Source organism: Mycoplasma sp. 3392, assembly GCF_053851755.1.
In genome coordinates this window covers 1-57,671 of the sequence record NZ_JBSQBF010000001.1, presented here as the reverse complement: position 1 = coordinate 57,671, position 57,671 = coordinate 1, and the positions used below count along the sequence as shown (strand labels likewise).

General features: G+C 31.2%; 53 protein-coding genes and 1 pseudogene (1 of these 54 running past the window's edge). 30 read left to right on the top strand and 24 right to left on the bottom strand.

Annotation, left to right across the window (positions count from 1 at the left end):
- The 4 genes from ACWXVV_RS00270 to ACWXVV_RS00255 form a co-directional block, all read right to left on the bottom strand.
- Positions 1 to 308, bottom strand: partial view of a toprim domain-containing protein gene (locus ACWXVV_RS00270; protein WP_455984630.1) — the 5' portion only. It extends 274 nt beyond the left edge of the window; the window shows 308 of its 582 coding nt (coding positions 1-308); the start codon lies at positions 306 to 308; the stop codon falls past the left edge of the window.
- A gap of 2 nt (positions 309 to 310) precedes the next feature.
- Positions 311 to 604: a YbaB/EbfC family nucleoid-associated protein gene (locus tag ACWXVV_RS00265; RefSeq protein ID WP_455967597.1), complete on the bottom strand. Its 294-nt coding sequence runs from the start codon at positions 602 to 604 to the stop codon at positions 311 to 313.
- 9 nt (positions 605 to 613) lie between these two features.
- Positions 614 to 2,980 (bottom strand): DNA polymerase III subunit gamma/tau, encoded by a 2,367-nt coding sequence (dnaX, locus tag ACWXVV_RS00260; RefSeq protein WP_455984631.1) that lies wholly within the window; start codon positions 2,978 to 2,980, stop codon positions 614 to 616.
- Between the two features lie 124 nt (positions 2,981 to 3,104).
- A complete protein-coding gene (locus ACWXVV_RS00255; RefSeq protein WP_455984632.1) occupies positions 3,105 to 4,070 on the bottom strand; it encodes a YwaF family protein in 966 nt (321 codons plus the stop codon).
- Positions 4,071 to 4,339: 269 nt separating this feature from the next.
- On the opposite strand from ACWXVV_RS00255, the gene ACWXVV_RS00250 reads away from it, so the two are divergent.
- The gene (locus ACWXVV_RS00250; protein WP_438341597.1) at positions 4,340 to 5,560 is read left to right on the top strand and encodes an AEC family transporter; all 1,221 of its coding nucleotides are present in this window, start codon (positions 4,340 to 4,342) and stop codon (positions 5,558 to 5,560) included.
- A 96-nt stretch (positions 5,561 to 5,656) separates the two neighbouring features.
- A complete protein-coding gene (locus ACWXVV_RS00245; protein WP_438341598.1) occupies positions 5,657 to 6,625 on the top strand; it encodes a lactate/malate family dehydrogenase in 969 nt (322 codons plus the stop codon).
- A gap of 107 nt (positions 6,626 to 6,732) precedes the next feature.
- Here ACWXVV_RS00245 and ACWXVV_RS00240 read toward each other — a convergent pair whose 3' ends face one another.
- Together ACWXVV_RS00240 and ACWXVV_RS00235 are read right to left on the bottom strand one after the other, a co-directional pair.
- Entirely contained in the window at positions 6,733 to 7,131 is a 399-nt protein-coding gene (locus tag ACWXVV_RS00240; protein WP_438341599.1) for an MscL family protein, read from the bottom strand.
- A gap of 81 nt (positions 7,132 to 7,212) precedes the next feature.
- Positions 7,213 to 8,019 carry a hypothetical protein gene (locus ACWXVV_RS00235; RefSeq protein WP_455984633.1) on the bottom strand — a complete coding sequence of 269 codons (807 nt, stop codon included), beginning with the start codon at positions 8,017 to 8,019 and terminating at the stop codon, positions 7,213 to 7,215.
- A 154-nt stretch (positions 8,020 to 8,173) separates the two neighbouring features.
- Here ACWXVV_RS00235 and ACWXVV_RS00230 point away from each other — a divergent pair, with 154 nt between their 5' ends.
- The 3 genes from ACWXVV_RS00230 to recO all read left to right on the top strand — a co-directional run bounded on the left by ACWXVV_RS00230 (position 8,174) and on the right by recO (position 12,729).
- Entirely contained in the window at positions 8,174 to 10,342 is a 2,169-nt protein-coding gene (locus tag ACWXVV_RS00230; RefSeq protein WP_455984634.1) for a HinT-interacting membrane complex protein P80, read from the top strand.
- 2 nt (positions 10,343 to 10,344) lie between these two features.
- The gene (locus ACWXVV_RS00225) at positions 10,345 to 11,952 is read left to right on the top strand and encodes a HinT-interacting membrane complex lipoprotein P60 (protein ID WP_455984635.1); all 1,608 of its coding nucleotides are present in this window, start codon (positions 10,345 to 10,347) and stop codon (positions 11,950 to 11,952) included.
- Positions 11,953 to 12,069: 117 nt separating this feature from the next.
- A complete protein-coding gene (gene recO, locus ACWXVV_RS00220) occupies positions 12,070 to 12,729 on the top strand; it encodes a DNA repair protein RecO (RefSeq protein ID WP_455984636.1) in 660 nt (219 codons plus the stop codon).
- Positions 12,730 to 12,789: 60 nt separating this feature from the next.
- On the opposite strand, the gene metK is transcribed toward recO, so the two are convergent.
- Complete coding sequence (gene metK, locus ACWXVV_RS00215; RefSeq protein WP_455978795.1) at positions 12,790 to 13,917, bottom strand: methionine adenosyltransferase; 1,128 nt, start codon at positions 13,915 to 13,917, stop codon at positions 12,790 to 12,792.
- 237 nt (positions 13,918 to 14,154) lie between these two features.
- On the opposite strand from metK, the gene ACWXVV_RS00210 reads away from it, so the two are divergent.
- The 8 genes and pseudogenes from ACWXVV_RS00210 to ACWXVV_RS00175 all read left to right on the top strand — a co-directional run bounded on the left by ACWXVV_RS00210 (position 14,155) and on the right by ACWXVV_RS00175 (position 23,821).
- Entirely contained in the window at positions 14,155 to 15,954 is a 1,800-nt protein-coding gene (locus tag ACWXVV_RS00210) for an MATE family efflux transporter (protein WP_455984637.1), read from the top strand.
- A gap of 191 nt (positions 15,955 to 16,145) precedes the next feature.
- On the top strand, positions 16,146 to 18,365 hold the full coding sequence (locus ACWXVV_RS00205) for a P68 family surface lipoprotein (RefSeq protein WP_456012443.1): 2,220 nt from the start codon (positions 16,146 to 16,148) through the stop codon (positions 18,363 to 18,365).
- A 4-nt stretch (positions 18,366 to 18,369) separates the two neighbouring features.
- Complete coding sequence (locus ACWXVV_RS00200) at positions 18,370 to 19,419, top strand: hypothetical protein (RefSeq protein WP_455984639.1); 1,050 nt, start codon at positions 18,370 to 18,372, stop codon at positions 19,417 to 19,419.
- Between the two features lie 17 nt (positions 19,420 to 19,436).
- Positions 19,437 to 19,835, top strand: a pseudogene (locus ACWXVV_RS00195) (ATP-binding cassette domain-containing protein); the annotation flags it as partial.
- Positions 19,836 to 19,946: 111 nt separating this feature from the next.
- Positions 19,947 to 21,707 carry an ABC transporter ATP-binding protein gene (locus ACWXVV_RS00190; protein WP_456012460.1) on the top strand — a complete coding sequence of 587 codons (1,761 nt, stop codon included), beginning with the start codon at positions 19,947 to 19,949 and terminating at the stop codon, positions 21,705 to 21,707.
- Complete coding sequence (locus ACWXVV_RS00185; RefSeq protein WP_455984640.1) at positions 21,707 to 22,735, top strand: carbohydrate ABC transporter permease; 1,029 nt, start codon at positions 21,707 to 21,709, stop codon at positions 22,733 to 22,735. The genes ACWXVV_RS00190 and ACWXVV_RS00185 overlap by 1 nt, the downstream gene beginning before the upstream one ends.
- Positions 22,677 to 23,657, top strand: coding sequence for an ABC transporter permease subunit (locus ACWXVV_RS00180; RefSeq protein WP_438341609.1), 981 nt, complete (start codon positions 22,677 to 22,679; stop codon positions 23,655 to 23,657). The genes ACWXVV_RS00185 and ACWXVV_RS00180 overlap by 59 nt, the downstream gene beginning before the upstream one ends.
- Before the next feature lie 2 nt (positions 23,658 to 23,659).
- Positions 23,660 to 23,821 (top strand): hypothetical protein, encoded by a 162-nt coding sequence (locus ACWXVV_RS00175; RefSeq protein ID WP_438341610.1) that lies wholly within the window; start codon positions 23,660 to 23,662, stop codon positions 23,819 to 23,821.
- A gap of 130 nt (positions 23,822 to 23,951) precedes the next feature.
- Here the strand turns inward: ACWXVV_RS00175 and ACWXVV_RS00170 are convergent, their stop codons facing one another.
- Both ACWXVV_RS00170 and ACWXVV_RS00165 read right to left on the bottom strand, forming a co-directional pair.
- Positions 23,952 to 24,407: an RpiB/LacA/LacB family sugar-phosphate isomerase gene (locus ACWXVV_RS00170; protein ID WP_438341611.1), complete on the bottom strand. Its 456-nt coding sequence runs from the start codon at positions 24,405 to 24,407 to the stop codon at positions 23,952 to 23,954.
- Between the two features lie 12 nt (positions 24,408 to 24,419).
- On the bottom strand, positions 24,420 to 24,887 hold the full coding sequence (locus ACWXVV_RS00165; RefSeq protein WP_438341612.1) for a Sua5/YciO/YrdC/YwlC family protein: 468 nt from the start codon (positions 24,885 to 24,887) through the stop codon (positions 24,420 to 24,422).
- A gap of 51 nt (positions 24,888 to 24,938) precedes the next feature.
- On the opposite strand from ACWXVV_RS00165, the gene mutM reads away from it, so the two are divergent.
- The 3 genes from mutM to ACWXVV_RS00150 are packed head-to-tail and all read left to right on the top strand — an operon-like array spanning position 24,939 to position 26,924.
- Entirely contained in the window at positions 24,939 to 25,775 is an 837-nt protein-coding gene (gene mutM / locus ACWXVV_RS00160) for a DNA-formamidopyrimidine glycosylase (protein ID WP_438341613.1), read from the top strand.
- Positions 25,768 to 25,995, top strand: coding sequence for a Smr/MutS family protein (locus ACWXVV_RS00155; RefSeq protein ID WP_438341614.1), 228 nt, complete (start codon positions 25,768 to 25,770; stop codon positions 25,993 to 25,995). The genes mutM and ACWXVV_RS00155 overlap by 8 nt, the downstream gene beginning before the upstream one ends.
- An 8-nt stretch (positions 25,996 to 26,003) precedes the next feature.
- Positions 26,004 to 26,924, top strand: a complete 921-nt coding sequence (locus ACWXVV_RS00150; protein WP_455984641.1) for an SPFH domain-containing protein — start codon at positions 26,004 to 26,006, stop codon at positions 26,922 to 26,924.
- A gap of 121 nt (positions 26,925 to 27,045) precedes the next feature.
- On the opposite strand, the gene mgtE is transcribed toward ACWXVV_RS00150, so the two are convergent.
- From mgtE to ACWXVV_RS00135, 3 genes are read right to left on the bottom strand one after another with little or no spacing between them, the layout of a single operon-like run.
- Positions 27,046 to 28,509 (bottom strand): magnesium transporter, encoded by a 1,464-nt coding sequence (mgtE, locus tag ACWXVV_RS00145; RefSeq protein ID WP_455968048.1) that lies wholly within the window; start codon positions 28,507 to 28,509, stop codon positions 27,046 to 27,048.
- A gap of 18 nt (positions 28,510 to 28,527) precedes the next feature.
- Positions 28,528 to 29,106: a diadenylate cyclase gene (locus ACWXVV_RS00140; RefSeq protein WP_455984642.1), complete on the bottom strand. Its 579-nt coding sequence runs from the start codon at positions 29,104 to 29,106 to the stop codon at positions 28,528 to 28,530.
- Positions 29,107 to 29,115: 9 nt separating this feature from the next.
- Positions 29,116 to 29,517: a hypothetical protein gene (locus tag ACWXVV_RS00135; RefSeq protein ID WP_438341618.1), complete on the bottom strand. Its 402-nt coding sequence runs from the start codon at positions 29,515 to 29,517 to the stop codon at positions 29,116 to 29,118.
- Between the two features lie 115 nt (positions 29,518 to 29,632).
- On the opposite strand from ACWXVV_RS00135, the gene ACWXVV_RS00130 reads away from it, so the two are divergent.
- Positions 29,633 to 30,841: a phosphoglycerate kinase gene (locus ACWXVV_RS00130; RefSeq protein ID WP_438341619.1), complete on the top strand. Its 1,209-nt coding sequence runs from the start codon at positions 29,633 to 29,635 to the stop codon at positions 30,839 to 30,841.
- A gap of 147 nt (positions 30,842 to 30,988) precedes the next feature.
- On the opposite strand, the gene gyrA is transcribed toward ACWXVV_RS00130, so the two are convergent.
- Both gyrA and trmB read right to left on the bottom strand, forming a co-directional pair.
- Positions 30,989 to 33,652 (bottom strand): DNA gyrase subunit A, encoded by a 2,664-nt coding sequence (gene gyrA / locus ACWXVV_RS00125; RefSeq protein ID WP_455984643.1) that lies wholly within the window; start codon positions 33,650 to 33,652, stop codon positions 30,989 to 30,991.
- A gap of 141 nt (positions 33,653 to 33,793) precedes the next feature.
- Positions 33,794 to 34,402, bottom strand: a complete 609-nt coding sequence (gene trmB, locus ACWXVV_RS00120) for a tRNA (guanosine(46)-N7)-methyltransferase TrmB (RefSeq protein ID WP_438341621.1) — start codon at positions 34,400 to 34,402, stop codon at positions 33,794 to 33,796.
- Between the two features lie 58 nt (positions 34,403 to 34,460).
- Between trmB and ACWXVV_RS00115 the strand changes: the two genes are divergently transcribed.
- Together ACWXVV_RS00115 and ACWXVV_RS00110 are read left to right on the top strand one after the other, a co-directional pair.
- A complete protein-coding gene (locus tag ACWXVV_RS00115; protein ID WP_455984644.1) occupies positions 34,461 to 36,452 on the top strand; it encodes an MYPU_1760 family metalloprotease in 1,992 nt (663 codons plus the stop codon).
- Positions 36,445 to 37,029 (top strand): DUF402 domain-containing protein, encoded by a 585-nt coding sequence (locus ACWXVV_RS00110; protein ID WP_455984645.1) that lies wholly within the window; start codon positions 36,445 to 36,447, stop codon positions 37,027 to 37,029. Before ACWXVV_RS00115 ends, ACWXVV_RS00110 begins: the two co-directional genes overlap by 8 nt.
- Positions 37,030 to 37,059: 30 nt before the next feature.
- On the opposite strand, the gene nusG is transcribed toward ACWXVV_RS00110, so the two are convergent.
- The 6 genes from nusG to cysS are packed head-to-tail and all read right to left on the bottom strand — an operon-like array spanning position 37,060 to position 40,567.
- Positions 37,060 to 37,647: a transcription termination/antitermination protein NusG gene (gene nusG, locus ACWXVV_RS00105; protein WP_438341624.1), complete on the bottom strand. Its 588-nt coding sequence runs from the start codon at positions 37,645 to 37,647 to the stop codon at positions 37,060 to 37,062.
- An 8-nt stretch (positions 37,648 to 37,655) separates the two neighbouring features.
- Positions 37,656 to 37,907 (bottom strand): preprotein translocase subunit SecE, encoded by a 252-nt coding sequence (gene secE / locus ACWXVV_RS00100; protein ID WP_438341625.1) that lies wholly within the window; start codon positions 37,905 to 37,907, stop codon positions 37,656 to 37,658.
- The gene (gene rpmG, locus ACWXVV_RS00095; RefSeq protein WP_438341626.1) at positions 37,907 to 38,056 is read right to left on the bottom strand and encodes a 50S ribosomal protein L33; all 150 of its coding nucleotides are present in this window, start codon (positions 38,054 to 38,056) and stop codon (positions 37,907 to 37,909) included. The genes secE and rpmG overlap by 1 nt, the downstream gene beginning before the upstream one ends.
- A gap of 40 nt (positions 38,057 to 38,096) precedes the next feature.
- Positions 38,097 to 38,603, bottom strand: a complete 507-nt coding sequence (locus ACWXVV_RS00090) for a hypothetical protein (protein WP_438341627.1) — start codon at positions 38,601 to 38,603, stop codon at positions 38,097 to 38,099.
- Between the two features lie 60 nt (positions 38,604 to 38,663).
- The gene (gene rlmB / locus ACWXVV_RS00085) at positions 38,664 to 39,353 is read right to left on the bottom strand and encodes a 23S rRNA (guanosine(2251)-2'-O)-methyltransferase RlmB (RefSeq protein WP_438341628.1); all 690 of its coding nucleotides are present in this window, start codon (positions 39,351 to 39,353) and stop codon (positions 38,664 to 38,666) included.
- The gene (gene cysS / locus ACWXVV_RS00080; protein ID WP_438341629.1) at positions 39,353 to 40,567 is read right to left on the bottom strand and encodes a cysteine--tRNA ligase; all 1,215 of its coding nucleotides are present in this window, start codon (positions 40,565 to 40,567) and stop codon (positions 39,353 to 39,355) included. The genes rlmB and cysS overlap by 1 nt, the downstream gene beginning before the upstream one ends.
- 82 nt (positions 40,568 to 40,649) lie before the next feature.
- Here cysS and ACWXVV_RS00075 point away from each other — a divergent pair, with 82 nt between their 5' ends.
- The 9 genes from ACWXVV_RS00075 (at position 40,650) to ACWXVV_RS00035 (ending at position 48,868) form a co-directional block, all read left to right on the top strand.
- Entirely contained in the window at positions 40,650 to 41,543 is an 894-nt protein-coding gene (locus ACWXVV_RS00075) for an MAGa3780 family membrane protein (RefSeq protein ID WP_455984646.1), read from the top strand.
- 64 nt (positions 41,544 to 41,607) lie between these two features.
- Positions 41,608 to 43,227 (top strand): arginine--tRNA ligase, encoded by a 1,620-nt coding sequence (gene argS, locus ACWXVV_RS00070; RefSeq protein ID WP_438341631.1) that lies wholly within the window; start codon positions 41,608 to 41,610, stop codon positions 43,225 to 43,227.
- Between the two features lie 35 nt (positions 43,228 to 43,262).
- Positions 43,263 to 43,796, top strand: coding sequence for a hypothetical protein (locus tag ACWXVV_RS00065; RefSeq protein WP_438341632.1), 534 nt, complete (start codon positions 43,263 to 43,265; stop codon positions 43,794 to 43,796).
- A 6-nt stretch (positions 43,797 to 43,802) separates the two neighbouring features.
- Positions 43,803 to 45,194 carry a glutamate--tRNA ligase gene (gene gltX / locus ACWXVV_RS00060; protein WP_455984648.1) on the top strand — a complete coding sequence of 464 codons (1,392 nt, stop codon included), beginning with the start codon at positions 43,803 to 43,805 and terminating at the stop codon, positions 45,192 to 45,194.
- Positions 45,185 to 45,565, top strand: a complete 381-nt coding sequence (locus ACWXVV_RS00055; protein ID WP_438341634.1) for a hypothetical protein — start codon at positions 45,185 to 45,187, stop codon at positions 45,563 to 45,565. Before gltX ends, ACWXVV_RS00055 begins: the two co-directional genes overlap by 10 nt.
- A complete protein-coding gene (locus ACWXVV_RS00050) occupies positions 45,552 to 46,187 on the top strand; it encodes a chromate transporter (RefSeq protein WP_455984649.1) in 636 nt (211 codons plus the stop codon). Before ACWXVV_RS00055 ends, ACWXVV_RS00050 begins: the two co-directional genes overlap by 14 nt.
- Complete coding sequence (locus ACWXVV_RS00045) at positions 46,187 to 46,879, top strand: chromate transporter (RefSeq protein ID WP_455984650.1); 693 nt, start codon at positions 46,187 to 46,189, stop codon at positions 46,877 to 46,879. The genes ACWXVV_RS00050 and ACWXVV_RS00045 overlap by 1 nt, the downstream gene beginning before the upstream one ends.
- A gap of 8 nt (positions 46,880 to 46,887) precedes the next feature.
- A complete protein-coding gene (locus tag ACWXVV_RS00040) occupies positions 46,888 to 47,727 on the top strand; it encodes an Hsp33 family molecular chaperone HslO (RefSeq protein ID WP_455984651.1) in 840 nt (279 codons plus the stop codon).
- 97 nt (positions 47,728 to 47,824) lie between these two features.
- Positions 47,825 to 48,868, top strand: coding sequence for a DNA adenine methylase (locus ACWXVV_RS00035; protein ID WP_455984652.1), 1,044 nt, complete (start codon positions 47,825 to 47,827; stop codon positions 48,866 to 48,868).
- A 47-nt stretch (positions 48,869 to 48,915) separates the two neighbouring features.
- Here the strand turns inward: ACWXVV_RS00035 and ACWXVV_RS00030 are convergent, their stop codons facing one another.
- The 4 genes from ACWXVV_RS00030 to ACWXVV_RS00015 form a co-directional block, all read right to left on the bottom strand.
- Positions 48,916 to 51,039 carry an ATP-dependent Clp protease ATP-binding subunit gene (locus ACWXVV_RS00030; protein WP_455984653.1) on the bottom strand — a complete coding sequence of 708 codons (2,124 nt, stop codon included), beginning with the start codon at positions 51,037 to 51,039 and terminating at the stop codon, positions 48,916 to 48,918.
- 103 nt (positions 51,040 to 51,142) lie between these two features.
- Positions 51,143 to 51,691, bottom strand: a complete 549-nt coding sequence (locus tag ACWXVV_RS00025) for a dCMP deaminase family protein (protein WP_455984654.1) — start codon at positions 51,689 to 51,691, stop codon at positions 51,143 to 51,145.
- Between the two features lie 779 nt (positions 51,692 to 52,470).
- Positions 52,471 to 54,603, bottom strand: coding sequence for a Tex-like N-terminal domain-containing protein (locus tag ACWXVV_RS00020; RefSeq protein ID WP_455984655.1), 2,133 nt, complete (start codon positions 54,601 to 54,603; stop codon positions 52,471 to 52,473).
- A 9-nt stretch (positions 54,604 to 54,612) separates the two neighbouring features.
- A complete protein-coding gene (locus ACWXVV_RS00015; protein ID WP_455984656.1) occupies positions 54,613 to 55,494 on the bottom strand; it encodes a DegV family protein in 882 nt (293 codons plus the stop codon).
- Between the two features lie 120 nt (positions 55,495 to 55,614).
- Between ACWXVV_RS00015 and tyrS the strand changes: the two genes are divergently transcribed.
- Positions 55,615 to 56,844 carry a tyrosine--tRNA ligase gene (gene tyrS / locus ACWXVV_RS00010; RefSeq protein WP_455984657.1) on the top strand — a complete coding sequence of 410 codons (1,230 nt, stop codon included), beginning with the start codon at positions 55,615 to 55,617 and terminating at the stop codon, positions 56,842 to 56,844.
- Positions 56,845 to 57,235: 391 nt separating this feature from the next.
- Positions 57,236 to 57,418 carry a hypothetical protein gene (locus tag ACWXVV_RS00005; RefSeq protein WP_455984658.1) on the top strand — a complete coding sequence of 61 codons (183 nt, stop codon included), beginning with the start codon at positions 57,236 to 57,238 and terminating at the stop codon, positions 57,416 to 57,418.
- Positions 57,419 to 57,671 lie beyond the last annotated feature (253 nt).

The window sequence follows — 57,671 nt, the reverse complement described above, 5'->3', positions numbered from 1 at the left end:
AAGTATTTTCCTTTGTAAGTGCCAAGTTGTTCAAAAGATTTAATGTCCTGAGCTTTTTCTACAAAAACAACTTTTTTGGAGTTTTTGCGTTCTTCACAAATTTCGCAAATCTCATTTTTGCCAAAATTGTGACACAATTTGCACTCAATGATAGTGCTTTTTGTGTTTTTTATTACTTCTAAAAGACTATCAATTTCTTTGCAGCTAGCTTTTAGAATTTTGAAAACAACTTTTTCTGCCATTCCCTGTGACAATCCAAAGGTTTTTTTAATTGCTAGTTTTAGCAATTCTAGTTGCTCATTATTCATTATTAGAATGGTAGTCCTGTTGTTGGAACTTGTTTACTTAATTCTTCATATTCATTTTCGATTTTTTCAAGTGCTTCATTAATAGTAATAATGATTAAATCTTCTAATGTTTCTGTATCTTCTGGATCAACCAGTAATTCATTTAATTTTAAAGAGGTAATGGTTCTTGAACCTTTCATTACTAGTTTGATTCCTTGTTTTTCAACAACAAAATCTTTTTTAGCGATTTCTTTTTCTTTTAATTCCATTTCAGCTTGTAATTTTTTAGCTTGTTTTAACATTTCATTAATATTCATATTTATCTCCTAACTTCAATCTGTTTTTAAGGCATCACCAAAAATGTCTTGTAGTTTTTCATAACTATCATCTTTTTTTAGTGTTGGTAACGGTGGCAAAGGACGAACTTGTCTTGATCTTATTAATTCAAAATTAGATTTGTAAAAATTCTTTGCTCTTTCCAGCAGTTGTCCTGTAGCAGCAAAAAGGTGTAAACTTTTGCCAAAGACACTTTGTACAAATCTTCAATAATCATCTTGTTTTTTTAGTTGATTAAATTTATCAACCACACTTTGATAATTACTTTGGAAAATAATGAATTGATCAGTACTAATAACAATTTTGAAATTTTCCAAAATGTTGATAAATGGAGTAAATTCATCATATTTGTTTAAGTCTTTAGCTTGTGCTATTTTTGAATCATAAATAGTTTTAGTTGCCCGCGGATTATTAGTTTTACTTTTATACATTGCTGACAACATCATTAAATTGATTAACTCATCCATTGTTAAGTCAGTGCTTTGGTTTTCAATCACATCATCTAAACCAAAAATATCTTTTGTGGCGATTGCATAATTTTCTTCAGTTTTATTATTTGTTAGAATATCTTCTTCAATCACACTGTATTCAGCAGTGACTTGATTTTGTTCAACTGCGAATTCTTGTGTTTTTTGCAAAACGTCTTCAACACTTGAGTTTGAACGAGGATAAAAACTATCGTTTGAGATATCATCATAACTTAGCATTTGGTTTAGACGGTCATAATTTTTCTCATGTTTTTTAGCATGTTGTTGACTGTACTCACCGCCATCTAAATCACTTAACTCATTTAGTGACTCTGTCAATTTTTGTACTGGATTTAGTGTTGCTTGGTTGACAATCGGTTCAGGGACGTGTGTTGTTGTGATAGCAGTTTGTTCATCAGCCTCAATTTCTTGCAACAAATCTTCATTGTCTAGTGTTTCTTCATTTTTTAAGTCGAAAAAGTCATTATTTTGTTCTTTTAACTCTTGTTCATAACTTTCTTTAATATTGAATTTGTCAATAGATGGATTAATGAAAACATTGTCAATTTGAATTGTTTGTTTTTCTTGTTTTTGACTTTCATTTTGTTCAAAATAATCTTCAACAACACTATTAGTTTGTGGTTTTATTTGAGCTTCATCAACAATTGAATCAATTGTTTTTCTTTCTAAATTACTATATTGTTCGTCGACAATATTTTTTTCTTTTTCCAAGAAGCTATTTTGTAAATTAGTGATTTTTTGTTCCATTAGTACTTCTGGACTTTCAACATTTTCACCAGAAGGGCTTGCAAAATCACTAGTACAAATTTTTAATAGTGCCAATTCGAAAGTTTGTTGTACTGTGTCGCTATATTTAATGTCTTTTAGTGCGTCCACTAGTTGGTTCAAAATCACATAAGCACTTGCAATGTTTAGTTTTAATTGCTGAATTTGTTCAACTGAAAGAGATTTTAAAAATTTAGCTTTGTTAGTTTTATTTCAAACAACAAAATCTTTAACCGCCTCCACCATTGCTAAAAGCATTCTTTCAATGTCGGCTCCATTTTCAATGTAACTGGTGACAAGTTCTAAAACTTCATTAATGTTTTTAGCAGCAATAAGATTAAGTAGGTTGATGATATTTTGTGTTGATGTCAAACCAAACATTTTTTCAACATCTTCAACTTTTACTTCATTTTCACCAGCAAATATTGACACTTGATCCGCCATACTCAAGGCATCACGCATTGCTCCATTTGCTAAGATTGCAATCAATTTCAAAGCCTTATCTTCAAAACCAATATTTTCATGTTTATAAACATTTACCAATTGTTGGAAGATAACTTCATTATCAATTCTCTTGAAATTAAATCTTTGTACCCGACTTAAAACAGTAACCGGAATTTTTTGTGGATCAGTTGTTGCCAAAATGAAGATTACATGTTTAGGTGGTTCTTCAATAGTTTTCAGCAACGCATTTCAAGCATTTTTTGAAAGCATGTGAACTTCATCGATAATGTAGATTTTGTAAGGTGATGAAGATGGAAGGTTATCAATATTTTCTTTTAACGTTCTGATGTCATCAACTCCAGTATTTGAAGCAGCATCGATTTCTAAAATATCAAGATTACGATCGATGTTTACTAAACACTCCTGGCAAGGTGAGTTTTCACTTTTTTCAGCATGTTGGCAATTTAAAATTGAAGCAAAAATTTTGGCAACTGATGTTTTACCAGTACCACGAGGTCCACAAAATAAATAAGCATGAGAAATTTTGTGTGTTTTTATCACATTTTTAAGTGTGTTAACAATATGATCTTGCCCTTTTACTTCGTCAAATGTGTGGGGACGGTATTGACGATATAAAGCAATATAACCATTATCAGCCATAAGACTCCTTTGAATGAAATTAAATAATACTAATTTAATTTATTTTATTTTATCATAGACTAAATTGCTATAAATTTAAAGTTTTAAGAGATTGATTTTTAAACAAAAAAGCGCCGCTTGCGCTTTAATGTCTAACAATTCATTTCGATTGTTTAAAATCTGCATAAACTTGTGATTTTTGCACAAAAAAACTGATTTTGTTTTCTTCGTTTCTATATAAACCGATTTTTGAACCTAGAAAACAAATACCAAGTCCAATGAAATAGAAAATAATAAAAATTCCAATGTATAAAAATAAATGGTACGGCCAGCGAGTAAGTATACCCAAACTGTCTTTTTGGCTATTAGCTTGATCAATTCCCATATAAAACCAATTAGCATGTCAACGGACATCGGCAGTTATTTTTGTAGTTAAATAATTTAAACTAAAAACTAATATGGCAATCAAAATCATGGTAATAAGTGAGTCTTTTATCACTGTCTTGGTGACTTTTTGCTTACCTAAAATTGTTATTAATGTCGACATAATTAACAAAAAAGCATGTGCAAAAAAGAAATCTCAAAAGGCAAATGAGTCTAATCCTCAATGGATTGGTATTCCGTGATTTGCTCTTTGCCAAAATTCGTTATTTGCCAAATCAGTTAGACTAAATGCTATTAAAGCTCCAATGTAAGCAAAAATGCAATAATATTTTGAATAATCAAAGCGATTGAAGATAATTGACAGAATTACTAAAAATATAAACAAACGACAATAGTGTAAAGGTATTATTTCTCAATAATTAGGAAACCCATTGGTAAATAAAATCAATAGTCTACCAAAAAAACAAATCAAAGATATAGTTCCAAACAAAGTTCAAAAGCTTGTCTTTTTTAAACCAAGAATTTGTGTTCTTTTTTCGTAACGTTGTCTAATCAGCGAACGAAACAATCACAACAAAATGCACGTTAGTGCAACTAACGCAACTAGTGAATAATAAAGTGGCTTGGATTGCTCAAAATTTCAGTGTCCGCCGGCTCAATGAAAAAATCCTTTTTCAAAGACTTTTAGAGTCGGAAGATCTAGAGGTGCAAGGCTAGTTCTGGTCATCTTGAGTAAAATTATAAAGTAAATAATTGTTTACAAAACACAATAAAAACAAGTTTTTTGTCTTATTTTTTGTATCTAAAAAAGCAAAAAAATGCTTGGTAAAAGCACTATTCATAGATTGTTAAAAAATTATTTCTTTGTTTATTTGAGTGAGTTGCTTAAAGTTTTTAAATATGTGTCTTATTGTATAATTATGAGTGAGGCATAAGCCGAATAAAAATCAAATATTTTATAAGACACATTTGAGTGTCAAAAAATCAAGGAAAAAAATGAAAGACTTTGTAAATGTTATAAGTCAACAAGGTATGTGGGGAGGAGTTCTTGCTACATGTACCTTCGTTGCTATAGGTTTTATAGTTACAAAGATGGGTTTATTTACTAAAGAAGTAAATCAAAAGATTTCTAAATTCACCCTTCAATGAGCTCTACCTTTTCTTTGCATCATAGCATTTATGCAACCAGCTTCTGCTAAGTTGGGTAAAGAAATAGGTACAATGATCGGAATAAGTGCAGCATTCTACATTCTTGCTGCAATTATTTCAAAATTAGTTGTTAAATTTGGACCAAGAATGGTTCCAGGTTTAGTAAAACGTAAAGCATTAGTTTTATATGAAAAACAAAATGGTTCACTAGAAGCTAGTGAAAACGAAAGAGAAGCAGCTATTGCTTCTATTGAAGCTAAATTGTTAACCATTATGATGATGATTTCATATGGTTCACTACAATTCTTTGCTTACCCTATGGTTATAGCAATGAAAGGATCAATCTTTGACGAAAGTGCATTAGCACTAGCTCAAGTATGATGTATTCCATACATGATTGGAGCATTCTCATACGTATTGATTCAATATTCAGGACAAAAAGTCTCAGCAAAAAACATTAAACCAATTCTAAAAGCAGTATTCAGCCCAATGATGTGCTGTCTATACTTCTCACTATTCATGTGAGCTTTACAATTTGCACTTCCACACACATACAAAATTGTTGATGGTAAACCATATACTCAAGTTTCTGAAGGTGGAATGCAATTCTGACATGGATTCAAAACTAATCTACCAGTATTTGGAAAAATTCTAGATGCAGGTACATCTATTATTTCACCATTAGCATGACTAGTTATTGGTGGAACACTTGCTACATCAAACTTGAAGGCAGCAGCTAAAAACCCATCAGTTTGAGTAGCAACAGCGCTAAAATTAGTTTTAATGCCACTAATTATGTTAGTAATCGCTCTTCCATTGGTACATGCAGGAGTGTTATCTCCAAGTACAGGAACCTTGTTAGTTCTATTTGGTGCAACTCCACCAGCTGCCGTATGTATTATCTTTGCTGTTTCTGCAAAACACCCAGAAGTAGCATTAACTGCTGAAGTTTCAGCATTATCTACATTATTATGTTTAATTGCAATGCCTGTGTGAGTAATTATTGCAAGCGTCGCAACAAAAGCAGTAGCTCCAGTTGCGAAAGTAGCAGCCACAGCAACAGCATAGAAATATATATGACAAACTAAGGGCTAAATCATTAATATTGTTAATGGTTGGCTCTTTTCTTTCAAAAACTAAACTTTAATATTTTTAAGGATAAAAATGAAAAAAATTATTGTAGTAGGAATGGGAAACGTAGGATTCACATTCGTTAACATCGCTGTAAGTCGTGGATTACAAGCAAACTATGTGTTTGCAGACTTAAATGAAGAAGTGTGTGTAGCACATGCACGTGACTTCGAAGATCAAGTGGCTTTAATGCCAAGAAATAACTCGACTTTTAGAAGAGGAACTCTTTTAGAAGACGCAAAAGATGCAGATGTTGTGGTTATTACAGCATCAATCCCAATGAAAAAATTAGCAGACCGTCTACAGCTAGCAGCAGACAATGCTAAATTAATGAAATCATTTGGAGATGATCTTAAAAAAGCAGGATTCCAAGGTACAGTTATTATTGCTGCTAACCCTTGTGATGTTATGGCAGCAGCAATTCATTATGCATCAGAACTACCATACAATAAAGTTATTTCAACAGGAACACTTCTAGACTCAGCAAGATTTAGAAAATTCATTGCTCAACGTCTATCAGTTTCAGCAGATTCAGTTCAAGCTGTTACTCTAGCAGAACACGGTGCTTCATTAATGGCTCCGTGATCAATGTTAAAAGTTGGAGAAGCAAAAATTGAAGATTTAATTAAAGCTGGAAAATTCACAGAAGCTGACAAAGAACAAATTCTAAAAGACACAGTAGCAGAAGGACTTTACATTTATGCACGTAAAGGAAACACACAATTTGGAATTGGAACATCAATTTATGAAATTACAGATGCTATTATCAACAACAAACGTCAAGTTATGACCGTAGGGGTTAAACTTCCAGAAAACTACAAAAATGCCGGAATTTATTCATCAATTCCAGTTATCGTAGGAGAAAATGGATACGAATACTTACCTACAAAACCAAACATGACAAATGATGAATGAGCAGCATTTGAAAAATCAACTTCAGCTATTGCTAAAGTACATGAAGATGTTATGAACTTAATCGGAATCAAAAAATCATTCCAATAATATTTTTCAAAGCCAACCTTCAGGTTGGTTTTTTTTTTTTTTTTTTTTGTTTTTATAACTAAAAACCCCAGCTTTCAAAAGCCAGGGTTTCTAATTTCTCCTATATTTTATTTTTTGTTTGCGTTCATTTTTTTAAGTTCAGCTAAAATTAGTTCTTCTGTTGTAGGAACAGGTGTAACTGGTGCTGGAGCAGGTTTCTTAGAGTCTCTTCAGTTTTTAATTAAAAATACTAATAGAAGAGCAAAGAATATAATGAATGTTACAACGATAAATGCAATTAAAGCACCAATGAATTTTTGGATGTTCATTCCATATAGGTTTTCTAATGACATATCTTTTGGAAGTTTAGATAGTACACTGTAGTTAATTGCTCCCATGATAATATCTGTAGCTAGAGATGTTACTACAGCACCAAATACTGTACCAAGTACCATTCCAATAGCCAACATGAACATGTTACCTTTTAGAACAACTTTTTTAGCGTCGTTATATGATTTTTTAAACATAAATACAATTGTAGCTTATTTTTCGGAAAATGCTACAACTTTTTGTTTGTTAAAAGTAACAAAAAAGCGAAAAATGCTTTATTATTCAGCACTTTCCTCGCTTTTTAGATTAGTATTCGTTTCAGTATTTTTAATCTTGTATAAGTCAAAAATGTTTTTATATCCATATGGTTGTGGTTTTCTCGGCAGTCTTTTTAGATTCTTTCCATAACGGTTTTCAAGATATTCTTTGTATTCTGAAAGAACGTTAACATCCAAACCATTTCAATGAACTGAAATTAGTTTGTTTGTAAGGTTAGTAATTCAAGTTCGTTTGTATCTCGTTTTGAAATCGTCAATAACTAAAAAACCATCATATTTACTTTCTGAAAGTTTATTTATTGCCTCACGATATGTGATTTTTTTACCAAACATTCAGTATGTTAATGGGTTTAACATTTTATCTTTGTACGCTCCAAAAAGCAGTCACTTTTTGATTCAAATGCTTGCTATGGCGACATCCTGAAAATTGGCGTGTTTTTGATAACTTTTTCTTAGCAAGTTGTAAAAAGATAGAAATTTCTTTGCCTTTTTGACTGTTGTAGGTACAATAATGTTAATTTTTATGAAGAAATTGGTTTTGTAAAGACTTTCTTTTGAAACAACAAATTTGTTTTGAAAATCATAATACTCAGAATAATTTGTATTATCCAAAACATTGTCAGGAGCAATCATTTTTAATTTGTCATATGAATCTTGTTTCATCATTACTTCAAAAAAATCTAGTGATGTAGTTAGGTCTTTATTGGTTGTTGCTGAAACCAAACTTAAACCATCCAAACTGTATCAAAGATTGTATTTTTGACACAACTCAATAAAATATTTCAATAATTCTAATTTGTTATACATATTCTCATAATTATACTATTCATTAAATTTTCAACTAGTCTTTTGCCATGGTAATTTTTGCCTTTTTGTCAAAATACCATTGCAAATTGCATTTGTTGGTATAATTCTTAATGATTTTATATTTAAAATATAAAAAAACCTAAAAGGAGTATAAATGGCAAAAAACAATAGTTGAGCTAAAAAAATCGCTCGTTTCAACACCACCAAAGCAGAACAACGCAAAAAAGAAAAACTTCAAGAAACAAACCACAATGAAGAAATGGTTGTTAAAAAGAAATGACCTAAAGTTGTATTGGGTTTAGCAATCGTTGGAGTTTTAGTAGCTGGATTTGCTATTCCATTGTCAGTGGCAGGCGCAAAATACAAAAAAGAAAAAACAAACTACAACGATGATGATGTGGTTTACACTGTTAAAGTCCCAAATAGTGATAAAACAGTTGAACTAAAATACAAAGACTTAAAAGCTATTAATGAAAGTGCTAGTGAAAATAGCACAATCTTTAATGCTACAAGCGCTCAAATTTATAAATATTTATATCAACAAGAATACGAAGCAAGTGCCAAATACAATGCAATTTATAATGCTGACAAAACTTTAAGTGAAAAGAAAAGCCTTTCATTAAAATCACTAAAAACAATTCGTGAAGCTAAGCAAAAAGAAATTGAAACATTAAAAGAACGTTTCCAAAAACAATTCGGTTATGGAAAATGAGAATCCAAATTTAAAGAAGAATTAGCAAAAGAAAATTATGGAAAAAGCGAAACAGAGCAAGAAGCTGTTGATTATTTAGTTTCAAAAGAAATAAAAACTGATGCTTTAAGAAGATTTTCAACTGAAATTAATACTGACTTTACAATTGACGAAATTAAAAATGGTGTTAAAGCTAATGCTGATGTAACTTATCATTACTGAGATGAAGCTGCAAATAAAGAGCAAACTGTTACTTTAGCCAAAAAAGGTGAAATAATCGACTTAAAAGACTACTTCGCGTTAAGTGGTGATTATGTTAATACAGTCTTACCTACAAATAATCTAAATGTTTTAGATGAAACTAAAGCAAAAGCATACATTTTTGTAACCAAATCATTTGTTGCAAGCGCTCGTAATGCAACTAAATACATTGAATATTGACTAAAAACAAAACCAGTAATTTATTCACAATTTACTTTAAACATTACCCAAAACCAAAAATCATCAGATCAATTATTCACTTTTGCAAAAAACGATTTGAAAAAACTACTTTCATTCGGCAGTTATGCAAATAGCGACAAAAATGTAATTGATTTAGCAATCAATCGTTTAGACTCTTTTGCAGGAATTACAAACATTGCTAGTGGTCAAAACTTGACTGATGAAGAAGCATTGCAAGCTAAAAATGACACTATTTTATTAGAAAATCTGGGACAAAACAATGCTTCAACATATGGTTCACAAGGATTTAGATCACTAAATGAAATTTATTCGAAAGAAAAAGCTGAATTCTATGTGCCATACACATCAATAGTTCAAAATAATGCCATTTTTACTCCCCACAAACTAGATAATTTCTTTACTAATTTCAAAAAATTAATTGTTGAAAAACTATTTGCTAACTCACAAGAATTACAAACTATTTTAAATGCAGATGCAATGGAATGAAGCAACGAAAATGCGCAAAAAGCTGCAGAATACAACAAACGCATTGGTGATTATTTAGATTCACTTTCGAATTACGAAAGTTTAATTGATGAAATTATTAAACAAGCATTGCAAGTAAATGAACTAAATCAAGTGTCATCAGTTTACCAAATTGATGAAAATAAATTCGCTTTCTTTACTTCAAACGGTTTAGTATTCATAAACACCAAAACAGTAACTGATAAAAGCAATGCTTTGGCTTTGATTCTTTCTGATTTACAAAGAAGTGCAAATAAAAACGACAACAATGCCTTAAAACCATTGTTTAACATGACTAACATTTTTAATTCATTATTTAATGAAAACTACGAAGTCTTGAATATGCTTGCAAATCCTGATTTTGTAACTTATTTAAAAACTCAACAATATGAAAAACAAACAAGTAGCGAAAAAGCAAACTTTGATGACGATACTATTGCCAAAGCAAAACAATATGTTACTTCACAACAATATGCAAGTCTAATTTCATTGTTAGTGGCCAAAAACAGTGAAATTAAAGAGTATGTAAATAATTTAATTACTAAAAACTTAAATGCTGATTATGAAAAAGTAAATAACAAGTGAGTAGTTAAAGACCACACAGACAAAGAGTATAACCAATTTATTTTCTCTGTTATTCAAAAAAATCTACAAGGAGGAAACTAGTTATGACTAAAACAAAAAAAATATTATTTAGTTCAGCGACACTTTTAGCCACAACATCGTTAGTTTCTGCTCCTTTAGTTGCATGTAAAAATACTGAAACTTCAGATCCAAGTGCTGGCACAATTCTAACATCAACAGCAACAAAGAATAAAGTTTTAACAACTTTAGCTAGTACACAATTACAAGTTTTATATGGTTCAGATGTTTCAAAAGGCTTAGAAGACACTAGCTCAAGTTTTTATAAAGACTACAAAACCCTTTTTGACATTTATGCATTCAAGCAAATTGAGTCTAACCCAATGTTTTTCGTGAATTTAGTACAAGAATTTAACAAAAAATCAGTTGACACTTCTTCTTTTAATCCACAAGGTTGACAAGTACCAACTGATGCTGAAATGAAATTTATTTATGATAATTCAGACAAATTAGATGACAACATTAAACTAAACATTTTGCAAAAAATGGTAGCCTACAACTATTTAATAAAAAATGATACTTTGTTATCACTGAGTGTTGCTAATTCTAAAGACAAAGTATTGTCATTAACTGACACAAGCAAAATGACAACTGATGAAAAAAATTCGTTTAATGGTTACGATCAAAGTGCTAAAAATTTATACTTAATGAAATATTTAGTAGAAAACAAATTAATTGAAACTTGAGAATATAGCCGTAACAGTGATTTAAGTTTATATCGTAATAATGCTTACGTAAATGATTTGGCAAGTTTTAATGCTTTAGCAAATCCAAATGATTTAACTTTAAAAACAGCCGCTAACAATCCACTTCTGGTCGGTTCAAACGATAACATCGATTTTAGTCAGTTATTAGGTTACAAAGGTGTTTCAAAATATTCTTCAACAGCTTCCGGAGACTTGAACTTCTCACTATGAGAACTAAAAAAAGATCAAGTAATCAGTGGTTTTGTTAACCCAACAAGCAATGTAGTTTATTCCCAAGATGACTTTTTATTCAGTAACATTTTATTAAAAGCAGTAAAAAACACTCCTGTTTTCAAAATTAGACCTACTGCTAACACAACAGCTAGCGTTAACCCAACCGATATTGAAGCTGAAGGTTACACAAATTCAAATTCAGTAGACTGATCTAAGACATTTAGCTATGATTCAAAAGACTACACAGTAACATTTAAGGTTGCTTCAGTTGAAAAAAGAAGCGATAATGTTTACAAACTAAACATCAGTGTGTCAATACCTGCTTTAAAAACTCGTTTAACATACGATTTTGATACTGAATTAACAAAAGATTCACAAACCCAATCAAAAGAATTTAACCAAAATGCTTTACCAACAGCAATCAATTTCTACAATCCTACTTCAAAAACGATTGAGGCTAAATATTTAATTAAATTGGTACCAATTTTAACTTCTTCAATTGTTGATAACAAGGTTGTTTATAAATGAAGTTTAGATGTTACTCCTTGAAAAGATGAAGCAAAACAAAAACAAATTGCTTACAATATTCTTTTCTTAGATAAAGACATTTATAAAACTGCAACTAAATATCTTTCAGATTTAGGAATTTCTATTGATAAAAGTAAAACTGACACAAAAATCATTGACTACCTAAAAAGCGAAAATCTTATTTAATTTTTAGCCAGAAGTACAATTTCTGGCTTTTATTTTGCTTTCTTTTACTCGAATCTTTCATTTTTGGCAGTATAACATCGACTATGTAATGTTTAGGCTAAATGTTATAATCTTGATATGGAAACAATACACCAGGGAATAGTTATCAACAAAATTGACTATGATGAATATGATGAAATTGTTACAATCTTGACAATGAATAAACCAATTACATTTTTGGCTAAAGGAACAAGAAAAATACAATCTAAAAACAGGTCAAGATTACAGCTTTTAAATGTTGTCGAATGCGAAATTTTTCAAGCCCGTCTTGAAGGTAAAATGAGTAAACTCAAACGTGCTGATTTGATTGCCCAGTTTGACATTAATACCAACATTAATGTAACCAATAAATTATTATTAATGGCACAAAACATTGACTCAAATCCTTATGAATTTGTTAGTGATTTTTTCTTTTTAGTCAATAAATTCGGTAAAGGCGATGATAATCTTTACTTACTGATTTTGATTTTCGATTTTTTAACTTGTACTGGTTTAAAAGTCAAAACTGATGGTTGTGTGATATGTAAAACGAAAAACAACATTGTTGATTTCATACCCCATGAAGGTGGTTTCTTGTGTAATCGACATGCAAAAAACTCTAAACATCCTGACTATTTACAAACCGTGTATTTAACCACTGGTAATATTGAAATCTATATTGATAATGCCAACCGTTATGCAGTTTTGAAAATAATTGAAGATTTATGAATTTATATTAAGGAAAATACTTTCCTTTAGTAACAAAACTTAAGGAAATTAAAATCACTCCCATAAAGTTGTAGGAGTGATTTTTTGTTTTTATTTTAAGTATTGTTTTAAGGTATCTACTTTATCCAATTTTTCTCAATTGAATTCAATGTCGTCACGCCCAAAATGACCAAATGTTGCAGTTGGCTGATACTTAACATTTTTTAAATCCAAGGTTTTAAAAATTCCGTTTGTTGATAAGTCAAAATTGGCATTAATTATATCTATAAACTCTCGATCGCTTAATTTTGATGTTCCAAACGAATTAACAAAAATTGACTGTGGATAGGGTAAACCGATAGCAAATGAAAGTTGTACTTCAAATTCGCTTGCTAAGCCAGCGGCAACAATGTTTTTTGCTACATAACGCGCCATGTAAGCAGCTGAACGATCGATTTTTGTGTAGTCTTTACCACTGAATGCCCCACCACCATGGTGTGCATGTCCACCATATGTATCAACAATAATTTTTCTTCCGGTTAAACCTGTGTCACCGATTGGTCCTCCAACAACAAAACGTCCTGTTGGATTGAATAGAAATTCAAAATCGGAATTTAAATTATATTTTTTTACAACAGGATCAACTACTTTTGTTTTAATAGTTTGTTTAAAACGATTTAAGTCTGTGCTTTCCAAGTGCTGAATTGACATAAGAATTTTGTCAATTTTAATTTTGTTATCTTCATAAACAACTGTAACTTGACTTTTCATATCACTTTTAGCATGTGGTAGCTGCTTTTTGAGTCTTAGTTCTTCAGCTTTTTTGACTAACTCATGTGCTAAAGTAATGCTTAATGGCATAAAGTCCTTAGTTTCATTGCAAGCATACCCAAAGATAATTCCTTGATCTCCTGCTCCAATTAATTCGCTATCTTTTCTGTCGACTCCCATTGCAATATCTGGACTTTGTGAATTGATAGCACTAATAATAGTAAAGTCATTTTCTTTGTATCCTAATTTTTTTACTACTTTTCAAGCAATAGAAACCAAGTCCACATAGGCAGTTGTAGTGATTTCTCCACCAATAACAATTAAACGATTTGTCGCAAATGTTTCACATGCAACTCTTGCGTTTTTATCTTTTGCTAAAATTGCGTCTAACACAGCATCAGAAATTTGGTCGCAAATTTTGTCTGGATGTCCTGCTCCAACACTTTCTGAAGTAAAATACTTTTTCATAAATAAAACCCCTTTCAAATGAAAGGAGTAGGAGGATTCTAATTATCTTATATGAAATAAAGCAACATGTTAGGTTATTAACCCCTCGCTTACCACCTTACTTATTAGCAGGTTGGTGACTTCATAGCAGCTACGCTCCGTACTCCTTATGTAACGCTAAACATTATAACAAAGCAACAAAAAATTCTGTAAAAATTCATGTCAACATTTGAAAAAATAGGAATACAATTTTTGATTATGAAACATTGAAACAAGCGAAAAAATAACTCGCAACAAGGTCAAGAAAGAGCTGTTGAGCTTTTTGAAAAGACTCCTATTAAAAAAGCAATATGAATGGTAGCAATACCAGGTCTTTTGACCATGTTGATGATGGGTTTATATTCATTTTTTAATCAAGTTTTTATTTTAAATTTTGTGCCAAAAACATTAGCAATGCTAGATGGCGATATTGCCAACACTTCGGGTCTAATTTACAATTATTTAGATCCTTCTTTTGCAGCCAATCATGTCACAAGAGAGCAATTTAATACCATTTTCAACACATATAAACAAATAAGTGGAGCAAATATTAGTAACTTAACTAGTGATGTTATTGCTTCTTTGAGTGTTAACGCAACTATTTTCTTCGTTGTTTTCTGTAACGCGGTTGTTATTTTAGTACCTATGGGAACAAGTGTTTATTACACAAAATGCATCTCAAAAGGTGTTAAAATGACTGCTAAAGACTTATGAGCAACTGCTTTTTGAACAACTTCAGGATTAGCTATTTTTGCAATGTTAGTTGTTTTCATTGCCATTTGAGCAGGACTTGTAGATAAAGTAGCAAGCCGCACTCACCTTGATGTAACTAAGTTTAGTGAACTAAATGAAAAATTGTCGAATCCTAATGCTGGTGCTATATTAAGTCAATATTTTGATGCCGGTCACAAAATAGCAGTTAAATGAGCACAACAATACATTTATGTTTATGCCGCTGGAACATTATTGCAAGGATTTTACTTATTACTTTCTTACTTAATTCGGGCAGAAGGTAAAAACTCTTATGTAATGATATGAGCTATCATTGCCAACATTGTAGGATTAATTTTTGATGCAATTTTTATTATTGTTCTAAAGTGAGGAATTTTGGGTGGAGCAGCAGCAACAATCGTAGGTTGAACCGTTAATGTGCTAGCCTACTTTGCTTATGTCATTGTTAGTGACAAGAAAAATGACACTTGAATTGATCTAAAACACTTATTTAAATTTAGATTTCGTTACCGTTTGATAGCACCAATATCTTTATTGGGATTAAGTGCTTTTGTACGTACTTTTGGAGTAGCAGTTACCAACTTAATGATCACTTTACTATTCAATTACTTACCATATAGTGATGGATTTGTCAACGTTTATAACTGAGCCAAGGCAGCCCCTTCAATTACACTATTTTTCCTAGCTCTATTTGGAATAGCAGATGGATCTAGTTCATTATTAAGTTACAACTACACAAAACGCAATGTGCAAAGAGTAAGACAAACGTACTGATATGCTCTAATGATTGCAGTCATTTATGCCGTTTTTGTTTATTCAATAGTGGCAATCTTAGCACCATATTTCATCAAAATTTTAAATGTACCAAATGAACGCCTGGAAGAAGTTTCAACATTCTTAAGAATAAACATGGTAAGAATGGTTTTCTACTCATTCGCGGTTGGGGGAATATTGTTATTTAGAGCAACTAATAACATTAAAATGGCGATTTTAGTTGTTGCTTTAGAATCATTTATCACTTTCTGATTTGTTATGGGTACTTTTGTTGGAATAGGTTTCGGTTTATACAATTCAGGACACAGCAAAGAAACTTGTTCATACATGGTTAGTGTTGGTTTTGTTGTTAACGCCCTGGTTGTTGGTATTATCATTACCATCTTTTCAGTGCACTGACTATATAAACGTTTACCACACATTGATAAACAAAAACAAACTTGAAGTTTGAAGATTGAAAATGCCTTTTTCAATCGTGCCATTGAATACGAAAAAACACACCAATATAAATAGTAAGAAGCATATTGTCAATTGAAGGTAAAACTTTTGACAACTATGCTTTTTTTTATATAATTAGAGTGTAAAAGATTAAGTATGAAAACACAAAATGAAGTAACAAGAAAACTGAGAAAAGTGCGGGTTTAAGTACCCGCTTGATATGTTTTCTTGTTTTTTCTTATAAAGAACAATTTAGGAGAAAGAAAATGACAAAAAAAGCTAAATTTTTAACAGCTTTAGCTGCTATTGCAGTTCCAATAGCAGGGGTAGCAGGATTAGTTTCTTGTAGTAATAATACAACAAAAGACGAAAGGGGTCCTGCTTCATTTGAACAAGATAATGATGGATTGCTAAGAATTTACTCGCCTTGATCTGCAACTAACTACCAAGGACTTGCTTTACAAGCGCTTGTAGATTTTTACAATAAATCACACTTTTCTGAATTAGAAATTGAAAACAACAGTAAGGTGAAAAAAGCAGTATTGAAAGAAGATTACAAAGGTAAAAATATTTTACCAGTTGTAATTGTTATTGCACCTTCAGGATATTCAGATAGTTCATACATTAGCAAACTAAAAGTAAAAGCTAAAAATGACTTCTACAACTTGATTATTCAATACCCTACTGTTGCTTCAGTATTGCAACAATACCAAATGGGGTTAAATTTCGATTCTCTTAAAACAGAAATCAACAATTTATACTCAAGTTCTTTCTTGGAAGTAAATAAATTAATAGCAGGAAATAAAAACAATAGTATCCTTACAATTCCTGCTTCAAAATCTGGTGAAATGCTATCAATCAACAAACCAGTAACAGGTATGCTAATTTCAGAATTAGTTGCTGCCGGAGCAAAAATCGATACTCAAAACTCAAAAGTTGTAAATGAATTGAAAACATACTGAGAAGGTCTTTCAGATGATGAAAAATCTGATAAACCAGCAGTAAAAGCAGCTTGAAATAGTGGAAAATACAATGATTCACAAAAATCTTCATTACAAGCAGCATTAGCAAATTACACAATGAATGATAATATCTTCACAGATTACGAAGACTTATTAAAATTCACTGCTTTCGCTAAAAGGGTTTTCCCAAATAATAAAAACTATGTTTTGGGAATGGACTCATACCCTAATGCTGTTTATACAATTGCAGCATCACTAGCAGGACAAAATGAAGATTCATTAATCAACAAAGATGCTTCACAAGTAAGAGATGGAGGATTCAACTATAAGAATCTTCTGGATCAAAACACTCCACAAGGTAAACGTTTAAAAGCTGCATATGATTTAATGAAAGATGCTTTCCAATATAAAGGTTTATGAATTGGTGGAGAAGGAGCATATGGTTCAAATGAACTAGTTATCCACAACCTTGCTATTTCTTTAGGTTCTACAGCAGGTTGAAGTAAAACATTCACTCAAGGATCTTCTAAACTTCTTGTATTCGGATCTCAAGCAGGTCAATCGCTACAAGGTTCTTCAGCTGAAGGACTTGCAAATACACTTTCTGCTTCAAAAGATGCATCAAAAAGTATAGTTGAATTTGGTAAATACAAAAATAAAATTTTACCTAATGTAGCAGATGATGTGTCAAAAAATGGATATGATTATTCTCCTAAGACAGCAGATGATGCAACTAAATTAAAAACTGCTGTTGCTGGCTTAACTGATGGTTACTTAATATTCAGTAGCACAGATCCTGAATTAAAAGTGCTTTCTGTTCAAAGTGGCGGAGCAATCAAATTTTCAAGAAACGGAAGAGAAGGAATATTAAATGGTGCTAAATTCTTAAATGGAACTGTTGTGGACAAAAATGGAAAAGATTTTGAAGTATACTGAGTTCCAAATAATTTATTTGAACAAAAATCAGGTTCAGCAAACTCAGCACAAAAAGAAGATATGATGTGATTAGGTGCTCCATCTAAAGCAAAAGCTTCTTCACAAAAAACCTTCACATTATTGCAAGGTCCTTCAATTATTGGAGTACATTCAAACGACACTGAAGATAAAGCAACATTAGAATTTGTTAAATGAATGTTAACAGTGAACCATGATTCAGATAAAATAACATTCACAAACAGAAATGTAACAAAAACCTCAGCTAAAGATCAAGCTCCAGTTGAATCACTAGCTGAATTGGCTGACTACTTAGCTCCAACAAAATCTAAATTAAGCATGTCAATTGACCAAGTAGATAGTTCTGATGCAAATGATGCTATTAAAATAATTTCAAAAGAATTAATCACAATTGAACATGATTCAAGAGACAATAAAATCGTAGAAGATGTTGCTGCCCCTAAATCACAACGTTTAAGAAGCGCGATAACAGGTGCAGGAAAAGGTTTAGCAAACAAAGCAGCAAACGGAAGCACAATTGATTTTAATACATACGTTAAAGCAATTAAAGAATCATTAAGTCTAGAATAATTTCATGCGAAAAAACAAAAAAATTTTGTTAAGCACATTAGCAGTTACATCGTTAACTGCTTTTGCTTGCCTTCCAGTTGTTTCTTGTGTGAATGCTAATGGTGGTAGTGATAACAGAGGCGGATCAAATCGTGGTGGCAATGACGAAGCATCTAAAGTTGATAACTGAAAAAAATCATCGCAAACAGTTTATGATGCTATTGAAAATTTAGTCAATGTTGATTTTTCAAAGCTTCTATCGATAAAGAAAGAAGAGAAAAATTTTGATTCAAGTACAGGAGAAATAACTACTTCTTACAAAACTTATTGAGATAAATTTGTTGTATATGATGCAACTGTTGTAAGAGTAAGTGATGGAGATACTTATACTGTTAAATACATAAAAGATGGCAAAGAAATGCAAGCAAGAATCCGTTCTTGAGCACTAGACACTCCTGAGGCACCAGGACCGACAACATATGTTGATGGTGATCCAAAACACGCTGAAGAGCAATTTGCTAGCGATCAAGATACAAAATTTGCTGAATCAATTTTGACTCCAGGAAGAAAAATAAAAATACTTGTAAGTAGTATGTCATACGATCGTTTAGTAGGAATATCATTATATTCAGACAAGCCAAATCCAACAGAGTTATCAGATTTCACTAAATGTTACGAATTTGAAGTTCTGAAAAATGGTTTTTCCACTCCAAGGGTGGGAGAATCTGAATTGCTACAATTCATTTCACAAGTATCTGATGATTTTCTTTCTTTCCAAACTCTATTCATGCCTTACTTCTGGGCCGCTACAAATTACGGAATAATTCACAAGCAAGGTTTTTATAAATTGTTCAGTGCTAATAAACCTTATGATTTTGTTCCAAGAGTATATGTGACACACGGAGATCCAACGACTCAATTTATGTTACTACCTGAATTTACTCAAGGTGGCTGAATAACCACTGAAAGAGATAACAATCTTTCTAGATTCTTGAGTGAAAGAGAAGGCGGATTTGAACAATTTTTAGTCAATTCCGACGGTAGTCTAAAGTCTGAAACACAAAATAATAAATAACAAAGAAAGGAGTGCAAATGAGTGAACTAAATATTGAAAAAGAACAAGAAAAAGTTTATCAATATGCTAAAGAAAGATATGAACTAAAAAAACAAATTCCAGCTATTGAAATTAAAAATTTAGTTATTGACTTCGGTGATGCAGTTGCTGTAAACAATGTTACTTTTGATATTCACGAAGGTGAACTTGTTACTCTATTAGGTCCATCAGGAAGTGGTAAATCAACAACTCTGAATGCCATTTCAGGATTACTAAAACCTACAAGCGGAAAAATTTTCTTCCGTGGTATAGATGTAACTAAATATTCACCACAACAACGTGAATTAGGGTTAGTTTTCCAAAACTACGCTCTTTATCCACACATGACTGTGTATGACAATATTGCCTTCCCATTAAGTAATGATCAACACTGAAAAGAAGAAACAATTGAAAATTCGCGTAGCGCACAACACAAAATTTACGAATTGATTCTAAAAGAAAATAATGTTTCTGAAGACGAAATTAAAGAACTAAGAAAAACTTTCTACATGACAATCGACAACCCTAAAGAAAGTAGAAAATACATTTTAGGACTAAAATCAGAAAAAAACAATATTTATGAACATTCTTCAAATGAAGTAGGGCGTTTAGAATCTAAATCAGTTGCTGAATTAAATAAATTAACAAAAGATGTTTTGAAAAAATCAAAAGATCTACACCAAAATGTACGCGAAACTAAAAACGCACTTAACTTAAAAATCGATTCGAGATATGTAGATATTCAACCTAAAATTCAAAAAGAAGCACAAAAATTAGTTGCTTCAATTGCACAATTCAAGCAAATTGAAAAAAAATTACGTTCAGAAGAAAGAAAACAATTGCACTACATTGCTCCTGAACTAATGGAAGCTAAAACAGTTAATACTAAAGCTGAAATGGATTCAGTAAAACCTGTTTTAATTCATCCAAATAACAAATTAGTAAACAAAATCTTAGAATGTAAGATTGAAAAAGCTACTTTTGATCAATTGAAATCAGTGTCAAAACTAAGAATTCTTGATGATCAAGTACGTAGAATCAATGATTACAAACGAACTGTTGAAAACTTTGAAAAATGACGTGCTGACGTTGTTAAAAACGCATTTGCTGGTGAAAATAAAATTGATCCACAAGATATCATCGAAAAATCAATTGCTAAAATCATCATTAATGCTTACTCACAAATTTATAAATTTGAGTATAAAACAACAAAAGTAAGAAATGCTATCCTATACAGACAAGCAAAAAGAATTTTCAAAAAAGATAAAGCAATTGCAAACCACCACATTATCAATGTAAAAATTAAAGAAAATGTTGCAAAAGCTAAAAAATTAAGAAACGAAATCAACAAAAAATATAAACAAGACTTGTATACAATTTTCGACCCAATTTTTGAAAAACAAGGTCAAGGTTGAAAATGTAACAGAAAACTTTACTCACTAAACGAAAAAGTTCATGCTTTAGTTGAACAATCAAGACCTGAAGTAAGAGCTCAAATTGTTGAGCTGTCAAAAGATGTTTTAACAATCAGTGAAGCAATTAACCGTGATGTTATGGAAGTTGCTAACAAAGTTGAAATTACTAAAAACTTATGAAAAAGACCTACACAATTAAGTGGAGGGCAACAACAACGGGTAGCTATTGCTCGGGCAATTGTTAAAAAACCAAAAATTCTTCTATTGGACGAACCACTATCAAACTTGGATGCTAAATTACGTATCTCAACACGTAAATGAATTAGAAAATTGCAACAAGAAAGTGGAATCACAACAGTCTTTGTTACTCATGACCAGGAAGAAGCTATGTCAATTAGTGACAGAGTTGTATGTATGTCAACTGCTTTAGTACAACAAATGGGTTCTCCAATGGAACTATATGAAAAACCAGCTAACGAATTCGTTGCTAAATTCCTTGGAATGCCTGAAATGACTATTATTAATGCCGACGTTGTTGATAATTACGTTGTTGTTAACAATCACAGACTTGTTAAAGTAGATAACTACAACAAAAACAAAATTCGTGTAGGATTCAGAGCGGAATCACTAACCGAATCAGCAAATGGATTTATTGATGCTGATATTAAAGTTGTTGAGTATCTAGGAAAAGAAATTCAATCACAAGTTTACTTACAAAACATTGACACCATTGCTAACGTTTACTTGACTGCAAAAGATCGTTATGAAGTTGGTGACACAATTAAATTAGGTGTAAAAAACATTGATAAATTACACTTATTCGACATAGAAACTGGTGAAAGAGTAAACAAATAATGTTTTCTTTTAAATCTTTCTTCTTGAAGAAATTTCGCATTAAAAAACATTTAACCAGTTTAAGCATTTTAAACAGAAAAGAGAAATTTTACAAACCTCTTATTCTGATTTTGCCTTCATTATTACTTATTACTTTATTTATTATTATTCCTTTCATAATAACAATTACTGACGCCTTCAAAGTGCAAACAGGTTTTCTAGTTTCAGACGTAAGTCCTGGTATTGATAACTTTAAAACTCTATTAAGAAGTCAACAATTCCAAATCGGACTAAGAAACTCAATTATTTATTCTTTGATGGCCTTGCCATTATCTCTAACTTGCTCTATTTTAATTTCTAGTGCAATCGCCCACGTGGTTAAAAAATGAGCAAGAGGATTTTGACAAACACTATTCTTCTTACCATATGTAACCAGCTCAATTGCTGTTGCTGTTACATTTTCATACTTATTCGCATCAGATGCCGGAATTTTAAATGCCATTATTGGTAAAAGGGTTCCTTGATTAACATCAGCGTCTACCAATTCTTGAACAGCATTCTTTGCTATTCTAATCAACGGAATTTGAGGAAGCTTAGCATTCCAAATTCTTATCTTGACAACTGCTATGTTATCAGTTAGTCCAGTATTATACAAATCAGCTTCAATCGATGGAGCCTACAAATTAAAACAATTCTTCTCAGTTACATTACCTTCTATTCGTAAAACTATTTCATTCTTAATTACAATCGGAATAATTGGGGGAATTAAAGTTTTTCCACTTGCTTTATTCAACAACAGCCCAACAGATGCTGTTAATAATGGTGGAGCAACCATTATGTTATTCGTTTATAAAGCAGTAGCAGAAGGAAACTTCTACTTAGCTGGAGCAGCATCACTTATTTTGTTTGTTCTGGGAGTATTTGTTTCATTCTCAGTACGTAAATTAGTAGCCGTATCATTTAGATTGAGTACAACATTAGGAGTAAAACGTGTATCACGTAAAATTAATAGCAAGACACCATTTACAAAAAAAGTCTTTAAATTCTAAAGTTGAGAATTTAACTAAAGGAGTTGAAAACAATAAAGTTGTTGGACAACTTCTTGCCTTCATCTTTAAATTCTTAATTCTGACATTTTTTGGTCTACTAATTTTATTCCCTTTCTACTTCATGATTTCTCAATCACTGATTTCATCAGATGCTGCTAACCGTAAAGACATAATCATTTGATATCCACGTAATGGAGAATCAGCACAATTCAAAGCTCATTGAGATAACTTCGCTAAAGCATACCAAGAAGGATACTGAAGCGCTGTTGTATTCACTGCGGCGATAACTGCCTTCAGTGTTACTTGTCGTATTTTCTTTGCTATGACATTTGGATATGCCTTTAGTTTAAGAAAATGAAGATTCAAAAATTTCTCTTGAGGATTTTTCTTAGCATTACTAGTTCTACCTGAAACAGCCTTAATGGCCGGTCAGTACAAAGTTATTGTTACGATGGGACTAAATGCTAACCAGGGAACATTTGTTGCTTTAACAATTCCTTTTGCAGCTAGTGTTTTCTCTGGATTTATGTTCAGAAATGCTTTCGAAGCAATTCCTGATTCAGTACGTGAATCATCAATGATCGATGGGGCAAACGAGCTAAAATTCTTTGTTCGTGTTGCTGTCCCAATGGTTAAATCAACTATTTGAACTGTTGTTATTCTAACTGCACTTGCTTCTTGAAACTCATTCATGTGACCACAATTAATTTTGGGAGCAAAAGGACAAGGAAGCTACACAGTTATGAACGTGTGATTATTTACTACTGGTAAAGATGACTCAAGTGAACAATCAATTATTTACAGAAATATTCGGATGGCTGCCAACGTTCTTGTTATTCTACCTATGCTTGTCGTTTACTTCTTATTTAGAGGAAGAATTATGAGAGCAATTTCAAGACAAGGAAGCGGTCAAAAAGGATAATTATGCAAAGCAAAAGTGTTTTCAAAAAAATATTTACCTCAATCAAGGAATTTGCTCGTAAATACTGAAATCTAACCTTCATAGTAATTTCAGCAATTGCGGGACTATCTCTTACTGGAGTAGCTATTTGATGTCTAATCTTCTTACCAATTAACTGACGTTAATGAATAATCAACAATATACAAACAAGAACTGTTAATACCAGCGGTTCTTGTTTTTTATTAACTATAAAAAAGCAAATAAAAAAACACAACTACTCAAAAGTTGTGTCTCTCAAAAAGTTGAACTTATTAATTAATCTTGCGAACCTTTAGTTTCTAATGTGTGTAAACGTAATTCGTGTCTACCACCTTCGAAATCTGTATTGTGTCAAATTTTAAACATTTCCAATGCTTCTTCTGGACTTGTTTGGCGTCCGCCAAAAACAATAACATTGGCATTATTGTGTAGTTTAGCAAGTTTAGCATCTTCATTGCTTGTAATTCTTGCCGCACGAATGAAGCTGAAACGATTTAGAGCGTAACTTATTCCTAGTCCTGTTCCACAAATTCCTATTCCTTCAACATCAGGATGGTCTTTCATGTACTTAGCTAGTTTGAAACCATAATCGGCATAATTAACACTTTCTGTACCGCTTTTGGTTCCTAAGTCAATAACTTTGTAACCTTGTTTACCTAATGAATTAACAAGTTCACTTTTTAACTCATAGCCAGCATGATCTGAAGCAATGGCTACTGTCTTTTTATCCATATTTTCTCCAATCTATTCCCTTATAATTTTACCATTATCCAAGTCTATTATCTTGCTTGGTTGCCCTGAAAGTTCACCAAAATCGTAAAATTTGGTTAATTGAGGAAAGATTTTTTTTGCTTCTTCTAAATTTTTGGCTACTTGTTGATTGCTGATGTTACAACTTGTAACATAACAAGGACCATTTTTGCGTAAAAATTCCAAAAGTTTTGGCTGATTCGGCATTCTAAAACCTTGCCCTTTAACAATTAAACTCACCGCACCAGGTCAATATTTTTCTGCCACTTGTTCAGCTTTTTGGTTTCATTCCACGATTTGTTTTGCTTGCTCTATATCGGCAACTAAAATTATTATTTTTTTAGTAAAATCACGTTGTTTCAATTCATAAAGCAAGTCTAAATTATTATCTTTTAATCTTACTCCTAGACCTAAAACCGTGTCAGTTGTGGTAACAAAAACATCATCATATTTATTAGTCATAATAAATATTATAAGTCTTAGGACTATACTGATTTGATAAAATTAAGTTATATGCCAGAATTACCAGAAGTTCGAGTTGTTGTAAAAAAACTCAAAGAATGTGTTTTGAATAAAACTATCGATTCAGTCATTGTTAACAAAACAAAAATGATCAAAGATGTTGATAGTGAAGCGTTTCAAAATGAACTAAAAAATCAAAAAATCATTGATATTAGCAATGTTGCAAAGCACATTGTGTTCTTTTTTACTAACAACTTAGTCATGATTTCTCATTTGCGTATGGAAGGTAAATATCGTTATTATGACCAAAAACACGAATTCGAAAAACATGCCCATGTAGTTTTTAATTTTAGCGATAATTCACAATTACAATATGTGGACTCTAGGGCGTTTGGTACTTTTCATTTACGCAATAAAAACAATTACTTGACAAGTCAACCGCTAGCTTCAGTGGCCCTGACACCTGACAAAGTGGATATTGATTCACTTTATGCTAAAACTAGCAAATCTTCAACTGCTATTAAAACAATGATTTTAAATCAAAAGCTGGTTTCAGGAATAGGTAATATTTATGCTGATGAAAGCTTATTTGCAGCCAAAATTCACCCACAAACACCTTCAAAACTCGTAAGCAAACAAGAATTGAAGCTTTTGATGCAAAAAGCTTCAGAAATTATGCACAAAAGTGAAGAACTTGGTGGCTCAACGATTGATTCTTATGAATCACTCAACAAGCAAGAAGGTCAGTATCAACATTTTCTTAAAGTTCATACTAAAGTAAATAAACCTTGTACAATTTGTCAAACTATCATTCAAAAAACGAAAACTAATGGAAGGGGGACATATTTCTGCCCAAAATGCCAGAAATTAAGAAAGCAAAATGACTAGAAAAATAGACTTACATGGTTTAGATATTAATCGTGCAGCAGCGGTAGTGATTAATAGTCTAAGAAGTTTTGACTACAATTCTTATGAAGATGAATTATTAATCGTTACTGGCAACGGAACAGGAAGTTTAAAGAATTTAGTTGAAGATATTTTAAATGAAGAGTGTTATGACTGAAGTTATGACAACAGTCAACAGTCTGCTTTTCGAGTTTATAAATAGGAGTTAATATGACAACAGCAGCAATTTTAGGAATAGTATTCGGATTTTTAGCTCTTTTAGTAATTGTTTTATTATGTCTTTCAATCAAAATAGTGCCAGAAACATATTTTTGAATTGTACAAAGATTAGGTAAGTATCACAGAACATTGGAAAAAGGAGTTAACTTCATTTTTCCAATCATTGACCGGGTAGTAGTAAAAGAAAATATTAAAGAAAAAGTGTTTGACTTCCCTGTTCAAAGTGTTATTACAAAAGATAATGCCACAATTAAAGTAGACACAGTAGTTTACTTGAAGATTTTTGATGCCAAACTATATTCATATGGGGCAGAAAATCCTTTCAAGGCAATCGAAAACTTGGTAGCAACCACCTTGAGAAATCTAATTGGAGAACTAGAATTAGACCAGTCGTTGACATCGAGAGAAATAATTAATGCGAAACTAACAAAAACATTAGACGAAGCATCAGATGCGTGGGGAATTAGAGTAAATAGAGTTGAAATTCAAAACATCATTCCGCCAAAAGAAGTAGAGCAAGCAATGATTCGCCAAATGCAAGCTGAAAGGGATAAGAGAGCAAGAATTTTAGAATCAGAAGGAATCAAACAATCACTGATTCTTAATGCTCAAGGGAATAGAGAAAGCGTAATCCTAAATGCTGAAGCTGCTAAAGAAAAAATCATTTTACAAGCTGAGGCTGAAAAACAAAGAATTTTGTTAGAAGCACAAGCTAAGAAACAATCAATAGAATTATTGAATGAAGCTAAAATCAGTAAAGAAGTTTTACAGTACAAAGCTTTAGATGAAATTAAAACATTGGCTAATGGAACAGCAACAAAAATAATCATTCCACCTAACCTTTCAGAAATAGCTAAAATCATGGCAGTTGGTAAAGAAGTCTTTCAGGATAACGAAAAAAGCAAAAAGTAATATTATATACTCAGAGTAAGATTGATTCTTGCTCTTTTTTATTATTTTAGCGTTTCGTAATTTGTATAAAAAACCTAAAAAAAGTCACATCATTTGTGACTTTAAAATAGGTTTAATTTCATTAGTGGATAACTGGACTGAACAGTGAAAACATTAGCATTGCAAAACTAAAGAATATCAATGTCGAAGTGGCATCAGTAACAGTAGCAAGAATAGGGCTTGACATAACTGCCGGATCCTTTTTTAGTTTTGTGGCCAATAAAGGAACAACTGAACCTACAAATTTAGCAAAAATAACTGCTACAAACATTGCTAAACTTGAAACTAAACACATTATCAATACTCCGGCAGTAGTAACTTCCACATGTCCATCTGCTCCAATTTTTCCCATGATATCGCGAGTAGCAGTAAAGTACAATGTTAAACGTGCAAAATTGACAATGAATAAGACAGTGGCAATCAATAGTCCCGATCGCATTTCTATTCCAACAACGCGTCAAGGTTTTTTCTTCACTTCACCAAGTGATATAGCTCGAATAACGGTTGTTGCTGATTGTGAACCTGCATTACCAGCTGTTCCAGAAATAACTGGAACCATAGAAACTATAATGGCTGAAGAAATTGCACTTTGGAACAATATACTATTGTCAACCTTATCCTGGAATACTTGAATGATTAATTGCGAAAATGTTGAACCAACCATCAAAATTATTAGTCAGAAAATCCGAGATTTAAAGATTTTGCGAACAATGTTTTTGTCGTTATATGAAATTTCGACTTCAGCATTAATCCCGGCCATTTTATAAATATCTTCGGTTGCTTCTTCTTCTAAAACGTCAATAACGTCGTCGGAAGTAATAATTCCAATAACATGATTTTTTTCGTTTACAACTGGAAGAACTGACATATCTTGCTCAGCGAAAATCCGAGCAGCTTTTTCTTTTTTGTCATTAACTGAAACGCTTGCAATTGCTTCCGTGACTTCAAATATTTTTGTATTTCTTCTTGAATCAACAAAGACAATATTTTCAAGAGTGGTTACTCCTTGAAGACGTTGTTCATGATCTAAAACAACATAGTAGTGAACCAGTTCAGAATCTTCTCTTAGTTTCCGAATTTCCTCAATTGCTTTGGAGCAACTAATATCATCCTGTAAAGCAATGAATTCCACACTCATAACTGAACCAATCGAATCATCATCATATTTTAAAAGACGATTAATTTTGTTGCGATCATCACTATTTTTAACGTGACTCAAAATCTTTTGTGCAATGTTGTCTGGCATTTCTTCAATCAAGTCAACAATGTCGTCTAAGTATAAGTCATCCAAAATAGCTTCGAGTTCTTCGTCAGTAAATGCTTTAATTATTTCTTCTTGAATATCATTTTCAAGGTATGAAAAAATTTCCCCGCTATCCTTTGGTTTGATGATACGGAAAAAGAAAATTCTTTCATAAGGTGTTAATTCTTCAATTTTGTCAGCAATTGTAGCATTAGGAGTCTCATCAACGAAAGTACGAATAAGGTGTACGTTTTTGAATTGTAAGGCGTTTTTTAGCTGCTTTAAGGTTAAAACGTCTTTCATCTTTACCTCCTTATTAAATTAGTAATCTTTGAAAATGTTTACTAAAGACTCTTGCAACTGGTCGATAGCAATTAAATTCAGCGAACCATTTCTAGCAAGAGTGATATTTCCGTTTTCTTCACTGACAACCAGTGTTACGGAATCGGAGATTTCGCTAATTCCTAAAGCAGCACGGTGTCTTGCTCCATATTTGTTGTCAATTGATTTTTTTGTAATTTTGTAGTATGTGGCAGCATAAACAATTTTATTATCACGAATAATGATTGCCCCATCGTGTAAAGGAGTGTGTTTATTGAAAATACTAATAATTAATGAAGAAGAAATATTAGCATCGATGATAACTCCATCAGTACGTAAGTTATCAAGTCTTTCTTTCATTTCAATAGTAATAATAGCTCCCGTTTTGTGTTTTGATAAAAATTCTAAACTCTCTTTTAGTTGGTGGATTAATCTAATTTTCGAACTTTTACTTACTTTCTGTTTCAAGCTTTTGAATTTTGATAAAAACTTCAAAATTTGATGAAAAGCCAAAATAACTATAATGAGAAAAATTAGGACAACAAAAATTAAAATGATGATTAAAAATGCATTTTCCATAAATAACCTCTACTTAGTTGGAGCTCACACTGTTACAGTTAAAATTAATAGAACAACAACAATTAGAGCAATTGCAAAACCTCCAATTGCAACTACTCTAGGTCATTTTGTTGATGTTTCTTCAATTTTTTGTGCCCGCGAGTCTTGGCTTCATTTTGCATATTCATATTCAACAGCATTTTTGTTATTTTTTAAAGCATGTTGTTTACGAAATTCTTGTTGTTTTTTAGCAAGTTTTCTATCAATTTGTGACATTCAGGTAATGCCTTCGAATATCTCAATTAATGCTTGCTCATTATATTTTTTTAAACGCGGTTGTTTTGCGAAGTTCACAAACTCATTTAAGTAGTTAGACACACTGGTTTTTACAATGTCATCATTTTGGCGATTGTCGCGCATTTTTTGAGCCATAATTCCTCCTTGAAATGGTAAATATTAATAATTATAAACTTAATAAAAATTAAATTTATAAACTTTGTTTATAAGTTAGCTGCTAGTATAATATTAATAGCATGAAAGGAAAGACATGAAAAAGACATTATATGATGTTAATTTAAAACATAAGATAGTTTTAGCAAGAGTTGATTTCAATTTGCCACTTGCAAAAAACGACAATAATCAATACTATGTAACTGATGCTAACAGAATCAAAAAGGCACTGAAAACTATTAACTTTATTACTCAACAGGGCGCTAAATTAATTTTATTAAGTCATTTAGGAAGAGTAAAAACCGAAGAGGACTTAGTTTCCAAATCGCTAAAACCAGTTGTTGAAGAGTTCAAAAAATATGTTGATAATGATGTATTTTTTGTCCCTAAAACGAGAGGAAGTGAAGTTGAAGAAGCAATAAAAAATCTAAAAAGTGGACAAATTTTATTTTTAGAAAACACTCGTTTTGAAGATTTAAACAACAAAGCTGAGTCAAAAAATGATCCTGAATTGGCAAAATATTGAGCTTCTTTAGGCGATGTTTTTGTTAATGATGCATTTGCTACTGCTCACCGTAGTCACGCATCAAATGTTGGAATTGCTTCAAACATAAAAGAAAGTGCTTTAGGATTTTTAATGCAAGAAGAAATCGAAAATCTTGCTAAATTAAAAAATAATCCAGCAAGACCTTATGTAGCCATCATCGGTGGGGCTAAAATAAGCGATAAAATTCAAGTTTTAGAACAGCTTATTAAAGAATGTGACAAGGTTTTAATTGGTGGAGCAATGGCTTATACCTTCTTAAAGGCACAAGGTGTCGAAATAGGTACTTCACTAGTTGAAGATGATTACTTAGAACTAGCAAAAAATCTTTATGAAAACAATAAAACAAAGATTTTATTACCAATTGATAATGCTTATGCTAAAGAATTTGCAGATATCCAACCACAATACTCAAGCCCCGAAAATAAAAATATACCTGCTGACTGCACTTCAATGGACATTGGTCCTGAAACTGTGAAATTATTTGCTAATGAAATCCAAAAAGCAAAAACTATTTTTTGAAACGGTCCCTTGGGAGTTACTGAATTTAGTAATTATGAAGTAGGAACAAAATCGATAGCCATAGCCATTTCCCAAAATACAGACTGTTTTTCAGTAGTTGGTGGGGGAGATTCAGTCGCTGCTATTAATAAATTAAACTATCAAGACCGTTTTAGCTTCATTTCAACTGGTGGTGGAGCAAGCCTAGAATATGTCCAAGGCAAATTGCTACCAGGATATGAAAGCATTGAAGACAAATAAAAAAGACAAAGAAAAAGAGAGTGACCAGCTCTCTTTTTTTAAATTTATATTTGTGTAACGGCACTAGAATGCAAATGCATGATTAAGGAATATAAATCCCTAGTGCTACTTATAATTATAAACTTTTTTATTCTTTAAAGTAGTTTTTTATTCATTACTTGTGTTTTTGACGTCTTGATTTGCGTCAGTAACGTCAGTATTTTCTTCATCATCATTTAAACTGTTGATCTTAGCAATGGCAACAATGTGATCGTTGTTATTTTTTAGAGTAATTAATTTAACACCTTTAGAATTTCTTCCAGTGGTTGAAACTTGTCTTAAATTAAAACGAATAGCAATACCTTCTTTGGTCATAATAATTAGGTCTTCGTCTCCTTTAACAGCAGCAGCGTAAACTAATTCACCCGACTTAGCTGCATTCAGAGCAATAACTCCTTTAGCATTACGTGAAGTTTTTCTAAAGTCTTCAACGTCACTCATTTTTCCATAACCTTCAGAACCCATTGAGAAAATCAATTTTCCTTGGTTTGAAGATGACACCGATACTACACGACTACCTTCGTCTAGTTTAATACCGATTACCCCAGTGGCAATTCTTGATTGCGCCCTGATTTCACTTGCATCAAAACGAGTTAGTCTGTTGTTTGAAGCAGCAACAAAAATTTCTTCGTTTTCTTCTATTATCATTGCTGCAATAAGTTGGTCATCTTCTCTTAGGCCTAGGGCACGTTTTCCGTTTCTATTAATCAAACGATATTCACTTAATCTTGTTTTTTTCAAAATACCATTTCTTGAAGCCGTTAGTAAGTATTTGTTTGAATCATAGTCATTGGTTGAAATAATTTCACGGATATTTTCATCTTTATCCATGTTAGGAAGAATATTGATTATTGGAGTTCCTTTTGCATTTTTGGATGTAGCAGGAATTTCATGTCCTCTTAGCCGGAAGACTTTACCACTTGAAGTAAAAATTAAAAGATCGGTGTGAGTTGAAGTAACGATAATATTTTCAACTTTGTCATCGGCATATGTTTTGGCTGCATTCGAACCAATTCCACCTCGTCTTTGTTCACGATATTCGTCTAAATCAGTACGACGAATATAGTTATTAGCTGAGTAAGTTATAACAATGTCTTTAACTGGGATTAAATCTTCATCTTCTATTGATGATTGTAAATCTCAACGAATTTCACTGCGACGTTTGTCTGCATATTGTTCTTTGATTTCTCTCAATTCTTCAATGATTAGTTGAATTAATTTTTCTTCTGAGTTCAAGATTTCTTTGTATTCGGCAATACGTTTTTCTAACATCGCAATTTCTTCATTCATTTTTTCAATTGCTAAACCTGTTAGCCGTCCTAAACGCATTTCGACAATAGCTTTTGTTTGTGCTTCTGATAATGAAAATCTTTGTGCTAATCTAGATTGGGCTTCAGCATCAGTTTTTGATTTTTTGATAATTTCAATAACTTCATCAATATTTTCGACAGCAATTTTTAAACCATGTAAAATGTGTGCTCTTTGTTCATCTTTTTCTAGGTCAAATTTTAAACGACGTGTAACTACATCTTTTTGGTGGTCGATGTAAACTTGCAATGCATCCTTTAGATTCAATAGTTTAGGCTCATTATTAACTAAAGCAATAGTGTTGATTGAAAATTTAGATTGCAATTGAGTAAGTTTGTAAAGAGTATTTAGAATAACTTCTGGATGGAATGTTTTTTTAATATCAATAACAATTCTGATACCTTCACGGTTAGATTCGTCTCTAAAATCTCCAATTCCTTCAATTCTTTTTTCTTTAACTAATTGACTTATTTTTTCAATGATGTCAGTCTTTTTGATTGCATAAGGTATTTCACTTACAACAATTCTACTTTTACCATTTGCAAATCTTTCAATATGTGCTTTTGAACGAATAGTTACACTACCTCTACCGGTTTTGTAAGCATTAACAACACTTGCTTTGTCAAATAGAATACCACCAGTTGGAAAATCGGGAGCTTGAACTATTTCAATTAATTCATCAATACTTATGTCACTATTTGCTGCTAATGCAATTGCAGCATTGATAACATCTCCTAGATTATGTGGCGGAATGCTTGTTGCCATACCAACGGCAATTCCGCTTGTTCCAGAAACTAATAAGTTTGGAAATCTTGCTGGTAGAACAACAGGTTCTTTTTCAGTGGCGTCGTAGTTATCAATAAAATCAACTGTTTCTTTTTTAATACTATCTACTAGTAGCGAAGCCATTTTAGACATTCTTGCTTCAGTATAACGCATTGCAGCAGCTTCGTCACCGTCGATTGATCCAAAGTTACCATGACCATCGATTAAAGGATAACGAAGTGAGAAATCTTGCGCCATACGCACCATTGCTTCATAAACTGATGAGTCACCATGTGGGTGGTATTTCCCTAAAACTTCCCCGACAATTCTGGCTGATTTCTTGTGTGGCTGGTTAAAAAACATCCCCATTTCACTCATGGCGTAAAAAATTCTACGGTGAACTGGCTTTAGTCCATCTTTAGCATCAGGAAGAGCCCGTGAAACAATAACACTCATTGCATATTCAATAAATGCAGATTTCATTTCCGCAACAAGACTAACAGGTGCAAGTCCATCTTTTTCTTCTTCTAAGATAGCAGATTTAACTTGGTAACCTTCTTTTTCTTGCGGTGGAATTTCTTCTTCATCTTCTTCGACTATTACTTCTTCTTCGAAGACTTTTTTAATCTCTTCATCTTCAGTTAAGTACTTATCGTCGTTAGTTAGTTCATCATTAAGTTTGTCATCATCAAAAGACATAAAAAACTCCTAAATTAATAATTAAATATAATTATTAATATTATACCATAAAGCATCAGAGCTGCTTTTGGGCATAAAAATCTGCAATTTTCGAGAAAAAAGTTACTTTTTAAAGAAAAAAAACACTGAAAATTCAGCGTTTTAGTCAAATTCTAATTCCAAGTAATTAATGTTTTTTCCGCGTGATGACCATTTTTGTTCATATTCTGTCATAATGTTGTCCTTATTTTTATCGCTATTGTGCAAGTCGCGAGTCATATAAGTCATTTTTGCATTAATGGCTTGAATTTCTTCAATTGCAAAATCAAACAAGCTGTCGCTGTCAGTTTTGAAAATTATTTTTGCTCCTGGTTTTAGAATGTTTTTGAATTTTAATAAGAAATTGCGATGTAATAATCTTCTTTTAGCATGACGTTTTTTAGGTCACGGATCTGAAAAAGTTAGATAAATGCGATCGATTTTATTTGCGAATAACTCATCAATTTTGTTAGCGTCTTCAATTAATAACATCATATTTTTTAGTTCCATTTGCTCAATCTTTTTCAAAGCATGAAGAGCAACTGTCGGATATTTTTCACATCCAATGTAGTTGATATTAGGATTTTGTGCTGCCAATTGCGTAATCATTTGACCTTTACCCATTCCTATTTCTAAATATGTAGTTTTGTCCACTCGAATAGGGAATTCCTTGATTTGAAAAGCTGATTGAAAAATAATGTCAGCTGCATCTTTATTATATTTAAGTCTCATATTTAACTATTTTACTAATTTTGTTTTGCTAATGTAATAACATTTAAATATGTTTACAATGAAGAATCAAAATCTCAAAAAATCTAAATCTATCTTAGCTAGCATAATAGCTTTTGCAATTGTAGTTTTCTCAGTAGTAGTTGGAGTGACTTTATTTTTTGCTTTAAGTGGCAAATTGAGTCAAAAAAGTCCAATTTATACACCAGATTATAAGGATAGAATAACTTTTAATGCAAAGTATGACAAAGATGGCAAAATAAATGAAAATTATGATCCTCGCTATTTAACTATTAACGAATGACCATACACCGAAGTTGTTGATAGCACAAATGGTGTAGTTGAGAAGAAATACTTTTTTAACCAAGAAGGAATGAAGGTTTTGGCTCAACAATTTTATCAAAGGGGTGGTTTCAGTGGAGAAATGCGCGAATTAAATAATGTCAACATTAATATCCCTGAAGTTAAAAATCTATCAAATACATCAAATGCTAACGGTTTTTTCGTTCCTGTTTATGAAAATATTTATTTAAGTATTAGTAATTTTATTTATGATTCAAACCATCAAGTACGTAAATTGAGATATCCTTGAACTGATGTCCCAGTTAAAACTAAGGTCGAATTAGTGTTGCCAACTTTAGTACATGAATATATGCACCATGTCACCAATATTTATGCAATGTCAGCCAGAGAAAAAGACACATTATCAAACAATGATGTGTATGAAAATAGCAGTGGCGATAATTATCACGGGCACTCAGCAAGTCTAAAAACAACTAATAAAAAGTTTTACACAGATTTTTATGATTCATTATTCAAGTTAGACAAAATACTAAGACCACGTTTTTGAGACTATCTATCTTCTTCATTCAAACCTATTTATTCTTCATATTCAGCGCACGAGCTTTTCGAAATTGCTAATTCAAAACAAGACAATGAGTCGCTTAACTGAAATTATTTAAATAAGTTTAAAAACAATACATTTAACAACTCGATGGACTCAGCATTCCAATATGCCGACAGCGTTAGCGGTTCAACACTAAATTATTACTTTTCGTTTGATGAATTGTTTGCAAGGGAGTTTTTAAAACTAAGTTTTGCTCCTAAGACTGCTTTGAATGTTGCTTACAATAATGGGTTAAATCCTGGTTTCTATGCCTATGTCAATGGTGCAAATAACGTTTTCATTTCATCGCTTGGAGATGATTTAATGCGTCTTATGTCAATAAATAAATTAGAACAATATAGTTTTCAAGATAATTTTACATATCAAGCCCTAGATGAAAGTAGTGCGAGAATTTACGGTTCAAACTGAGTATTTCCAACACCTTATGCTTGATGGGTTTCAAGAGATGTTGATTCGACTGAGTATCAACTGAAACGCCAAAAATTACTTTACAAGGCTTATCTTGACTTAGTTGGTTATGGGCTTCCAATTAGTCAAATGTCAATTGACACAACTGCCCTAGATGTTGCTTCACAAAGTGATAATTATGATTTATCAGTTTCTAGAAATATAAAAGATAACGAATTATATTTCAATGGATTTTTAAAATTAAAAAGTACTGATCTAGAAAATAAAAACATTGATACTTATATTCAACAATTTAATGCTCAAAACAACAATTACCTTGTTTTTAAAGATGCTAACAGTGATAGTGTAACTAAATTACCTATTGTTCTTAACAAGGGTAACTATCGAACTAAAAAAGACTGGGACTCAATTACTCAAGACTACGGCCCTGAGTGAGTATTGGGTAATGATTATAAAGATTATGTAAGTTATTACACAACAAAACCTTACTTAATAGATAAATGAAATCCGAACAAAAAATTGGAAGCATTCTTCTGAAGAGATGCGAATAATGATAATATAATTCAGGAAAACGAAAAAACTTATTTTGATTACAAACTAGCTAAACAAAGAAATGAAGCAATACAAAGAAGAATAAGCACATACCGTCAATTCTTATGAAAAGAATCAAGATATCAAACATATCAATTAACATACTCAAACGCATTCAATGGTTTAGAATTAAGTAAATATGAATAATAGAGAAGATTTCAACTTTGACTCACAAACTACTCCAGCACCAAGAAGACATCGCTTAAAAAGAGGCGAATTTGTTAACATTCAGTGCTTTAAATATGATGGGCATTTGTATCGTGAGTACAATGGAGTCAAAATAATTGATTTTAACCAAGATTATGTTGCTTGTTTGATGTTGAAAACTAAGGTTGCTGAAGCAACAATTAATTGAGTAGTTAGTGAGCCCACAATATTCATTTTCAGTAAGGAACATTTCTTTAATGCAACTATTTTGTTAAGAGATGAAAAAAAAAATGTTTATGTAAATTTAGCAACGCCTTTCTTCATAGAAGATAAAACAATTAAGTATATCGATTTCGATTTAGACATTAAAACGCACTTAGACCATGATTTCAACGTTATTGACTGACCTGATTTCAAAAATAATATTAGTCAATATAATTATCCAAAAGAATTAATTTATAAAATTTATGATGAACTAGATTATCTATTTTTATTATTTAATTCACGTAAAGAAATTTTTGGTGAAGATTTCATCGATCAATATATTGAAATATTAAAAAAGCAGAAGGACATTTAAGCCTTTCTGCTTTTATTTTAATTTTATTAATTAACCAATAATTTCTAAATCTTCATAATCGAATTCAGTTGGTGTTTTACGTCCAAAGATTTCAATTTCCACGAATGCTCTTTGTGCGACATCATCATTTTTAAGGATAACTCCGTTTTGATCTGTATAAGGACCGTTAACAATTCTAACAATTGTTGACTCTTTAAAAGCTGTTTCAATATTTCCTTTTTCAAATTCTTCACGTAATGATTTTTCTTTTTGTTCCATTTCACGAATTTTGCGATTTGAAATAGGAGTAGGCTTTGCTCCTTTACCACTCGATCCAACTAATCCAGTAACATATTGAGTATTACGCACTAAGTATCAAGCTGGGTCACTCATAATCATTTGTACGAAAATGTATCCCTTGTATAAATTGATATATTTTGGTGTGTATGCCTCACCTTTAGTTTTTTTCTCTAATTCACGGTTTGTTAAGTGTGGAACAGTGAAAATACGAATGTCATTGAAATAGTGACTCATGTTTTCTGTTTCAATTTTGTTTCATAATGTTTCAATAACTTTTTCTTCTTTTCCTGACACTGTTGAGACCATGTATCATTTGTATGAATTTTCTGAACTATCCATATTGACTCCTATAACTTAATTCCAACTGCATTTCATAAGTTTGTAAATAACAAGGTAACAACAAAAAAGAAAATAGCGAAAACAACAACGAACGCAACTGTTAAACCAAATCAAACTCAAGATTTTTTACCACTTGGTCAAATAATTCTTTTGATATCTTTTCTAAAAGCACGAAAGCGTCTTTCTTTTTCTGGTTTTGGTGCTTTAGGTTTTAGTGCTTCAGTGTCTTTAAAATTTTGATTTTTTAGTGGATCTAACATTATTTTTCCTCTTTATGAAGAGTTTTAGCATTGCAATAACGACAATACTTGTTTAATTGCATGCGTTCAATTATTGATTTATTCGTGACATAATTTTTTCTTTTGCAAACATCACATGCTAAATTTATTTTGTTACTTGCTTTTTTCATGGTTTTAATTATAACATAATTAACTAAAAACCACTTATAACTACATCACCAAGTCCTTTATTGAAGCAATTAGCCTGTCTTTTGTTTTTTGAATTAAATATGGTGATATTTTTAGCTCTTGTGACATTATGCGATTGTTGTAATTTTGGTTACAAATGTTTTCAAAAATAGCCTTTTCCTTTTCACTCATATTCAATAACATTGTGAGCTCAAGTTTAAGATTTTTGAGTGAAAAATCTTTTTCTTCGTCGCAAACATCACTGAAATTTTCTTCAAAATCACTCATCGTTATTTCAAAGTTGCGTTTTTTGCCTATTGCCTTTTTTGCTCAATTCATAAACAAAAATTTGATTCCATTAATTAAATAAACATCAAGATACTTGTCATTAGTGTTGCTTAATATTTTTTCAATATCTACTCAACAATTGTGAATTAAGTCTTGTTCGTCAATACCTAATTTGTAAATTTCAATAATCTGTCTTGCGACAAAATTTATCCTTTTTTCTAGCTCTAAAAATTTCTTTATTACTTTCATTTTCTTCTTCATACTTTTATTATGAAAAAAAAGAAAAAAAGTGAGTCCCGATTTTTTCTCACTTTTTTATCATTATTCATTTGGATTATTAGTTAGACAGAAAAGGGCAATCCCTGTTGCTACAGAAGCATTCAGTGACTGAACTGTACCTTTTTGTGGGATATAAATTAGTTGATCACTAGCTTTGATAATTGTATTTGACACACCTTTTTGTTCGTTACCGATTACCAAAACGCTTGGACGATTGAACTTAGTTTTATTAATATCGCTAGCATTCTGGTTAAGTGCAGTTGTGTAAATTCAGTAGCCATTTTGTTTCAATTTTTCAATTGCATTAAACAAAGAAGGAACTTTGATGATATTCATATTAACAAATCCACCAGAAGAAATTTTTAAAGCAACAGGTGTAACACTAGCTGCTCGATCTGTTGGTATCAAAATTCAATTTACACCAAAAACATTTGCACTTCTTATAATTGCACCTAAATTTTGTACATCTTGAATGTGATCTAAAATTAATACATTGTCAGGTTTGTTACGTAACAATTTCTCGAAATCAGCATATTCAAAATCTTTAATAAAAGCAATAACACCTTGGTGATTTTGTTCTGTAATCTTATCTAGTTTTACTTTTGATACTTTTTTAACATTTTTGAATTTGATATCTAGTTTAATATTTTCTTGAATTCAAATTTCAGTAATCGGAAAGTTTTCATTGATAGCATCAATAACGGAGTTACGACCAAAAATAAAGTTTTTCATTAGATTAATTTTCTTTCTTTTAGCACTTCACGAAGTATGTCAGCTTTGTGGTAATCTTTGTTTTCAACCAATTGTTTTCAGTCTTGATACATTTTTTTATCATCTTCACTAACTAAAACATTGGCTACATTGAAACCTAAAAGCTCTAAAACTCTTTTTAGAGTGGCACTGTTTTTTGACTTCATCAGTTCATGTACTATTTTCATTGCAGGAGCGAAATTTAGTTCAGCAACATTGTCAATAACTTCTTTAACCAAAACTTCATCAATTTGCATTGACTCATCTTCTAATTGCATTTTTTTCAGTGATAAATCTATTTTAGAAATCATTTTTTCGTTTGACATCAGTAATTCATCAGTAATGTTAATAGGTTTTGAGTAAGCAGAAGATAGAAAAATCATTCTCAATGTGTCTGCGCTTCAATCTTTTAAAAAGTCTTTAGCAAGAACAATATTTCCTATTGATTTAGACATTTTTTCATTGTTTAGATTAACCGTTCCAAAGTGAATTCATTGTTTAGCTAGTGGGTTATTTGTTAAGGCTCTAAATTGGATATTTTCATTTTCGTGGTGCGGGAATGTTAAGTCAACTCCCCCTGCGTGTATGTCAATAGTTTCATTGCCAAAATATTGATTAATCATAGCAACACACTCTGTGTGTCACCCGGGTCTTCCCTTACCAAAAGGTGAATCATATTTGATGCCAACATTAGTATCTTTTCACAGGGCAAAGTCGACTGAATTTAGTTTATTTTCATCATTATTTTCCGCTTCTAAATTCTCTACAACTTGCCCACTCACTTCACCATAATTTTGACGATTCTTCATAACATCAAAATAAACATTTACTCCACGTTGATAGGCTGATTTTTTGTTGATTAGCTGTTTAATAAAATCAAAAATTATGTCCAGATGGTCTGTGACTTTAGCAATAATATTTGGTTTTTGAATGTTATAAACTTCGAGCATTTTTAAGTATTGGTCTGTGTAATACTCACTAATTTGAGTCTCAGTTTTGTTTTCAAAAATTGCTTTGTTGATTATTTTGTCATCGATATCAGTGATATTGTGTAAAAACTGAATGTTTTGTCCTTGCGCTCTTTGCGCTCTAATCATTAGATCAAAAGTCAAAATTGGTCGCATGTTTCCGATGTGAACGTAGTTATATACAGTTGGTCCACATAGATAATATTTCTTTATATTTTCTTTATTCATAACAAAAATTATATTGTTTTCAATCCAAAAAATATAAAACAAAAATCAATTATTTTTGACCTTTTTTGTTATATTTTTTAGCATGACTTTACAAAACATAAAAAATAACAAGTATTTCACAAGTTACAAAAACTGAGAACGAAAAAGAAAATTGATTTTTTGAGGAGGGATTTTAGCTTTTGTTTTTCTTGTTTTGGCTGCTATATTAAGTTGAAAAGCAGAAACTTTCTTATACATTGAAAACATTGAAAAATTCAGTGCCAAATACAATGGAGACATAGTAAAAGAAGCAATTCATAGTCGTGTTGCGCAGGGTTTAATGAGTCAATTTTGATCTAGCACATACACTTTTACTTACATTTCAAACTTTGCTTTGGCAATTATTTTGATTGCATACGCAATTATTTGAGATAAATCTAAAATTCAAAAAGCATTATTTTTGTCAGTATTAAACATCACTATTACATTCATTATTTTTTGAAGTTTAATATTTTTCCAAGTGATTTTGAAATTCAAAGCAAATAACACAGATAAAACTGTTTTATCAATGTCACTTGTTTCACAGACATTAACTCACTTTGTAAATCCACTGATTGGTATGGTTGCCTTAGTGTTAAGAAGAAAAAGCATTATTTTAACTAAAAAATTACTGTGATTTTCTAATTTAGCTGTGATTGTTTACTACATTTTTGCTTTAGGAATGTTCTACATGGGACAAAATGTCGCTTCTTATGTAAGTCAAAAAATGCCAGAATTGGATGATGTTAATGGTCGTTTAGAATTGGTAATATACGGATTTTTAAATTTTGAAAATCCAATGTTTTACTCAGGAACAAACAAGGGTGTAGTTTTTGCTTTAAATCTAGTGATTATTTTAATGGCATTTTTTGTACCAGTAGGTATCGGTTGAATGTGAAAATTTGCACTTAGAATCAAGTTGCAGCAAAGCTCAAAAACCACAACTAGCAAGCAGTAAAAGCTTGCTTTTGTTTTATTTATAATCTTTTTTTAACTTTTGTGGTGGTGGTATAATTAAAAGCATGACTAGTGCTAAAGAAAAAATTATCGCTTCTATAGAAGAAGCGTTGCAAAAATTAAATATTTCAAAGAAAGTTATTCTTACTGAAGCTAAAGATCATGGGGATTTTGCTTCAAATATAGCTTTAACTTTACAAAAAGAATTAGGAAAAAGTGCAATGGAGGTTGCACAAGAAATCGTAAATAACATTGACAAGAAAAAATACTCAATTAAAGAAATCGAAATTGCTGCTCCAGGATTTATGAATTTCTATGTTGAAAATGAAGTGTTTGCTGATGTTGTTGACATTATTAACAAATTAGGTGAAGAATACGGAAAAGGTACACCTGATTCACTTAACAAAATTAATGTTGAGTTTGTTAGTGCAAACCCAACTGGATTTTTACACATCGGACATGCTCGTAACGCAGCAATCGGAGCAACATTATGTAACGTTTTACAAGCAGCAGGACACCCGGTTGTAAGAGAATACTATGTTAATGATGCTGGAAATCAAATGAACAACTTAGCAGCATCACTATTTGCTCGTTACCAACAAATTTTTGATAAATCATATCCAATGCCTGCAGATGCATATAATGGTGGAGATATTGTTTATTTTGCAGAAGAATTTCATAAAGAATATGGTGACAAATACAAAGGTGCAGAGTATGAACCTAATAGAGCTTTCTTTAGAGAATATGGACGCCAAATAGCACTACGCGAAATTAAAAAAACAATGGCAGAATTCGGAACTTGATTCGATGTTTGATCAAGTGAACAAGAACTATATGACAAAGATATGGTATTTGATGCCATCGGACGTTTAAAAAATGTTTATGAAAAAGACGGTGCTACTTGACTAGCAACTACTGTTGGTGGAAAAGATGATAAAGACCGGGTAATTATTAAAAGCGATAAAACATTCACATACATGTGTGCTGATATCGCTTACCATGAAGACAAACTAAAACGTTTAAACGATCCTAATGGAGTAATCATTGATATTTGAGGAGCAGACCACTCAGGTTATGTAGAAAGAATTAAATATTCAATGCAAGACTTAGGATACCGCGATGATCAAACAATCATGGTTTTATTCCAACTATTACGTGTTGTTAAAGACGGAAAAGAAGTAAAAATGTCAAAACGTTTAGGAACTTCGCTAACTCTAAGAGAATTAATGGACTTAGTTGGAAAAGATCCTATTCGTTTCTTCCTAATCAACCGTTCATACAATTCAAAAATTGATTTTGATATTAACAAGGTAAACGAAAAATCAGAATCAAATCCAATGTACATTATTAAATATGCTCATGCAAGAGCAAATCAATTAATTAAAAATTCAAAATATGCAGATTTTGCTAAAGCTGGAGAATACAGTGAAGATAGTGAAATCAAATTAATAAACGAATTAAAAGAATACCCAGAATTGATTAAAACAATGGCTAAAACATACAAAGTTAACTTGTTGCCTCCATACTTGTTAAACTTAGCTGGAGCCTTCAATTCATTCTATTCAAACGTTAAAATTATTGGTTCAGAAAATGAAGAAAGTCTAATTGCTTTGGCAAAAGCAGCTAAAGTGGTTCTAGCAAATGGTCTAAAACTAATGGACTTAGACATCCCTGAAGAAATGTAATTAAAATAAACCTTCGGGTTTATTTCTTTATAACCGTGAAAAAGGCAAAACTTTTATTAAGCTCTTTAGCAGCATTAACTACATTAGTTTCAGTTCCATTAGTGACCCTTTCATGTATCAATCGACCATATCAAACTAATCCTAAAAATGATTTATCAAAATCGGAAGTAGTTTGAGAATTGCAAAAAAATGCAACCGAAAACAAAAATATGTATCTAGACTTGTCTAAGTACCAAAAAGAAGCAGAACAAAGCAATAAAAATTTACCAAATGATAAAAAATTAAAAAATGTTGACTTTTATAGCAGTCATTTAAAACAATATGTAACTATTCCAGAAATCAGTAAATACGGAAAAAACTATTCATATAAGTGATATGTTGTTGACACTGCTGATCCATTCAGAGCAAAATTAGAAATTTATTATGTACCAGTTGAAGCTATTGCGGTGCAAGATCCGTCATTTATAAAAGCGGAGAATGAAGTTAATGGTGATTGAAGTAAAATGAAAAATTCATCAAATCGTCCATTAGCTAAATTCGTAGTTGAACTAAAATTTGGTAAAAGGTAGGTAAAAATGAAAAAAATTCGTACACGTTATGCTCCTAGCCCTACTGGATATTTACATATCGGTGGTGCACGAACGGCATTATTCAATTATTTATTTGCCAAACATTTTGGTGGCGATTTTATTATTCGTATAGAAGATACAGACGTTGCTAGAAACGTTGAAAATGGTGAACGTAGTCAATTGGAGAATCTAGCTTGATTAGGTATTATTCCAGACGAAAGCCCAATCAATCCTAAAGCAGAGTATGGCAAATATCGTCAAAGTGAAAAATTAGATATTTATGATGAATTAATTGAAAAATTATTAGCTAGCGGACATGCTTACAAAGCTTATGACACAACAGAAGAGTTAACAAAACAAAAAGAAGAAAGTGAAGCTGCTGGTATTCCATCTTTCCGTTACGATCGAAATTGACTAAAAATTAGTGACCAGGAAAAACAAAAACGTGATCAAAATGGTGAATACTCAGTGCGTTTAGCCTTACCTAAAAATCACGTGTATCAATGAGAAGATATAGTACGTGGAACCATTAGTGTAAATAGCGATGATATTGGAGATTTTGTTATTAGAAAAAGTGACGGTTATCCAACATACAACTTTGCTGTAGTAGTAGACGATCATCAAATGGAAATTAGTCATATTTTAAGAGGTGAAGAACACATCACTAACACACCAAAACAATTAGCAGTCTATGAAGCATTTGGTTGAGACACTCCACAATTCGGACACTTAACAATCATCACAAACATGGAAGGTAAAAAACTTTCAAAACGTGATTCAAGTCTAAAGCAATTCATAGAAGACTATAAAAATGAAGGATATAACAATCAAGCAATTTTTAACTTCTTAGCTCTTTTAGGTTGAAGTAGTGAAGATGCTCAAGAAATCATGACACACAATGAATTAATAAGTAAATTTGATTTTCACCGCCTTTCAAAATCACCATCAAAATTTGATATTCAAAAAATGGAATGATTCAGTAAAAATTACTGAAAAAACACTGAAAATGAGTACTTTTTCAATGTTTTAGAATTCCACGATTCCAAAGAGTGAATGAATATTTTCATCGAAACCTACAAACAAAATATTGTAACTCTTAATGATTTAAAAAATGCTTTGAAAATGTACACTCATCCAGATAAAAAGTTAACTATTGATTGCCAAACAAATGATGTAATTAAAGAATTTTGAAACAACCTAAAAGATAAAGAATTTAGCATTCAAAATATTCAACAAGCCATTGATTTAACAAAACAAAACTTAAAGGTTACAGGTAAAAACTTATTTATGCCAATTAGAATTGCTACCACATACCGTGAACACGGTCCTGAATTAGCAAAAGCCATTTTCTTGTTCGGTGAAAATATTGTAAAAGAACGTATTAAAGAGTGAATTTAAAATTTCGTTCAGTTGTAACACAAAATGACAATGAACTTGTTACTGAGTACGAGTCACCGTATAGTGAAACAACTCGGGACGAGTTCATTGTTTTTAATTTTTTAGATCCTCAAAAAGTAGAACAAGAAATAGCAGTCTCAAGTCAGCAAGTTCAAATTAAAAGCGCAGATAACTTTACTTGAGATTTGTATATGCACAAATATAGTAAACACTGATATAAAACAGCCCATGGAGATATTCCATTGTATTGATATTTGACTGGTGTAATAATTGACACTAAAATAGTTTCTTTTACATACGATTTGCTAGACAACATTGGCGAAAAGAAAAACATTATTGGTTCAGTTAAGGTAAGTCTTGAAACAAAATAATAAAAGAAAAGAAAAAGCACCTCGTAAGGCAACTTTTTGAAATGTTTTTCTTTTTTCTTTAATGTGTACTTTCATTGGTTTTGGTGGTGGGAATGCTATTTTACCAGTGATTAATAAAATTGCGGTAAAACAAAACAAATGAATAACTGAGTCAGAATTCGACGATGCAGTCATTACTTCAAATATGATTCCTGGAGCTTCAGTTATCCAAACCTTGTCTTTTGTTTCAATCAAGGCTATAGGTTTTTGAAAAGGTAGTTTAGCACTTATTTTGGCTGCCTTGCCACATTTACTATTTGCTTTGGTAGTGTTTATATTGTTACGTAAATATGCCAATAATTACTTGTATGCAATAGCAGCAGGAGTAATGCCAATTATTATCGGAGTCATTTTAACATTTGGCTGAAGATATTTAAAAGCTCAACGTGGACCATTTAGTCTATGGCTGTGAATTAGTCTTTTTGTTATTTCATTTGCTTATTGTTTATTCATTCCATCGCCGTACAACATTCCTGCTATACCAATGATAGCAATAATACTAGTTTTTGCTTTTTATGCATTATGGCAAACTATTAAGCAACACAAAATGAACAAAAAAGACTCAAATAAGGACACAAAATAATGCAATTTGTTTCTTTTTTAGCAGCATGTGGATTGGTATTAGCAAGTGCGTTTATTGTTTTTGGTGGTGGGCAAGTATTTATGCCAATATACAAGTGAATTTATGAGTTTTTAAGCCAACACTTTTCTTCAGTTACCGTTAATTCTGAAACAATTGATCAAGTTTTTGCAGTTGCCAACGCTACTCCTGGAGTTATTGGAACCAAATTAGCTTTATTCACTGGTTATTTAATTAGTATTGACGATAGTGGGAATGCACAATGATGAGGCTACATTGCAATGTTAGTAACCTATCTAATTATTGTTGTTCCTGCTATAGTAATAATGCATTATAGTGCTAAAGCCTTAGCAAAATCAAAAAGCAGCAAGTACTTTAAAAATCTTAATATCATCTTAAAACCAGTTTTGGCAGGAGTCATGTTTTCTCTTGCTGTTCAACTTTTTATCGGTACTACTTTTCCAATGATTAAGTTTAATGATTCAACTTCATACATTGTCAATGTGTCTTCATCTTCAACGCATTCTAAATTAAACATTTTCAAAGGTTGAAGACTAATTGTGTTGTTTATTTATTCACCAATTGCAATTGTGGCAACAATTTATTTACAAAAGAGAAGAGTACCTTTGTTATTTTTAATTCTTTCATCAATTGTGCTCGGACTTCTTTTATTCCAGCCATGACTTATAAAATAGGAGGCAATATGTCAAAAACAATAACTTTGGAATTCAAAAACTGTTTGGTGTATTTAAACGATTTAACTTTAGTTAGTCAAGATATTATTAAAAAGCAAGAAACTACATCACTTTCTTCATTCATTTTGGCAAAAGCAGTAAGTTTGTTTGCTCCTTTACCACGAATTTTAACTAAAAATGGAAGAACTACTACTTTGATTCGTTCCGAAGGAAACATTAAAAACTTGATTGTCGATAGTAATGAAAAAAATCATGTTAAAGCGCTAATAAGTAATCCAGAAATAATTTGAGAAGGTGATTTAAATGAAGCAATAACATTCTTTGGCTTTCGTAATGCATTCTTAAGAATTAAAGTGATGCAAGACAAAATGGTTCCTTACGAATCCGAAGTAAGCATGCAAAGCGAAACTTTGGTCGACGATTTAGCCTATTTTTTCAATCAGTCACAGCAAATTAGATCAGCAGTTTTATCATGTACTAAATTTAAAGATAACGAAGACCTAGAAGAGTCATCAAGCGCAATTTTCACAGCCTTACCTTCAGTAACTGACTCTGATATAGACTGAATTTATGACTTTATAGAAAAAAATCCTTTCCATGAAAAAGGACTGAAATTCTACAAAGAATACCTGCTAGAACAAGGGGCCAAATTGATTGATGAAACTCCTTGAATTTCACAATGTGATTGTTCTAGTGAAAAGTATTTAGCCGCCATCAAATTGTTATCTAAACAAGAAATAGAATCACTATTAGAAGAAAAAGGCAACATTGAAGCACAGTGTCATTATTGCCATAAAAAATATTATTTTACTAAAGAAGATTTGACAAACACTTGCGAGCTTCAATAAATTTTAGAGTGAGATTTGTCTTGCTCTTTTTTTATTTCGACAGCTATTGCAATAAATAATAGTTTTATGTAAAATAGATTGTGAATAAGGTAAAAATATGAATTATATTGGTTCTAAGTTATCGCTTTTGTCATTTATTGAAAATACAATACAGCACTATATTAAAGATACTAACAACTCGTTTTGTGACATATTTGCTGGCACAGGCTCAGTGTCTAAATATTTCAAATCTAAAGGATACAGAGTCATAGCAAACGATCTTCAATATTACAGTTATGTAAGACTAAAACATTTTATTGATAACAATGATAATTTATTCTTTTCAGGACTGAAATCCTACAGCATCGAACCATTTGAATATTTGAATTCTCTAGCGGGAATAAAAGGTTTTATCTACAACAATTATTGTCCAGATGGTACAAGAGACTCAGAATTTCAAAGAATGTATTTCACCAATGAAAATGTGGCCAAAATTGATGCAGTGAGAACTACAATCGAGCAATGAAAAACAAGAAAAATCATCACTGATAATGAGTATTATTTTCTTTTGGCCTCATTACTAGAAAGCGCAGATAAGGTTGCGAACACTGCTTCAGTATATGAATCATACTTGAAAAAATTTAAAAAAAGTGCCTTAAAGCCTTTAGTCTTGAAACCAGTGGACATTGTTAAATCAAATGCAAATAATCATCACTCTGTTTTTAATAAAGATGCTAATGTTTTAATAAAAGAAATAAGCGGAGATATTTTGTATTTAGACCCACCATACAATACTAGAAAATATAATACCAATTACCATATTCTAGAAACTATTGCTCTTTATGATGGACCATTATTAAAAGGCAAGGGTGGTTATCGGATAGAAAGTAACAAGGGCTCTTTATATTCTAGCAAGAAGCAAGCACTGCTAGCACTTAGTGAATTAATTAAAGATGCTAAGTTTAAATATATTTTTCTTAGTTACAATGACGAAGGCATTATTTCTATTGTAGACATAAAAAACCTTTTTAAAAAGTATGGAAGATACAACTTCTTTACACATGAATATAAACGTTTCAAAGCAGATAAAGATGCAAATCGCAACTACAAAAAAACAAAAGTTGTTGAATACATTCATTGTTTGGTTAAAAACGATTTTTAAAAAAACTGAAGATATTAAAAAAGGCGAGTAATGTCGCCTTTTTTTCGTTATTCAATGACTATTTTGTGATTTTGAAGAGTTATTTTTGCTTTATCGTCCGCTTGTAATTCTTTTGCCACAATTTTGTACGCTAATAAGTTTTCAAGATTTGTTTGCAAGAATCTTTTGATAGGTCTGGCTCCATACTCAGGATCATATGCCTCTTTAGCCACATAATCCACAACATTTTCGTCATAGTTTAGATTGATTTTTACTTGCTCTTTAACTCTTTTGACGATTTTATCCATTTCTAAACGAACAATGTTTTTGATTGTTTTTTCATCTAGTTTATTGAATGTTACAATTTCATCAATTCTATTTAAAAATTCAGGTCTAAACACACTCAAAAGTTCTTTTCTTATATCTTCTTGAGTGTAATTTCCTTTTGAAATTAGCGAAGCTGCTAGGTTCGTTGTAAGAATAATAATTGTGTTTCTAAAATTAATGTTTTTTCCTCTTGAGTCAGTTACAAAACCATTATCTAAAATTTGTAAAAGAATGTTTCACACATCAGGGTGGGCTTTTTCTACTTCATCAAATAAAACAATTGAGTAAGGGTTTTGACGAATTTTTTCAGTCAACTGTCCACCTTGTTCATATCCAATATAACCTGGAGGCGAACCAATTAGTTTCGATACTGAGTGTCTTTCCATATACTCAGACATGTCAAGACGAATCAACTGATTTTCATTATCAAACAAAGCATAAGCCAATGCTTTTGCTAGCTCAGTTTTCCCTACTCCAGTAGTCCCTAAGAAAACGAAGCTTCCTAGAGGACGATTAGGGTCGTTGATTCCTGCTTTAGAACGTAAAATGGCTTCACTTACAACATCACAAGCCTTATCTTGACCCTTAATTCTTTGTTTTAAAGTTTTGTCTAGGTTTAAAACTTTGTTAATTTGTGTTTCAATCAATTTTGCAACTGGAATTTTGGTTCATTTTGAAACAATTTCAGCAACTTCTTCTTCGTCAACTACTTCTTTTAGCAAGCGATTTTTTTCATTTTTGATGTAATTTTCAGCTTCTTGTAATTTTTTGTTGATTTCCGGAATTTGAACATACAAGATTTTACTTGCTTCAACATAATCACCATTTCCTTGCAAAACATTTTGGCGATTTTTTAAGTAGTCAAGGTCTTTTTTGTATTTACTAATTGCTTCGATAGTTTCTTTTTCTTTAGTTCATTTATCGTTTAGTTCTTTTGCTTTTTGGTTTAAAGACTGCAATTGTGTCTTGATTTCAGTAATTTTTTCATCATTAGCAACATTTTTTTCACTTTTTAAAGCGGCTTTTTCCATTTCTAAACGAGCTATTTTTTGGTTAACTTTTTCTAATTCTTCAGGTTGTGAATTCATTTCAGTTCTGATAGTTGCAGCAGCTTCATCAATTAGATCAATTGCTTTATCTGGTAAAAAACGATCCGAAATGTACCGAGCACTTAAGTTAGCAGCAGCCACAAGAGCTTTATCTTCAATTTTTACACCGTGATATGTTTCATACCTTTCTTTAATTCCCCTTAGAATTGTAATTGTGTCAGCGATCGATGGTTCGTTAACACTAACTTTTTGCATTCTTCTTTCTAAAGCAGGATCAGTTTCAATATATTGACGATATTCATCAAGAGTTGTTGCACCTATTAAGTGCAATTGTCCCCTTGCCATTAAAGGTTTGAAAATGTTAGCAGCATCCATAGCACTTTGACCATTTCTTCCTGTTCCAACTAACATATGAATTTCATCGATGAAAAGAATAATGTTACCTTCTGATTTTTCAACAGCTTTCATCAAGTTTTTTAGTCTTTCTTCGAATTGTCCTTGATATGATGCTCCTGCAAACATAGCTGGAAGATCAATTTCATACAATTGTTTATTTTTAAGATTTTCAGGAACTTGATTTTCAACAATTTTGCGTGCCAGTCCTTCAACTATCGCAGTTTTTCCGACTCCTGGTTCTCCAACTAAAACAGGATTATTTTTTGTTTTACGACTTAAGATCCGAATTAAGCGACGAATTTCGTCATCACGGTTTACCACCGGCTCCAATTTATTATTTTTAGCAGCTTCGATTAAGTTGCGTCCATATTCTTTTAATGGATCTTTGGTATTTTCATTTGGTTGTCAATTTGCTTCCATATCTTTACCTCCATTTGTTTTCTAAGAATATTATAGCACATTTTTGGCACTCTTAACATTTGAGTGCTAAATTATTGACAAAAGAAAAGTGATACTTGTATCACTAGTCCTTAATCTCAAAACTTAAATCAAAATTAATATTCATTTTTTCAATTTCGACACCCATGCTTTTTAGAATAAATTCACTAATTTCAAACTCTTCACTTTCAGGTCGATATGCTTCTGCATAAATTACTTTTTTAATTTTTGATTGCACGATTAAGCGCGCGCATTTAAAACATGGGGAGTGTGTAATATACATTATTGAACCATTTTCAATTTTTGAATTAGTAATATTAGCATTGATTATGGCATTTTCTTCCGCGTGCACTACATAAGTATATTTAGAATCCTTGACATTGCCATTTTCTTGTGGTCTTTCTCAAGGGAAAATTTTGTCATTGTCAACTATTGTTGCATCACCTTGAAAATTAGTTGGCATTCCATTGTATCCCAGTGAAACAACATATTTTTGCTGATTAACAATGCAAGCTCCAACACGAGTAGTAGGATCTTTTGAGCGCAAAGCACTAAGTTTGGCAAGGGACATAAAATAGTAATCTCATTTTAAGTCACCTTTTTCATTTAACATTTTTTTATTTTCAATTTTCATAAAGAAATTGTACCATAAAAGTCAAAAACAGCCTCCGCAGACGCTGCTTTCTATTATTCAATGAAATAAGGCATGAACCTCGGTAAGACATTTATTAAATAAATCCAGTTAGCTTTTTAACCGAATCGATATTATTATAGCATATTTTCTGTAACTAAACTGAAACAAAAAAAATTAAAAATTTATATACTTTAGCAAGCAAAAATCTTAAAATTATTATGTAAAGATAAAAAAGAGTTCGGCTTAGTTTTGAGAGCCCCGGGCTAGGCCGAAAAAGTAGGGGCTCTTATTCACTCTTATATATCTATTTTATTTTTATTTATTTTTCTCTATTTTATATAATTTTCAAATTTTTATAAAAATCGTCAAAAGTTCGAAATTTAAACCTAAACTCCTTAAATTTCGTAATACAAAAAGTTTCAATTTTTCGTTTATTTCAATTCATGTTTTTAAATATCCTAACCTTATAATATTAATTTTCATTGAATTGTATATTTTATTTATTTTTTATATCTCTTATCATTAAATATTTCACTTTTAAAATAATCGTCTAATATTTTTATATTTTTTATTCTTCAGGTTAATATAATTTTTAAGTTATATTTCATGTTTAATACTCCTACATGATTGTCTCTTTTTTAAATTTGTTATAGGTGATATTATTTTTAATGTTGTCTTAGCGAATAATATTTTTCGTGACATAACCTCCTTTCTATTAGATTAAGTGTCTATAAAAGATGATAAAAAAAGCATCGCCGAGGCGGTGATTTTACTTTTTCTTATTCAACTATTTGAGCGCTTATTCTCGCTCTTTTTACATCAACATCAAGAATTTTGATTCTAACTTTTTGACCCACTGAAACAATGTCACGTGGATTTTTAACAAATTTTTGCGACAGATTCGAAACGTGGACAAAGGCACTTTGTTTTATTCCGATGTAAACAAAGATTCCAAAGTCAGTAATATTCAGTACGTTTCCTTCAAAAATTTGCCCTTGCTCTATATTTTCAATGTCTAAAACATCTTTTCTTAAGACAAATCCATCTTTTTGGTCGCGAATGTCTTTGGTTGGATTTATCAGCGCTTCTAGAATCAAGTCGATATCATATTTGTTTGAATTTAACTTGTTTACTAGTTCTTCTTTATTTGCTTGTTTTAATTTTGCAGTATCAATGTTATTTAGATCAATTTTTAGTTCTTTAATTAATTGATTGGCAAGAGTGTAGCTTTCAGGGTGGATTTGAGTGCGGTCGTAAAAATTATCAGAATTATAAATTCTTAAAAATCCAATCGCTTGCTCGTAACTTTTTGTTCCAAGTCCTTTAACTTTCAGAATTTCTTTACGATTTTTAAAGGCTCCATTTTCATTACGGTAATCAACAATATTGGCTGCTGTTTTAGCACTAAGTCCAGAAATGTAAGTCAAAATTTCTTTTGTAGCAGTATTAGCATCGACTCCAACCTGGTTTACTACCTTATTAACTTTAAAAGTAAGACTTTCAGCCAGTTCTTTTTGATTAACATCATGTTGATATTGACCTACACCAATAGATTTAGGATCAATTTTGACTAATTCATTAAGTGGATCTTGGAATTTTCTTCCTATGTTGATTGCGCTTCTTTGCTCGACACTAAGGTCAGGAAATTCTTCAATAGCAGTCTTTGAAGCTGAGTAAACACTGGCACCAATTTCACTCACGATTGCATAGAAAATGTGGCTAAAATCTTTTTCTGAATTTATCACTTTTGCAACAAATTCTTCAGTTTCTCTTGAAGCTGTTCCGTTACCAATAACAACAATGTCAACGTTGTATTGACGAAGTAATTTTGTCAGTGTTGCTTTGGATCCTACGAAATCATTTTTCGGCGGTGTGGGATAAATAATGTCAATTTTCAAAACGGCTCCAGTTTTTGAAATAACAGCAATTTTACATCCATTGATGTAAGCTGGATCAATTGCTAAAATAGTCTTATCTTTAACTGCCGGTGCAAGTAACATTTGTTCTAAATTTTGCGCAAAAAGTTCGATAGCTGCTTTTTGTGCTTTGTCAAATAATTCACTCTCAATTTCTCTTTCGATTGAAGGGAAAATTAATCTTTGCAAACTATCTTCTAAAGCAAGAAGATTAATTTGACTGGTAGCAGGATTTTTGCAATATTTATTTTTTAATTGTTCAATGATTGCTTTTTCATCAAAGACTCAAGACACATTGATGATTTTTAGTTCTTGTGCTCTTGCTAAGGCCAAAATTCTGTGATTTGCTGTTTTATTGATTTTGTGTTCGGAATCATAAAAATCTTTGAAAACTTCCTTTTCGTCAATAGCATTTTTCTTTAGCTTAGTTTTTCAAATCCCATTTCACAAGATTTGACGTTTAACATAATCACGCACTCCTAGATCCTGACTCATTCACTGACTAATAATGAATGAAGCTTGTTCAATGGCAAAGTCGACATCTTTAACTTTTTCATTGACGTATTTAGCTGCTTCTTTTTTAGGATCAAAATTGGTGTTACGAGTACTAAAAATGATTTTAGCCAAAGGTTCTAGCCCTAGAGCTATAGCTTCAGTAGCTTTTGTTTTCTTTCCAACTTTGAAAGGCTCATAGATATTTTCGACTTCTGCTTTAGTTTCTGAAAGTTTAATTTTTTGTTTAATTTCTTCAGTCAAAAGGCCTTTTTCAGTCAAAATTTCGATGATTGCTTCTTTACGTTTGTTTAATTCTGTGTTGTATTTGTATAGTTTATCAATTTCACCGATTGTTTCTTCATCTAGTCCGCCAGTCTCGCTTTTACGATAACGACTAATAAAAGGGACAGTTGCCCCTTGTGATAAAAGATTCAATACAACACTAACTTGTTCTTCTTTTAAATTTAATTTTTTAGCTACAAAACTTAAACTTAAATCCATAAATTACTCCTATTTTTTAAATACGTATCCAAATTGTTTTAGTGTTTCTATTTCATCTTTAGTAATAGTTAGGTATGAAAAAGCAATTGCGCCTTTACCAGTATGAATGGCAATAGTAGGACACAATGGAAACACAAAAGCACGATTCAAATTATTTTCTTCTAAAATTTTGCTTACTAGCATTTGAATTTCTACATTATCAGCATTGTTAAACAAGAAATATTTGTCTTCAGCATTTGTATTGTTCTCGTAAAGTTCTCTTGCATATTTAGTTAAAGTTTTTTCAAAAACTCTTCCTTTGGCATATTTGTCTAGTAAACCATCACGAAATTCAATAACCGGCACTATTTTTAATAATTTTGCAATGCTTGCAGCAGCAGGAGATAGTCTGCCACCTCTTACTAATGCTTCGTTTTCTTGCGGGATTAGTAAAGTTTTGTCCTGCGGTTTAGCAAATATCTCAATAGCTTTTTCAAAACTTGCACCATCTTTAATCGCTTTTTGAAAACGTAAAATATCTAGCACAATCGCGTGTGAGATTTTTTTTGATTCAACAACGTATGCTTTATTTTTACTTTCTCAGTCTTCAAACATGATTTTTAAAGACTGGTATTGACGTGATAATTCAGTACTAATTGGATAAATTAGTACTTTATCATACTCAGCAACTTGACTTTTAATTGCTTCGATATCACGTGGTAAAGAAGCAGAAGTTGAAACATTTTTAGCACCATTTTGTTTTGCTCAAATAGTTTTAGCATCAACTTCAACTCCGTCTGAATAACTTTTGTTGTCAATGGTTATTTGAATTGGTAAATAAAATCAACCTAATTTTTCAGCTTGAACTTTAGTAAGCCCACAACTGGAATCAACTACAATGGCAATTTTCATTACTCCTCCAATAATTTAAAAAATACTTATAATTAAAAGATATATTTTGTTAGTCTTATAATTTAAATATTAATTATATTAGATTACTAAGAAGCCAAGCACAAATTGTTAGGAGATAAGATGCAAAAATTAATTGAAGATTTAAAAAAACGTCAGATTATTAAAGATATTTCTAAAGAAGATAAAATCAATCTTTTTGATCACACAACTGGAGTTTATACTGGATTTGATCCAACCGCTACTTCTTTACACTTAGGAAACTACATTCATATTGTTAACTTGCTAAGATTTCAAAGAGCAGGTTTTAATGCTATTGCCGTTTTGGGTGGAGCAACTGGTATGGTAGGAGATCCTTCTTTTCGTGAAAGTGAAAGAAAGGAAATGGATCTATCAACTCTAGAATTTAACAAAGCCAAAATTAAAAAACAATTAGAAAGCTTTGGTTTAAAAGTAATTGATAATTATGAATTTTATAAAGATTTGAAGTTTCTAGATTTTCTTAAATATAACGGAAAATTAGTTAATGTAAGTTATATGTTAGCTAAGGATTCAGTAAAACAAAGATTAAAAAATGGAATGACATTTACTGAATTTAGTTATCAATTAATTCAAGGATTCGACTTTAACTTACTGTACGAAAAACACAATGTTTGCATTCAACTTGGTGGTTCAGATCAATGAGGTAATATCACAACCGGTCTAGAAATTATCAAAACATTGCATGGCGAAGATCATAAAGCAATCGGTATCACTTGCAATTTATTAATAGACTCGAATGGTAACAAAATCGGTAAGTCGTTTGGTGGGGGAAGCTTGTGATTAGACCGTGAACAAACTTCGCCATATAGTATGTATCAATACTTAGTCAATCAACGCGATGAAGACGTTGAAAAACTTTTAAAATGATTAACTTTTGTTTCTTTAGAAGAAATTGAACAAATTATGAAAAAATCAAATGCTGATAAAAGACAACGTTACGCCCAAAAAGTTTTAGCATTTGAAACAATTAAAATTGTTCACGGGGAAAAAACGGCCAAACAATGTGAAGAAATTAGTCAAAAACTTTTTGCAAACGACATTCTAAACTTAAGCGACGATGATTTTGAACTTCTAAAAGGATTTTTACCAGTTTTCGAATATCAAGATGAAAGTGTCATTGATTTTGTTGTAAACAATTCGATTTTAAGTTCTCGTCGTGAATTCAATGAATTTTTAAATAATAAGGCTTTAAGTTTTAATGCTGAGGTTATAACAGATTCACAAAGCAAATTAGACTTTGACAAGTTTGATGGTAAAAAGGGTCTTTTAAAAAGAGGGAAACGTGATTTTTATATCGTTTTCAAAAAATAATACGTGATTCAAAATCAGGAATACCTGATTTTTTCTTTTATTTTTGAACTTGCAAAACGCTTAATCAAAATTTAATTTATAGTCAAATGCCAAAATTGTCAATAACTACAAACTTGATGATCAGTTGGAAATCTAAATAAACAAAATTCGATCGAAAACATTTTAATTTTTGGTACTAATACCATTTTTTTGTCTTTTTAGCGCGAAAATAAAAATATTTTTTTCTCGAAATTAATGTCAAAAACTTGTCTATAATTACGTCAATAACTTTAATTTCGAAGGAGCAATTTTATGAAACTATCTAAAAAACTTTTATCATTTTCACTTTTTACTTTAGTTCCGATAGTGGGGGCAGTGTCAGCTATTTCATGTCAAACAACAGTCAAAAAAGATGACTAAAACACTAAAACTTCAAATAACAAAACTGAAACCAATACAACCACTAACAACACAACAAATATCGAAACAAACACAGAGTCTGATACAACCAATAACACAACAAACACTGAAAACAAAACTGAAACAAACACTACTACCAACACTGAAACAAATAAAGAAAGTACACCTAGTGTAAATCCATTAACTCAAGTAAACCCAGATGTTAAATGCTCGACAAACACTTTACTACTTCAATGAGCTAATTCAATTGATAATAATTTAGTTTACGCAAATGACAATAGTAAAGATTTGTTAATAAAAGCTTTAAAATGAAAAAATCAAAAAAAATAACAAAAATATTTATGTTAAATAAAAAAACAAGAACAAAAAAACATGGAATTTTATGGCAAGTCCCTTGGGGCTTGCTTTTTATTTATTTTAACAAATCA